The sequence below is a fragment of the Streptomyces sp. NPDC044061 genome (assembly GCF_056434305.1).
Map to the genome: position 1 here is coordinate 68569 of NZ_JBWKFL010000028.1, position 46980 is coordinate 115548.

Below are 46980 nucleotides of genomic sequence, written 5' to 3' on the forward strand. Positions count from 1 at the left end.
GCGGGACCCCTGTCCCAACATCCCCCGAACCCCCCAGACCTCCCCCCCCCCTCCCCAAATCTCCCAGGGAGTGGGCCCCTTCCTCGGTCTCGCCACGCCCCCCACCGGTCGGACTCAGCCAGTGCAGCCGGGAACGCTGTTCGGCGGGGCGCAGTTGTTCGGCTTGTTGCGCTTGACCACGGTGTTGTTCAGCGTGACCGTGCCGGAGGCTTTGAAGATGCCGCCTCCGTCGCCGGCTTTGTTGCCGGTGACGGTGCTGTCGTTCAGGACCGTGGACCCGGTGCCCGTAGCTCCGGCGGCATGGAAGATGCCTCCGCCCTGGGAGGTGCCGCCGTCCGTGGTCTTGACGGTGTTGTCGCTGACGTCCGAATGATGAGTCGTCACCGTGCCCCCCAAGGGGTTGTCGATGCCCCCGCCCTGGGCGGTCCCGCCGTTCGCCGCCTTGACGGTGTTGCCGCGCACGGTGCTGCTTTTCAGGGTGATGTCGCCGAAGGCGCCGTTCCTGATCCCGCCGCCCCGCGCGGTGCCGCCGGCAGCGGTGACGGTGTTGCCGGTGATGTGGCTGTTGATCATCTCCATGGGGGCGTTGTTCGCGACGGCGCCGCCCGTGGCGGTGCCGCCCGGCGCGTTGGTGGTGTTGCGACGGATGACGGTGTCGGTCACCGTCATGCCGTCCGGGGAGCCGTTGGACAAGGCGCCACGCGCGGTGCCGCCCGGGGCGTCGGCACGGTTGCCGCTGATGGTGCTGTGGTCGATCGTCGCCTTCGCGAAAACGGCGTAGCCGGCGCCGAACGCGAAGCTGCCGGCGTTCTCGGCGACGCGCACGATGTTGCCGGTCACCCGGCTGCGGTGGAGTGTGAGAGGGCCGTCGTTGGCGAGCCCGCCGCCGTCGGCGGTGCTCGCGGTGGTTCCGGTGTAGATGGCCGTGTTGTGGCTTACGTCGGTGTCGTTCACGGTCGCGGTGCCATCGCTGTCGATGCCGCCGCCTTCCACCGCGATGCCGTCCGTGGCGGTGTCGGCAGCGTTGTGGACCACCTTGCTGTGGTTCACCGTCAGGGTTCCCTGGTTGTTGATGCCGCCCCCGCAGACCGCCCCTCCGGGGAAGAAGGGACAGTCCGTCGCCCGGCCGCCGCTGACGGTGGTCCTGTTGAGCGTGAGGGTGCCTTCCTCGGCCACCAGGAGGATGCGGAAGTCCGGGGCGGTCTTGGCGCGTGTGATCGTCGCGTCGTTGCCGTCGATGGTGATGTTGCTGGTGATGGCGGGCAGGCCGTTGGCAGGACTGGCCGCGTCCGGGGAGGTCAGTCTGTAGGTGCATGTGCGGGCGAGCCGGAGGGTGTCGGCGCCCGGTGTGCTGTTGGCCGTGTTGATCGCCCCGACCAGTTTCCGGACCGAGCACCCCACGTCCACGGTGGCGGCGTGGGCGAACGGGGCCGGGAGTCCCGTCACGGCGCAGGCCGTCAGGCCGGCCGCGGCCAGGAGCCGGCCCGGACGCGATCGCCGGACACCGCGGTCCGGCCTCTGCGCTCGGAAGCACTGCCACGACATCAGAGTTTCCTCCTTCTGCGCCAGGAGGCACCCCACCGGGCGCGCTTCGACCGGCGGCCCGGCCCGTCCTGGCACAGGTGGTCGACAGGGGATGCCGGAATCAGCCGATCACGTTCGCCTGCCGCCAACGCCCCGGCCCCGCGCACCTGTCACCCGCAGGCCCGGCACTTTCCCCGAGTCAGGCCAACGCCGACCCTCCGGAGTCGGCTGGGTGGCCGCAAAGGCGGCCGGCGGGACGGCTTCGTGTGGAACGGCATCGGCGACATGTTCCCCCCGCGCCCCCGAGGGCCAGGACGAACCGACTGCCTGGAGGGCGGGAAGCTCTCGTCTTGCTCAGGGAAGGCGCGGAAACCGTTCGTCCGGCTCCCGGTGTTGGCATGATCCGGCGTGTCCGTCGTCGGGAGGGGGAGTCGTGGCCCGTTGGGGTTTCGCCGGGGTGAATGTCGCGTGCGTGGCGTCGCTCGTTCCGCTCGTCGGGTGTGTGCCGGGGCAGGGCGGCGCAGGGGAGCCATCGCGGTCCGCCAAGGCGGGCGTGGTGGAGGGCGACCGCCCGGAGCGCGGTCGGCCGGTCGGCCTTCGGAGTGCTCCGGAGCTGGACGACGGTGAGGTGTTGGCCGGGCGGCGGGCAGTGACCCGGGGGAGCGCGAGCTTCGCCTTTCGCGGGGGCAGGAAGGGGGACGCGCTGATCGTCGCCGTGAGCTGTCAGGGCGCGGGTGAGATCCGGGTCGCGGTGCGGCCCGTGCACGTCTCCTTCCCGCTCGAGTGTCGGTCCGACCGGGTCGGCACCGCCTACGACCAGGTGGACGTCGGTGGCGCGGAGCGCGGTGGTGTCGTCTCCGTCGAGGCTCCCTCCTCCGTGCGCTGGTCGATGACGATCGGCCGCGGTGCTCCCGTGCGGGAGGAGCCACCCACCGCGGCGGCCGCCTCTCTCTGAACGCCGGCGATCAGCCCCCCGCCTCCACCCGCTCCGCCAGTTCCGCGATCGTCGGGTGGTCGAAGATGACGGTGAGGGGCGGGTGCGGATCCGGGGCGCCATGCGGCTGGCCTGGAGGGACTGGCCGTCGAGAGCGAAGAGGTCGTCGTCGCGGGCGACTTGGGGGAGACCCGGGATCTCGGTCCGGATGGCCTCCAGGGCCTGCTCGGTCCCGGTGCGCGGGGAGTGCGTGCCCTGCCGCGGGTCCGGTGCACCGGCCGGCGGGGCGGCGGGCTCGGACAGCTCGGCGAGGGCGGCCAGGGCGCGCCGGTCCACCCTGCCGTTCGGGGTCAGGGCGGAGCGAGTCGACGGCCACCGGCCGGTCGGGGATCAGGTAGTCCGGAAGGCGGCGGCGCAGACGGTCGCGGACGGCACTGAGCGGCCCGGCGTCGTCCTCGCCGGCCGCCGCCGTCCCCGGCTCCAGCACCGCCCCCGCGCCCAGCACCACGCAGGCCACGAGCACGGCCTCGTCCGCACGTTTCTCCGCGCAGGATCACCGCCGCGTCCTTCACGTGCGGATCCTGGCGCAGCGCGTCCTCGATCTCGGCGGGCTCCACCCCGAAGCCCCGCTTCCGTACGCGGTGGGCGAGCAGAACGACGACATCGTCTATTTCCCGATGGTGGAACCCGCCTCCCAGAGACTGGCCGGAGAAGCGCTGCTGTGGGGAATCGACTCCTGCAACCGGCGCTGCCACCTGGTCCTTTCCCTGCTGCCCTCGTTCCGTGGAATGGGCCTCGGCACGGATATCGTGCGGGCCCCGTGCACCTACGGATTCGCGGTGCGCGGGCTGCACCGGCTGCAGATCGAAACCGCCGCGGACAACTCGGCGATGATACGCGTGGCCGAAAGGGCCGGATTCACCATGGAAGGCACACTGCGGAAGTCCGCCTGGGGGTACGGCGCCTTCTCCGACGAGGTCGTCCTCGGAGTGCTGGACCACGAGTGGCACGCAAGGGGCGGGGCGGCGCACCAGCCGGATGCCGAGGTTCGGTCATGACCCTCCGCAACCTGGGAACCCGGCTTCCGGACGAGCCCGTACGGGGGTTGCACAGATGGATACTGAGAGATCATGTGCGCTGACCGTATGCCACGACGGGGGTGATGACCATGCTGCCCGAGGAGCCCGTGGAGCCCCAGCAGTGGGCCGGCGGTCGTGTGCCGCCGGAGGCACGGGGGCGCTTGCGGGTCAGTGAGGCGCTGGCCGCCGCCACCCGGGGGGCCGGGGATCCGCAGCGGATCCCGGACGCGCTGTGCGCCGCGTGCGTACGGCTGCTGCCGGTCTCCGGTGCGTCCGTGTCGATCTCCGGCGGTCCCGGGGTGCAGATGACCTGGTGCGCCAGCGACCGTGTCGCCGCACGCCTCGCCGAGTTGCAGTACACCGTGGGGGACGGGCCCTGTCACACCGCCCTGTCCCAGGGCGCCCCGGTCCTCGCGGCCGACCTCACCGCGGGGCGCGACGTCCGGCGCTGGCCGATCTTCGCGCACGAGGCGGTCGGACTCGGCGTGTCCGCGGTGTTCTCGCTGCCGCTCGGCGTCAGCGGTGCCGCCGTCGGCACCCTCGACCTGTACTGCGACGAGGTCGGCGGACTGTCCGAGCCGGATCTGCGGACCGCCCTGTGGGTGCGGGACGCGGTCACGTACGCCCTGATGAGCCTCCAGCCGTCGTACGCCGGCGCCGAGGAGGCGGTGGAGGACGGGGTAGCGTCCTGGGTGGAGGCGTCGGAGGCCGACCACACCGAGGTCTATCAGGCGGTCGGCATGGTGATGGTGCAGCTCGACGTGGACCCCGAGCAGGCCCTGGACCGGTTGCGCGCCCGGGCCTTCGCCGACGGCCGTACCGTCAGCCAGGTGGCCCGGGAGGTCCTGGCCCGCAGGCTCCGCTTCGAGCCGGAGCCGGACCGCCGCCACGACGGAGAGGGAAGGGACGGTGACCGGTCATGAGCCGGGAACAGCAGCTCGCCGAGGCGCTCGTCGGGCTGGCCGACTTCTTGGCCGACGACATCGACCCCGTCGCACTGGTGGACCGGCTGGCGCGGAACTGCGTCGAGATCACCGGCGCCGACGCCGTCGGGATCATGGTCGCCTCGGCCCGCGAAGAGCTGCGCACCCTGGCGGTCACCGACGACCAGGCGGCCTTCCTGGAACTGTTGCAGCTGCAGACCGACGAGGGCCCCTGTCTGGACTGCTACCGCGAGGGGCGGCGCATCGACGTCCGCGACCTGGCTGCCGACGAGGACCGCTGGCCGCGGGTGGTGCCCGTCGCCCTGCGGAGCGGCTACCGCTCGGTGCACGCGCTCCCGTTGCGGGTCAACCAGCAGACCGTCGGCGCGGTCAACCTCCTGCTGCGCACACCCGGCGGCCTGTCGCCCCTGAACCTGGAGCTGGCCCAGGCGCTCGCCGACGTCACGGCGGTCGCCCTGGTCAACTGGTCCCCCGACCGGGTGAGGCCGTCCGACGTCCGCACCCGCGTGCAGGCGGCCCTGGCCGCCAAGGCGGCCGTCGACATGGCCACCGGGATGATCGCCGAATCCTGTGACCTGTCCCTGGCCGAGGCCCGCGCGGCCCTGCGCGCCTACGCCGGCGGCCACCGCCGCCGCCTGCTCGACACCGCCAACGCCCTCGTCCGGCGCGAGCTGTCCCCCGACGCGGTGCTCGCGGCGCGGAGCTGACGCCCCACCCCCGCGCGACTACGCTGAAAGGTGCCGGGAGGTGCCCGGCACCGAGACCGCAGGATCCCGCGGCCTCCCAGCACAGGGAGCGCGGCCATGCAGCAGTTCTCCTGCGAGACCCTGGCCGACTTGGCGGTCCCCGGACCGGCCACCGGCAGGCTGACGGTACTCGCCCTGTACGGCGACGCGGACGCCGTGACCGGCGCCGATCTCGTCGCGGCCCTCAACGCGCCGGGTCCCGCCCAGCTCGTCGTCGACCTGAGCGGTCTGCACCGGCTGGACCGGGACGGCGCCGAGCTGCTGCACCGGTTCGCCGAGGCCGCCGCCGCCCACGGCCGCCCGCTGCGCCTCGCCGCCTGCCCCGCCGAGGCCGCCGCCGTGCTCACCCGGACAGGGGCGGGACGTACCGGGCCCGAGCTGTACCCGTCGGTGTGCGACGCGCTCGCCGCGGTGATGGCGGCGGCCGCCGCCGCCCGGGGGCCGGCCGCGGCCGTGCCGTATCTGGCCACCGACGCGGTGGAACTGCGCCACGCCCAGCTCGCGCACGCCCTGGTCGCGCGGGCCCAGGGCATGCTCATGGAGCGCTACGGCCTGCGCGGCGCGGGCACCGCGGATGCCCTCCTGCGTGCCGTCGCCGGGCGGCACGGGATGCGGCTCGTCCATCTCGCCTCCGCCCTCGTCGAGAACGCGCCGCCGGGACCCGGTGAGGTCTGGTTCCCCGGCCGCGGGCGTTCCGCGGAGCCCGCCGTCGGATTCGTGGCCCCGCCCGACGACCGCCCGTTGTCAATGGCCGCGTTCCTCGACGCGCTCCGGGACGCCGTCTGCGCGATCGCCCAGGCGGACATGGCCAACGTCCAGCTCATCGACGCGGGCGACCACACCCTGCGGCTGGAGTCCCACCGCGGTTTCACCGCCGAGTTCGTGCGCTTCTTCGCTGTGATCGACGGCAACAGCACCGCATGCGGCCAGGCCGCCCGCAAGGGCGAGCGGGTGGTCGTCGACGACGTCGCCACCGCACCGGAGTTCGACGAACCCTCACGGGCCGCGATGCTCGCCGCACACAGCCGCTCCGTGCAGTGCACGCCCATCCCCGGCCCCGCCGACCACCCGCAGGGCATGTTCTCCACCCACCACGCCCGACCCGGCCACGCCTACACCGGGGCCGAACTCGGCGCCCTGGACACGGCCGCCCGGGAGGCCGGCGCCTGGCTGGACTGGTACCGGGCGACCACGGTGCCGGCCGCCCTGGAAGACCTGCACCGGGCCGCACAGACGGCGTGAGACCGGGCAGCCGCGCAGCTCAGGGCCCCTTCCCGGGGCCCTGGCACACAGTGAGGGGCCCCGGGTCTCCCGGGGCCCCTCACAGGTCGTACGCCGTCAGCCGCACTGGCAGGGAGCGCCCGACTGGCAGCCGCAGCCGCAGCCCGAGCCGCAGCCGCACGCGGCGACGAGCGGCAGGCTCCTGATCTCGGCGGGCTGGTCGCTCTCGCGGTCCTGGGTGGGGTCGGGCGTGGTGCTGGGGGATTCGGCCATGGGTCCCTCCTCGACACTGGGGCCTGGTGCCCTCGCCCATTGCATGCCCGCTTCACCGGGCGCATCAACGGCGCACTGAGGCGTCCGCGCGCCCGGCCCGGCGGCCTTCGAGCCCCCGGGCCACGGTGGTGTCAGGCTCCCTCGACGCCGGTGACGGGCTGGATGTCGGCCTGCAGCTCGTCCGCGTGCTCACCCGTGACCAGGTAGACCACGCGCTTGGCGACGGCCACCGCGTGGTCGGCGTACCGCTCGTAGTAGCGGCCGAGCAGCGTCACGTCGACCGCCGTCTCGATGCCGTGCTTCCAGCGCTCGTCGATCAGGTGCTGGAAGAGCGTGCGGTGCAGGAGGTCCATCTCGTCGTCGTCCTGCTCCAGCTGGAGGGCGAGGTCGACGTCCTTCGTGATGATCACCTCGGCCGCCTTGGCCATCAGGCGCTGCGCGAGCTGGCCCATCTCCAGGATGGTGGCGTGCAGGTCGTGCGGGACCGCGCGCTGGGGGAAGCGGAGCCGGGCCAGCTTCGCCACGTGCTGGGCGAGGTCGCCGGAGCGCTCCAGGTCGGCGGACATGCGCAGTGACGTGACGACGATACGGAGGTCCGTCGCCACCGGCTGCTGACGGGCGAGCAGGGCTATCGCCCGCGCCTCCAGGTCGTGCTGCAGCTCGTCGACCTTCTGGTCGGCCTCGATCACGCTCTCGGCCAGCTTCAGGTCCGAGTCGAGGATCGCCGTCGTGGCGCGCCCGATCGCCGAGCCGACCAGCCGGGCCATCTCCACCAGACCGTCGCCGATCGAATCCAGTTCCTCGTGGTACGCGTCCCGCATCAGGGTTCCCTCTCGTACGTGTGCTTCGGGGGCTCCGGGGGCCGTGACACCACGCGCCCCGTGGTCGAACCAGCGGTCCGAACCCCACGTAACCACGTTCTGCCCCGCACGCGACCGTTTCTGCCACCCCAAATGAATCAATACTGGCTCCCAGGTGAACTCTGGGCGACGAGTGTTCGAGGTCGCACCTAGACGGCTGTGGTCATCTCGTACGCCATGCCTAACCTTGAGGCATGGACGTGAACGCGGCGGTCGCCGCAGCGGCAGCGATCGCCGGGGTGCTCACCGGTGTCATCGCCATGCTGGCGTTCCGCTGGAGCGAACGCGACCAGAAGCGACCCACCAGGACTTCTTTGCACACCGATCCCGTACTCCCGCCCGGCGTGGACACCGTGTTGTCCGTGCTCCGCTCCTCGGCCGTCGTCCTCGACGAGGCCGACGCCGTCGTCAAGGCCAGCTCCGCCGCCTACGCCCTCGGGCTGGTCCGCGGCGGCAAGCTCGCCGTCGAGCCCATGCTGCAGATGGCCCGGGACACCAGACGTGACGGCGAGATACGCCAGGTCGAGCTGGACCTGCCCAGACGCGGCACCGGCAGGGGCGAGGCCCTCGCCGTCTCCGCGCGCGTCGCCCCGCTCGGCTCCCGCCTGGTCCTGCTGCTGGTCGAGGACCTCACCGAGGCCCGCAGGATCGAGGCCGTACGGCGCGACTTCGTCGCGAACGTCAGCCATGAGCTGAAGACCCCGGTCGGCGCGCTCTCCCTGCTCTCCGAGGCCGTCATGGACGCCTCCGACGACCCCGAGGCCGTGCAGCGCTTCGCGGGTCGCATGCAGATCGAGGCGACCCGCCTGACCAACCTGGTCCAGGAGCTCATCGACCTGTCGAGGGTCCAGAACGACGACCCACTCGAGGACGCCGAGCCCGTCCGAGTGGACGAACTGGTCGCCGAGGCCGTCGACCGCTGCCGCCACCAGGCCGGCACCAAGCAGATCACCATGGCCGCGGGCGGCACCGCCGACCTGCACGTCTGGGGCAACCGCGGCCAGCTGGCCGCCGCCCTGGGCAACCTGGTCGAGAACGCCGTCAACTACTCCCCGGCCCGCACCCGCGTCGGCATCGCCGCCCGCCGGGTCGGCGCCCCGGGCGGCGACATGATCGAACTCGCCGTCACCGACCAGGGGATCGGCATCTCCGAGAAGGACAAGGAGCGCGTCTTCGAGCGCTTCTACCGCGTCGACCCGGCCCGCTCCCGGGCCACCGGGGGCACCGGTCTGGGTCTCGCGATCGTCAAGCACGTGGTCGCCTCGCACGGCGGGGAGGTCACGGTCTGGAGCGCCGAGGGCCAGGGCTCGACGTTCACCCTCAGGCTGCCGGAGGCGGGCGCGGCCCGCGACCGCGCACAACAGCACCCCGACCTCGACGACGAGGCCGGCGGCCCCACCGACTCATCTCCGTACGAACCGCTTCCCGCCCCGGAGGTCCTTCCGTGACCCGAGTGCTCGTCGTCGAGGACGAGGAGTCCTTCTCCGACGCCCTGTCCTACATGCTCCGCAAGGAGGGCTTCGAGGTCGCCGTGGCGGCCACCGGCCCCGACGGACTCGACGAGTTCGAGCGCAACGGCGCCGACCTCGTCCTCCTCGACCTGATGCTGCCGGGCCTGCCCGGCACGGAGGTGTGCCGTCAGCTGCGCGGCCGCTCCAACGTCCCCGTGATCATGGTGACCGCGAAGGACAGCGAGATCGACAAGGTCGTGGGCCTGGAAATAGGAGCCGACGACTACGTCACCAAGCCCTTCTCCTCCCGCGAGCTGGTCGCCCGCATCCGGGCCGTCCTGCGCCGCCGCGGCGAGCCGGAGGAGGTCACCCCGGCCGCCCTGGAGGCCGGCCCGGTCCGCATGGACGTGGACCGCCACGTGGTGACGGTCTCCGGCTCCAAGGTCGACCTCCCGCTCAAGGAGTTCGACCTCCTGGAGATGCTGCTGCGCAACGCCGGCCGCGTCCTGACCCGCATGCAGCTCATCGACCGCGTCTGGGGCGCCGACTACGTGGGCGACACCAAGACCCTGGACGTCCACGTCAAGCGCCTGCGCGCCAAGATCGAGCCGGACCCGGGCGCACCGCGGTATTTGGTGACGGTGCGCGGGCTCGGCTACAAGTTCGAGCCGTAGGCCGTAGGCCGTACGGCGGCCTCGTCCGGACGACGAAGGGCGGCACCCCGTGCGGGTGCCGCCCTCGTGCGTACGGCTGCTGGGGCGCGGCCGCTCAGTTGCCGGCGGCCGACTGGGACGCCGAGTCGCTCGGGGTGGCGCCGGTGGTCGCGGTGCCGTCGGCGTTCGCGGTGTCCGTCGCCGTCGCCGAGGCGGTGGCCTTGCCGCCCTTGTGCGGCTTGCCGTTGCTCGACCCGGTCGCGCCAGGTGCCGCGGTGGCGGTGGCCGGGGCGGACGGGATCTCGCTCGGGCCCCAGCCGGTGAAGTAGCTGGTGGCCGGGACCACGAAGGCGCTCAGGCTCACCGGACCGGTCTTGCTGAGGGTGAAGGTGACCTTCTGGACGTTGCCGTCCTGGACCGCCTCACGGCCGCTGGCGATCACCGCGGAGGCGTTGTCCTTGCCGCCGATGACCAGCGAGCCGTGGGCCGGGACGGTCAGGCTCTGGCCCTTGGCGGGGGAGAGCTTGACGGGCTCGCTGCTGCCCGCGACGGCGATCGACTGCAGGGTCTGGTTGGTGTTGCCCTGGTTGAAGACGGTCGCGGAGACGACGGCAGGGCCGGAGGCCTGCGGGTCGGGCTGGGTGATGATCGTGGCGTTCTGGATCTTGATGACGCCGACGCTGGTCGCCGCGTTGTCCGGCTTGATCTCCAGGGTCTGCGAGTTGTTTCCGGCGCCGCAGGCGGCGAGCGAGGCGATCGAGAAGACGATGGCGGAGGCGGCGAGGGCGCCGCGTCGAATGCTGCTGCTCACGGCGGCGGCAACTCCTTGAACGCAGGGGCGGCTCCCGTATAAAGCCACCCTAAGTGTCTGTCAGCGGCCTTAGGTTACCGAGCCGTTCCCGGGCGGCCGCACCCGACCCTCCCCCAAGCACTCCGCTTCCCTCCGGGTGGGGGTACCCCCGGGGCCCTCAGGTGACTCGCGAGTCACTTTGCCCGGGACGCTCGTCCGCCATTCACATAACGCGACGGCGAGCCCTCACAAGACCGCCCGCGAAATTTCCGTGAAGGAATGCGCGACCGCCCCGGATATTGATCACCGATCACCTCGGCGGCCCCCGTTGATCAATTCCGGATTCGTCTCCCACCTGGCTCCGGCCACCGAACGGAGTAGCGGAAGTCGTACGCTTGGAACCGGACAAATCGGGACGTTCATCCGCTTGGAAGCGTCTCTCGGGGCGTGTAACGTGCGCGTTTCTCCCCGCCCGAAGAGCCCCTCCGACCTGCGAATACCTGCTTCCGCAGGCCCCTCGAAGCACGTTCCTGTCGCTGTTGTCAAGCCCCGAGATATGCCCTGACCTGCGAAAACGCCATTCAGAACACGCCGTATCCGTGTTACCCTGGATAGCCACGGAAGGGGTACCTGTCACATGACGTTCAAGGTTGGCGACACCGTGGTCTATCCCCATCACGGGGCCGCGCTGATCGAGGCCATCGAAACTCGCCAGATCAAAGGCGTGGACAAGACCTACTTGGTGCTGAAGGTCGCCCAGGGTGACCTCACGGTGCGTGTGCCAGCGGACAATGCGGAGTTCGTCGGCGTGCGTGATGTGGTCGGTCAGGACGGACTCGACCGGGTCTTCGAGGTGCTGCGCGCGCCGTACGCCGAGGAGCCCACGAACTGGTCCCGTCGCTACAAGGCAAACCTGGAGAAGCTCGCCTCCGGCGATGTCATCAAGGTCGCGGAAGTCGTGCGTGACCTGTGGCGTCGCGAGCGCGAGCGCGGACTCTCCGCCGGTGAGAAGCGCATGCTCGCCAAGGCCCGCCAGATTCTGGTGAGCGAGCTCGCGCTCGCGGAGAACACGAACGAGGACAAGGCCGAGGCCCTGCTCGACGAGGTGCTCGCCTCCTGACACGCAGCAGGCGGCATCCGCCGCCTTCAGCACGCTCAGCACAGTGAAACTGCCGCGGTGCCCGATGACACTGACCCTGTCGCCGGGCGCTGCGGCATGTTCGTCCCCGGGGCTCCGGCCGCTCTGAGGCCGCCGTCACGGAGGCCGTTGCCACGCCTGCCGTTCATCTCGGGGGAAACCCCCCGATACTTGGTGTGCCGGGCCCGGGCAGATGGCTCGACCAGGGTCACGGAAGGGTCCGGTCGAGGCGTCGCGCCCGGCACTCCTCCAGGCCATACCCACCTAGGTCGAGCACACAAACCTGACAGGAACCGATGTCTGACGATTCGCGCCCCTCACCCGCGCAGATTCCCGTCGCCGCCGTGATTCCCGCCGCCGGCCGCGGCGTACGTCTCGGCCCGGGCGCCCCCAAGGCGCTGCGCGCGCTGAACGGCACGCCGATGCTGATCCACGCGGTCCGCGCCCTCGCCGCGTCCCGCCACGTCACCCTGGTGATCGTCGTCGCCCCGCCCGACGGCGCCGCCGAGGTCAAGTCCCTGCTCGACGCGCACGCGCTGCCCGAGCGCACCGACTTCCTGGTCGTCCCCGGCGGGGACAGCCGCCAGGAATCGGTCCGGCTCGGCCTGGGCGCCCTGCCGCCCGAGTACGGCGTCGTCCTCGTGCACGACGCGGCCCGCCCGCTCGTCCCCGTCGACACCGTCGACGGGGTCATCGAGGCCGTACGCGACGGCGCCCCCGCCGTGGTCCCCGCGCTGCCGCTCGCCGACACCGTCAAGGAGGTCGAGCCGGCCGCCGTCCCCGGCGACCCCGAGCCGGTCGTGGCCACGCCCGAGCGGGCCCGGCTGCGCGCCGTGCAGACGCCCCAGGGCTTCGACCGGGAGACCCTGGTCCGCGCCCACGAGACCGTCACCGAGGACGTCACGGACGACGCGAGCATGGTCGAGCGGCTCGGCCTGCGGGTCGTCACCGTCCCCGGCCACGAGGAGGCCTTCAAGGTCACCCGTCCCCTCGACCTGGTCCTCGCGGAGGCGGTCCTGGCCCGCAGGAGGCTCAACGATGGCTTCTGAGCCCCCGTTCCTGCTGCCCCGGGTCGGCATCGGCACCGACATCCACGCCTTCGAGGACGGCCGCGAACTGTGGTGCGCCGGCCTGAAGTGGGAGGGCGAGGGCCCGGGTCTTGCCGGGCACTCCGACGCCGACGTCGTCGCCCACGCCGCCTGCAACGCGCTCTTCTCCGCCGCCGGGCTCGGCGACCTCGGGCAGCACTTCGGCACCGGGCGCCCCGAGTGGTCCGGCGCCTCCGGCACCACCCTGCTCACCGAGGCCGCCCGGATCGTCCGCGAGGCTGGGTTCGCCATCGGCAACGTCGCCGTCCAGGTCGTCGGACCGCGCCCGAAGATCGGCAAGCGCCGGGACGAGGCGCAGAAGATCCTCTCCGAGGCGGCCGGCGCCCCGGTGTCGGTGTCCGGCGCGACCACGGACGGGCTCGGGTTCCCGGGCCGTGGCGAGGGGCTGATGGCGGTGGCCACGGCGCTCGTGGTGCGGGTGGGCTGACGGCGTGCGAGGGTACCCGCAGAGTCACCGCTGACCGAGGCACCGGAGGTACCCATGCCCGCCGCCCTGTCCGACCGGCTCAAGTCCCTGCTCGACGGACCCGTCTTCATCGTGGTCGGCACGATCCAGCCCGACGGCGCCCCACAGCTCTCCCCGGTGTGGGTCAAGCGGGACGGCGACCAGATCCTGTTCTCCACGACCGTCGACCGCCGCAAGAAGAAGAACCTCGACCGCGACCACCGGGTGAGCGTCGTCGTCCAGGACCCCGAGATGCCCTATGTGTACGGCGAGATCCGGGGCACCGCGGAGCTGAGCACACACGGCGCGAAGGAACTGATCGACGAACTGTCCCTGAAGTACACCGGCAAGAAGTACGCCGAGTTCAACCCGGACTCCGTCAACGACGCCGACCGTGTGGTCGTCAGGATCACGCCCGAAAAGGTCGTGGGAATGTTCTGAGCCAAGCGGCACGAGGCACCACTCCGCGCCCACTACCCTGGAGTGGTGACTATTCGCCTGTACGACACCAACGCCCGGCAGATCCGTGACTTCACCCCGCTCAAGCCGGGCTGTGTCTCGATCTACCTGTGTGGCGCCACCGTGCAGGCCGCACCGCACATCGGGCACATCCGCTCGGGTCTGAACTTCGACATCATGCGCCGCTGGTTCGAGTACCGCGGCTACGAGGTCACGTTCGTCCGCAACGTCACCGACATCGACGACAAGATCATCACCAAGGCCCGGGAGCAGAACCGGCCCTGGTGGTCGATCGGGTACGAGAACGAGCGCGCCTTCAACGACGGCTACACCGCCCTCGGCTGCCTGTCGCCGACCTACGAACCGCGCGCCACCGGCCACGTGACCGAGATGGTCGAGATGATGCAGGGCCTGATCGAGCGCGGGCACGCCTACGAGTCCGACGGCAACGTCTACTTCGACGTGCGCTCCTTCCCCGGCTACCTCGAGCTGTCGCGGCAGGAGCTGGACAACCTGCTCCAGCCCTCGGGCGAGGGCGAGACCGGCAAGCGCGACCCCCGTGACTTCGCCATGTGGAAGTCCGCCAAGCCCGGCGAGCCGACCTGGCCGACGCCGTGGGGTCCCGGCCGCCCCGGCTGGCACCTGGAGTGCTCGGCGATGGCGCACAAGTACCTCGGCGCCGCCTTCGACATCCACGGCGGCGGCCTCGACCTGATCTTCCCGCACCACGAGAACGAGATCGCCCAGGCCAAGGCCTACGGCGACGACTTCGCCCAGTACTGGGTGCACAACGCCTGGGTCACCATGGCCGGCGACAAGATGTCCAAGTCGCTCGGCAACAGCGTCCTGGTCTCCGAGATGGTCAAGCAGTGGCGCCCCATCGTCCTGCGCTACTACCTCGGCACCCCGCACTACCGCTCGATGATCGAGTACAGCGAGGAGTCGCTGCGCGAGGCCGAGTCCGCGTTCGCGCGCATCGAGGGCTTCGTGCAGCGCGTGATGGAGAAGGCCGGGGGAGTCGTCGAGCCCGCCGCCGAGGTCCCGCCCGCCTTCGCCGAGGCGATGGACGACGACCTGGGTGTCCCGCAGGCCCTCGCCGTCGTGCACACCACCGTCCGGCAGGGCAACAGCGCGCTGGCCGCCGACGACAAGGAGGCCGCCGTCGCGCGGCTCGCCGAGGTGCGGGCCATGCTCGGCGTCCTGGGCCTCGACCCGCTGGACGCGCACTGGGCCGGCGAGAGCGCCGACCGGGGCGAGGACCTGCACGGCGTGGTCGACAGCCTGGTGCGGCTCGTCCTCGACCAGCGCGAGTCCGCCCGCGCCCGCAAGGACTGGGCCACCGCCGACGCCATCCGCGACCAGCTCAACCAGTCGGGTCTGGTGATCGAGGACAGCCCGCAGGGCCCGCGCTGGAGCCTCGGCCCGCGCTGACCCGGTCCTTGATCGATTGTGCCGCCCGGCCCCCCGGGCGGCACACTGCATAGACGTACGCACACTTTTTCGCAGAGAACAGGTAGGTCATGGCCGCGAACAACCGCCGCATGTCCGGCAAGAAGGGCGCGCAGGTCGGCAGTGGCGGCCAGCGGCGCAAGGGTCTGGAGGGCAAGGGCCCGACCCCGCCCGCCGAGATGCGCAAGGGACACAAGAAGAACCGCATCGCCACCGCCAAGGTGAAGCAGGCGACGCGCCGCCCCGTGGCGCGCGGCCGGGGCGGCAAGTCCTCCTCCGAGCTGGTCGTCGGCCGCAACCCGGTGGTCGAGGCGCTACGCGAGGGCGTGCCCGCTTCGACGCTCTACGTCCAGCAGTTCATCGACAACGACGAGCGCGTACGCGAGGCCCTCCAGCTCGCCGCCGAGCGCGGCGGCATCAACCTCATGGAGGCCCCGCGCCCCGAGCTGGACCGCATGACCAACGGCCTGAACCACCAGGGCCTGGTCCTGCAGGTCCCGCCGTACGAGTACGCGCACCCCGAGGACCTCACCGCGGCCGCCTACGACGAGGGCGAGGACCCCCTGATCGTCGCGCTCGACGGCGTCACGGACCCGCGCAACCTCGGCGCCGTCGTCCGCTCCGTCTCCGCCTTCGGCGGCCACGGCGTGGTCGTGCCCGAGCGCCGCTCGGCCGGTATGACCGCCGGTGCCTGGAAGACCTCCGCCGGTACGGCCGCCCGCACGCCGGTCGCCCGCGCCACCAACCTCACCCGGACGCTGGAGGCCTACAAGAAGGCCGGCATCACGGTCGTGGGCCTGGCGGCGGACGGCGAGGCGGAACTCGGTGCCCTCGAGGCCCTCGACGGCCCGGTCGTCATCGTGGTCGGCAGTGAGGGCAAGGGCCTGTCCCGCCTGGTCGGCGAGACTTGCGACTTCCGGGTGCGGATCCCGATGCCGGGCGGCGCGGAGTCCCTGAACGCCGGTGTGGCGGCGGGGATCGTGCTGTACGAGGCGGCACGCAGGCGTAGCTGAACACCCGTTTGGGAATTCACCTGTGCGGGGTAATTCCGGCGTCCATGTGGCGTTCGGGGCGGCTTTGACGCGGTCCGGACACATCCGCCCGGTCCAAGCAGTGTCCTAACTCCACGTCACTCGGTTAGATGAGTGTGGACACCAGAACACCCCGCACACCCACGGGGGACCGCTCGTCGGGATACGACGACGCTCCCGCGCTGAGCATGGTGAAGGTGCCGAGCGATCCGGCGCAGGTCATCGTCAGTCACGCCAGCTTCCGCGTGCAGCTGGGCGCGTCGGCGAAACGCAGCCAATCCCCGCGGATCGCCCGGCACTTGAGCGCCGCCCAGAACCCCGCCCGCATGCCGGTCGTGGGCACGGCGGGCCGGGTCGGCGCCGCCGAAGCCGGCCGCCGTCGCCCCGTCGTGTGGAGCGGCAGGTCCGCCCCCGACGACACCGGCGCCCACCGGCTGCTCCAGGCGGTCCGGGGCAGCAGCGTCCGCCACACCGACGAGTCCGCCGCGGGCGGCACCCGGGTGATCCCGCGCGTCGGGACCGGGTACGCCTACGACGACCAGACCGTCGAGACCCCCCTCGTGGGCCACCAGCGCACCGCTCCCGAGGACGGCACCCGACTGCTGCCCCACATGCGCAGGACGGGCAGCGCCTACGACGAACCGGCGTACGGCGACGGCGAGTACGGCGACGGGGCGTACGGCGACGACGAGTACGGCGACGAGTACGACGAGTACGAGGAGTACGAGGAGAGGGCCGCGGCGGGCGAGCGCCACGCCAGGCGCCACGGCGACGACCCCGCGCGGCACGCCTACTATCCGGGCCGCCGCATGAACCTCGGCGTCGTCCTGCTCCCGCTCCGCATCTTCCTCGGCTTCATCTCCATCTACGCCGGCATGGGCAAGCTGTGCGACCCCGTCTACTTCGACGGCGGCAAGCGCGGTTCCATGGTGAAGTGGCTCAACACCCTGCACCCCTGGGACGTCGCCGAGCCCCTGCGCCAGTTCGCCCTGCACCACCCGGTCGGCTCCGGGCTGGTCATCGCCTTCCTCCAGGTGGTCGTGGGCGTCCTGACCGTCCTCGGCTGCTGGCAGCGCGTCGCCGCCGCGGTCGGCGCCCTGCTCTCCGCCGCGCTGATCGTCACCGTCAGCTGGAAGTCGGTCCCGGCGTACGACACCCCCGACATCATCTACCTCGCCGCCTGGTCCCCGCTGATCATCGCCGGCGCCCCCGTCTACTCGGTCGACGGCCGTCTCGCCGGCGGTGCGTGGCGCAGGCTCGGCCCCCGCTCCGACATCTGGGAGCTGCGCCGTCACGTACTGCGCCGCGGGGGCCTCATCACGGCCGTCACCGTCGGTCTCACTCTGCTCGTCGGCTCCGTGCTGGGCGGCGCCGTGCGCGACTCCAGCCGCGTGGTCGTCCCCCGCCCCGGTGAGGCCCCGCGCAACAACGTGCCCGGTTCCCCGCTCCCGCAGGAGCCCGGCCGGCGCCACAGCAAGACACCGTCGGCCTCCAGCTCGCCCACCGGGGGCGCCACGACGGGCCCGTCCGGCGCGGCGACGACCCCGGGCGCGAGCCACAGCACCGGGGCCACCACCACGACCCCCAGCCAGACCCAGGGCACCTCGGGCCAGGTCCCGCCCCGCCGGTCGTCCCCCACGGGCGGCGCCCCCAGCACCACGGCGGGCCCGACCAGCACGGGCGGCACCGCAACGGGCGGCAGCACCGGCTCGACGGGCGGCACCGGCAGCTCCGGCGGCACGTCGTCCTCGGGCGAACCGGGCTTGGTGGGCGGCCTGCTCGGCTAGCCGACCCCACGGCCGGCCGCCTCCACGAAGAAGACACGAAGAAGACACGAAGAAAAAGGGCCCCGCACCAGAAGGTGCGGGGCGCTTTTCGGCGCTCGCGGAACGGTCAGCGACCCAACGCCGCCAGTTCCTTCGCCGCCTCGGTCAGATCCTTGGCCGTGTCGATGGCCCGCCAGTAGGCCCCCTGCGGAATGGGGAACCCCGCCAGCTTCCGCTCCCGGGCCAGCCGGGGAAACGTGGTCCGCTCGTGATCCCCCCGCTCGGGAAGCAGATCGGCGAACTCGGGCGAGAACACGTACACACCCGCGTTGATCTCGAACGTCGACGGCGGAGCCTCGATGAAGTCGGTGATGTGCCCGAATCCGTCGGTCTTCACCGCACCCCAGGGAATCCGCGGCCGGGCCAGCGCCAGCGTGGCGACGGCGTCCCGCTCGGTGTGGAAGTCGGCCATGTCCCGCAGGGAGAAGCGGGTCCAGATGTCGCCGTTGGTGGCGTACCAGGGCCGGTCGGGGTGGGGGAGACGCGCGGCGGCGTACCTGAGGCCGCCGCCGCGGCCGAGGGGCTCCGTCTCCACGACGGTGGTGACGGACAGGGGCAGGTCGGCCGAGTCCAGCCACTTCTGCAGGACCTCGGCGAGGTGGCCGCAGGAGATCACCACGTCCGTCACGCCCTCTTCGGCGAGCCAGGCCAACTGGTGGCCGATGATCGGAGTGCCCGTGCCCGGGATCTCGACCATCGGCTTGGGCCGGTCGTCGGTATAGGGACGCAGCCGTGAGCCCTGGCCACCGGCCAGGACCACGGCTTGAGTGGGGCGCGACGCGGCGTTCGGATGGGTCATGCCCCGAACTGTACGTGGCGCCCCGGCGGGGACTACGCCCGCAACAGGGTCCTTAAGGAGCCGTTACCTACTTCCCAACCGCCGAGGTCGGCAAGATCCGGAAGGCAGGTCCTAGCTGTGTGCCGCCAGCACCCCGGAGGCGAAGGCGGTGTCGCAGACCGGGCGGGCGTAGGACTGTGCGCGGGAGGCGCCGTAGATGCGCACCGCCGCCTGACCGAGGGCCCGGGCGATGGAGGAGCAGTGCTTCGCCATCGAGGGGTGCACGTTGACGGCCTGCTGGAGGTGGGTCAGGACCACCCCTGGGCTCTTGTCCTGCAGCTCGGTCATCAGCTGGTCGCGCAGCACGTCCTGCGGGGCGCGGGAGACCGCCTTGCCGGACATGTCCGCGGAGGAGACGTCCGAGGCGGTGAGCACCGAGGAGGGGCTCCCCGTCCAGTTGACCCGGGTGACCGCGAGGGTTCCGGAGAGCACCAGGACGACGGGCAGGACGAGGGCGAGAGTGCGGCCGATCCGGCGGGCAGGGCCGCCCCGATGGCCGCGTCGCGTCTGAGGGTTGGTGGAGTGCTTCACGCGTGTGAGGGTAGCGCCCGGTAATGATTTGGCGACATTTAGTCACCCTAACGGGCGATGAAGTGGCATCTCTTTCTGGGTAAGGGGTTGACGTGACCCGCCCGAAATGATCGCTGTGCCGGGGTATTTCCCGGCAGCGAGAGGGGCCCCGCGGCGGTCCGCGGGGCCCCTCTCGTCAGTCTGGGTGAATCCGGGTGAGGACGTGCTGCTCAGACGGTTCAGTCGGAGAGGCGCTCGCCCGTGGAGGTCGAGAACACGTGGGTCTCGCCCGGCCGCGGCACGACGTGCAGCGTGGAGCCCTTCTCCGGGACCTGGCGGCCGTTGACGCGGACGACCAGGTCCTTGCGCTCGGCGCCGACCTCGGCGGTGCCGTAGACGTAGCCGTCGGCGCCCAGCTCCTCGACGACGTTCACGGAGACCGCGAGACCGGCCGGGGCGTCCTCGGTGTCCTTGGACAGGGAGGTCGCGGCACCGCCGCCCAGCTCGACCACGTCGAAGTGCTCCGGACGGACACCCACGGTCACCGTGCGGTCGCCCTTGTCGGAGGCGGCCTTCAGGGCGTCGCGGTTGACCGGGACGACGCTGTTGCCGAACTTCACGCCGCCGTCGGTGATCGGGACCTCGACCAGGTTCATGGCCGGGGAGCCGATGAAGCCGGCGACGAAGAGGTTCGCGGGCTTGTCGTACATGTTCCGCGGCGAGTCGACCTGCTGCAGGAGGCCGTCCTTGAGCACGGCCACCCGGTCGCCCATCGTCATGGCCTCGACCTGGTCGTGGGTGACGTAGACGGTGGTGATGCCGAGACGGCGCTGCAGGGACGCGATCTGCGTACGGGTCGACACGCGGAGCTTGGCGTCCAGGTTGGACAGCGGCTCGTCCATGAGGAAGACCTGCGGCTCACGCACGATGGCGCGGCCCATGGCGACACGCTGGCGCTGACCACCGGAGAGCGCCTTCGGCTTGCGGTCCAGGTACTCGGTGAGGTCGAGGATCTTCGCGGCCTCCTCGACCTTCTGCCGGATCTCCGCCTTGTTGACGCCGGCGATCTTGAGCGCGAAGCCCATGTTGTCGGCGACCGTCATGTGCGGGTAGAGCGCGTAGTTCTGGAACACCATGGCGATGTCCCGGTCCTTGGGCGGCAGGTGGGTGACGTCGCGGTCACCGATGCGGATGGCGCCTCCGTTGACGTCCTCCAGGCCCGCGAGCATCCGCAGCGAGGTGGACTTTCCGCAGCCCGACGGGCCGACCAGGACGAGGAACTCGCCGTCCTCGATCGCGATGTCGAGACCGTCGACGGCGGGCTTGGTGGAACCCGGGTAGATCCGGGTCGCCTTGTCGAACGTGACAGTGGCCATGGTGAATGGGCCCCCTTCTACCGGCAGGAACGTGCCGGACGATCCGTTGTAGGAAGGTGGTTGGTGTAGTCCACACAAGTGAACTGGGTCAGGACGGTACCTGCCGTTCACTCGGTCTGTCAGTACCTGGACCACTGTGAACTTCGCGGAAATTTTCGACGGGCCCGCACCGGGACCTGGGTACACTGCACAGGCACGTACGCTCCGGGCGCGCGTGCGGGCCTCCTTAGCTCAGCTGGTCAGAGCGCCGCTCTTGTAAAGCGAAGGTCGTCGGTTCGAATCCGACAGGGGGCTTCGAAGCAGAAGGCCACCCGCACCTCATCGTGCGGGTGGCCTTTCTCGTCCATGCAGGTCAGGACGTTCGGAGCAGCCTCCCGAGGACCTCCCGCAGCGTCCCCTCCGGGTCCGGTACGGCCCCCGCGGCCCGCCAGGCCACGAACCCGTCCGGGCGGATCAGGACCGCTCCGTCGGCCGTGGTGCCGTGGGCCTCGGCCCAGTCGGTGCCGGCAGTGCCGGCAGTGACGTCGGTGTCGTAGGTCAGGTCCGCGTCGGCGCCGGGGCCGACGCGGTAGGCGTCCAGGCGTACGCCGTCCCGGGCGGCGACGCGGCGGGCCGCCTCGTACCAGCCCGCGTCGTCCGGAGCGTCCGTGAGCAGGACCAGGGAGCGTTCGTACAGATCGAGGGTGGACAGGCGCCGTCCGGTGCTGCGCAGCCAGAGGTGGGGGGCGCGGGTGCCGGGCCGGCCGGTCAGGTCCAGGCTGTCGGGTACGACGGGCCGCTCGGGGTCGGTGCCGAGGGCGGCGCCGTCGGGGTAGTGGTAGCCGAGGACGACGTTGAGGATGCCGCCGCGCTTGCCGCCGCCGACGCCCGGGGCGGGGGCGAAGCCGGGGTGGCTGTGTTCGACGGAGCGGGCGGAGGCGCGGGCGCTGGTGGCGAGGGCGACCGGGCGGCGTTCGGTGTCGTAGGTCTCGAGAACGCCGGGGCCGGCCCAGCCGTCCAGCACGGCGGCCAGTTTCCAGGCGAGGTTGTGGGCGTCCTGGATGCCGGTGTTGGAGCCGAAGGCGCCGGTCGGCGACATCTCGTGGGCGGAGTCGCCGGCGAGGAAGACCCGGCCGTGGGCGTAGCGGTCGGCGACCCGTTCCGCGGCGCGCCAGGACGCCTTTCCGGTGATTTCGACGTCGAGTCCGGGTACGCCGACGGCCCGGCGGATGTGGCGCTGGAGGCGTTCCTCGGTGAACTCGTCGAGCGTTTCGCCGTGCTCGGGGTGCCAGGGCGCGTGGAAGACCCAGCGCTCCTTGTTGTCGACGGGCAGCAGGGCGCCGTCGGCCTCCGGGTCGGTGAGGTAGCAGCAGATGAAGCGGCGGTCGCCGACGACTTCGGCGAGGCCGGCGGAGCGGAAGGTGACGCTGACGTTGGCGAACAGGTCGCCGGGGCCGCTCTGGCCGATGCCGAGGGCGTCCCGGACGGGGCTGCGGGGGCCGTCGGCGGCGACCAGGTAGTCCGCCCGGACGGTGTGGCGGCGCTGGGTCTCGCGGTCGAGGACCACCGCCGTCACCCCGTCGGCGTCCTGTTCGAAGGACTCCATCTGGTGGAAGTAGCGCAGGTCGCCGCCGAGTTCCCGGGCGTTGTCCAGGAGAACGGGTTCCAGGTCGTTCTGGCTGCACAGGCACCAGTTGGTGGGGCTGAATCTGGCGAGCCCGCCACCCGGGTCGATGTGCTTGAAGAGCCATTCGCCCGCGTCCCCGACGAGGGTCGGCGTCTGCAGGATGCCGTGGTTCTCGGCGAGGAGCGAGGCCGCCGCCTTGATGTCCGGCTCGATGCCGGCCACCCGGAAGAGTTCCATCGTCCGCACGTTGTTGCCGCGCCCGCGCGGGTGGATCGAGGTCCCGGAGTGGCGCTCGACGAGCATGTGCCGCACACCGAGACGGCCCAGGAACACGGACATGGACAGGCCCACCAGAGAGCCGCCCACGATGAGGACGGGGACGCGGTGGTCGGCTTTTTGATGCATCGAAGCCTCCAGAGGCAGGGGTGAGCGTGTGGGGCGCCTGTGAGTTCTCATGCCCGGTGGCGGCGGCTTCGCGTGCCCAATCACCCACGTGGTTCATACGAGTCGCGGGCCCGTGGGGACCGGCAGAGGATCAAGGAACGCTGGCGTCGCGTCACTCGCGGCCGGCGACGGCTCTGCCCCCGCGAAGGAGATGTGTGCAGGATGACCACGACGTCTGAACGTCTTTCAGAAACACCGGCACGCGAGGTGTCGAAGCGTGTCTCCCAGTCCGTGTTCGACGGCTCCCGGCTCCGGGTCGTTCTCCTGGTCGACGTCTACGACGGCGCGCAGCAGCAGTTCCTCGAGGCGTACGAGCAGCTGTGCAACCAGGTTGCGTCGGTTCCCGGCCATGTCAGCGACCAACTCTGCCAGTCCATCGAGAATCCATCCCAATGGCTCATCACGAGCGAGTGGGAGAGTGCCCCGCCGTTCCTCACCTGGGTGAACAGCGAGGAGCACGTGCGGATGGTGGAGCCGCTGCACAGCTGTGTCCGTGACACCCGGTCGCTGCGCTTCCACGTGGTGCGCGAGACCGGCGACGCCTCGGAACAGACGCAGTCGGGGAAGCGCCGGCTGCAGGCCCACCCGCGCATCGGCGACGGCGTGATCCGGCACGCGCTGACCTTCACGGTCAAGCCGGGCAGCGAGGCGAAGGTCGCGAAGATCCTCGCGGACTACGCCTCGCCCGACGCCCGCGTGGACGCCACGACGCGGCTGTGCCGGACCTCGCTGTTCATGCTCGGCAACCGGGTGGTGCGCGCCATCGAGGTGCGCGGCGACCTGCTCGCGGCGCTGCGGCACGTGGCCCGGCAGCCGGAGGTGCGGGCCGTGGAGGAGGCGATCAACCCGTATCTGGAGCAGGACCGGGACCTCGACGACCAGGAGTCGGCCCGGATGTTCTTCACCCGGGCGGCGCTGCCGGCCGTGCACCACGTGAGTGCGGACGACCAGCCGGAGGGCATCCGGCAGGCCCTGTTCTACCCGGCCCGGCCGGGCCGCGGCATGCGGCTGGCCGAGCTGCTCGCGAAGGCCGACTCGGCGGCGGCCGACGATCCGGCGAGCCCGCTGCTGCGCAGCACGGTCTTCCAGCGCGACGACGTCGTGGTCCGGCTGGTGGACGTGCGCGGCGAGGGCGAAGCCGAGGCGCTGCCGACGGACTCCCGGGTGGCCGCCGAGGTGCGGGAGCTGCTGGACGCCGAGGCCACCCGCATGGATCTGATCACCGACCGCCGGTCGCCGGACGCCTGATCCGGCGCTCCGGTCCACCCATCACCGAGCGCCGACGCGGCACACACCACGGAGGAAACGTTGTCCATCAAACCCCGTCCCAAAATCGTTGACCTCAGCGAGGTCGAGCCCAACGTCCGGCGAGGTGGCGACCTGCGCGCCATGCTCACCCCGGCCACCGTCGGCTCCACCAGCGGCTTCATGGGCGTGGCCATCGTGCAGCCCGGTGACCGCATCGGTGAGCACTACCACCCTTACTCCGAGGAGTTCGTCTACGTCGTCTGCGGGCAGCTGGAGGTGGACCTGGACGGTGAGCCGCATCCGCTGCGGCCCGAGCAGGGTCTGATGATCCCCGCCCACATGCGGCACCGTTTCCGCAACGTCGGCAACGTGGAGGCGCGGATCGTCTTCCACCTCGGCCCGCTGGCCCCGCGGCCGCAGCTGGGCCACGTCGACACCGAGGAGACGGAGGTCATCGGGGCCGCCGCGGTGGTCACCGAGCCGGCCGAAGCAGGTGCCGCATGCGCGGCCGACCGGGGTCGGGTCCGGTCATGACCCGGCGCGTGGCGGTCACTGGCATAGGCATCGTTGCTCCGGGCGGCATCGGCGTACCGGCATTCTGGGATCTGCTTGCCGACGGCCGGACCGCGACGCGGGGCATCACCTTCTTCGACCCCACGGGGCTGAGGTCGCGGATCGCCGCCGAGTGCGACTTCGACCCGGCGGCGCACGGCCTGGACACGGAACAGGTCGCGCGGGCGGACCGGTACATCCAGTTCGCCCTGGTAGCCGGGGACGAGGCGGTCCGGGACTCGGGTCTCGACCTCGCCCGGGAGGACCCCTGGCGGATCGGGGTCTCGCTGGGCACCGCGGTCGGCGGCACCACCCGTCTGGAGCACGACTACGTCCTGGTCAGCCATCGCGGGCAGCGCTGGGACGTCGACCCCCGGGAGGCGGAGCCGCATCTGCACCGGGCGTTCTCGCCGAGCACGGTCGCCTCCGCGGTGGCGGAACGTTTCGGCGCCCAGGGGCCGGTGCAGACCGTCTCCACGGGCTGCACCTCGGGCCTGGACGCGGTCGGGTACGCCTTCCACACGGTCGAGGAGGGCCGGGCCGACGTCTGCATAGCCGGCGCCTCGGACTCGCCGATCTCCCCGATCACCATGGCGTGCTTCGACGCGATCAAGGCGACGTCCCCGAACAACGACGACCCCGCACACGCCTCCCGTCCCTTCGACAACAACCGTGACGGGTTCGTCATGGGCGAGGGCGGCGCGGTGCTCGTCCTGGAGGAGCTGGAACACGCGCGGGCCCGCGGCGCGCACGTGTACTGCGAACTGGGTGGCTACGCCACCTTCGGCAACGCCTACCACATGACCGGTCTGACCAGCGAGGGCCTGGAGATGGCCCGGGCGATCGACCTGGCACTCGACCACGCGCGGCTCGACCCGACGGCCATCGACTACGTCAACGCGCACGGCTCCGGCACCCGGCAGAACGACCGCCACGAGACGGCGGCCGTGAAACGGGCGCTCGGCGACCACGCCTACGACACCCCGATGAGCTCCATCAAGTCGATGGTGGGGCACTCCCTCGGGGCGATCGGGGCCATCGAGGTCGTCGCCTGTGTGCTGGCCCTCGCCAAGCAGGTCGTACCGCCGACCGCGAACTACGAGACCCCCGACCCCGAGTGCGACCTGGACTACGTCCCGCGCGTCGCCCGCGAACGGAAGCTGAACGGCGTCCTGTCCGTGGGCAGCGGGTTCGGGGGTTTCCAGTCCGCCGTGGTCCTGACCCGGACGAGGGAGAGGACACGATGAGCGAACCGCTCGACCGACGCGCGGCCGTCACCGGCATCGGGGTGGTCGCGCCCAACGGCACCAGCACCGACACCTTCTGGAAGGCCACCCAGGAAGGCCTCAGCGTCCTCGACCGGGTCACCCGCGAGGGCTGTGAGCACCTTCCGCTGAAGGTGGCCGGCGAGGTCCGCGCCTTCGACCCGGGCGTGACGATCGAGGAGCGGTTCCTCGTCCAGACCGACCGGTTCACGCACTTCGCCATGGCCGCGGCCGACTTCGCGCTGGACGACGCCCGGCTCGGGCAGGCCGACACCTCCGAGGAGCCGTACTCCATCGGGGTGGTCACCGCCGCCGGGTCCGGCGGCGGCGCGTTCGGCCAGCGCGAGCTGCAGCAACTGTGGGGCAAGGGCAGCCGGTTCGTCGGCCCGTACCAGTCCATCGCCTGGTTCTACGCCGCGAGCACCGGTCAGATCTCCATCCGTCGCGGGTTCAAGGGCCCCTGCTCGGTCGTCGCCTCCGACGAGGCCGGCGGCCTGGACGCCCTCGCGCACGCGGCACGGGCGGTGCGGCGCGGCACCGACGTGATCCTGGCCGGCTCCACCGAGGCGCCGCTGGCGCCGTACTCGATGGTCTGCCAGCTCGGTTACGAGGAGCTGAGCGTCGAGACCGACCCGTCCCGCGCCTACCGCCCGTTCACGGACTCCGCCTGCGGGTTCGTGCCGGCCGAGGGCGGCGCGATGCTCGTCGTGGAGGCGGAGCGGTCCGCCCGCGAGCGCGGTGCGGAGGTCCGGGCGTTCGTCGCGGGGCACGCGGCGACCTTCACCGGCGCCTCCCGCTGGGCGGAGTCCCGGGACGGCCTGGCCCACGCGATCCGGCAGGCCCTGGACGAGGCCGGCTGCGCTCCCGAGGAGGTCGACGTCGTCTTCGTCGACGCCCTCGGGGTGCCGGAGGCGGACCGGGCCGAGGCGCTGGCGCTCGCCGACGCCCTCGGCGCGCACGGCGCCCGGGTGCCGGTCACGGCGCCGAAGACGGGCATCGGCCGGGGCTACTGCGCGGCGCCCGTGCTGGACTCCGCGGCCGCAGTCCTCGCGATGGAGCACGGACTGATCCCGCCGACGCCGAACGTCTTCGACGTCTGCCACGACCTCGACCTCGTGACCGGCCGCGCCCGCGCCGCCGAACTGCGTACGGCGCTGGTGCTCAGCCGGGGGCTCATGGGATCGAACTCGGCGCTGGTGCTGCGGCACGGCGCCACGCAGTGAGCACAGCAAAGGAGGAAAGCGCATGTCCCAGATCACCGTGGAAGAACTCGCCGCGCTGATGAAGAAGGCCGCCGGGGTCACCGTCAGTCCGCAGCAGCTCCAGGACAAGCCGGACACCGGCTTCGACGTCCTCGGCGTCGACTCGCTGGGCCTGCTCGGCATCGTCGGCGAGCTGGAGAACACGCACGGCACCCCGATGCCGGTCGACGCGGAGCGCTGCAAGACGCCCGAGCAGTTCCTCAACCTCGTCAACAGCACCCTGATGGCAGGAGCCTGAGATGGCAGGACACACCCAGAACGAGATCACGATCGCCGCGCCGCTGGACCTGGTCTGGGACATGACCAACGACCTGGAGCGCTGGCCGCAGCTGTTCAGCGAGTACGCCTCCGTCGAGGTCCTCTCCCGGGAGGGGCGGAAGACCACGTTCCGGCTGACCATGCACCCGGACGAGAACGGCACCGTCTGGAGCTGGGTCTCCGAGCGCGAGCCCGACCGCGACAACCTCACCGTCCGGGCCCGCCGCGTGGAGACCGGCCCCTTCGCCCACATGGACATCGTGTGGCAGTACGAGGAGGTCCCGTCCGGCACCCGCATGGTCTGGACGCAGGACTTCGCGATGAAGCCGGACGCCCCGGTCGACGACGACTGGATGACCGACAACATCAACAAGAACTCCAAGGTCCAGATGGCCCTCATCCGGGACAAGATCCAGAAGGCCGCCGCCGGACAGCGGCCGGCCCCGGCCCTGGCCGACTGAACCGGACGGAGGACCGACACCCATGCACCAGGCCCTGATCGTCGCCCGGATGGCTCCGGGCTCCGCCCCGGACATCGCCAAGGTGTTCGAGGAGTCCGACCGCGGAGAGCTGCCGCACCTCGTCGGTGTCGTACGGCGCAGCCTCTTCCAGTTCGGCGATGTGTACATGCACCTCATCGAGTCCGAGCGCGAGCCGGGACCCGCCATCGCCAAGGTGACGGAACACCCCGAGTTCCGGGGCGTCAGCGAGCGCCTGTCGGCGTACGTCAGCGCGTACGACCCGGAGACCTGGAGATCTCCCAAGGACGCGATGGCACAACGCTTCTACGTCTGGGAGCGCGGCTGATCCGTACCGCACCCCCGGACGGCCACCGGCCGCCGGGCCCGCAGCGTCGCGGGCCCGGCGGCCGGTGGCCTGTGTGCGGGTGCCCCGTCACCCGGGCACGTGGCAGTCGAACGCGTGCAGGTACGGGTTGACCGGGCTGATGTCGTCCACGAGCAGGCCCGCCGAGGTCAGCCTGCCCACCATGGAGTCGGTGGTGTGCTTGGCCCCGCCGACGTTGAGGAGCAGCAGCAGGTCCATGGCGGTGCTGAAGCGCATCGAGGGGGTGTCGTCCACCAGGTTCTCGATGACGACGACCCGGGTGCCCGGGCCGCCCGCCTCCACGACGTTGCGCAGCGCCCGCGCCGTGCTCTCGTCGTCCCACTCCAGGATGTTCTTGATGACGTAGACGTCGGCCTGGACCGGGATCGCCTCCCGGACGTCGCCGGGCACGATCCGGGCACGGCCGGCGAGGTCGCCGCCCTCGCGCAGCCGCGGCAGGGCGTTCTCGACCACCCGGGGCAGGTCGAGCAGACTGCCCCGCATCTGCGGGTACTTGTCCAGCAGACACGCCACCACGTGCCCCTGACCGCCGCCGATGTCCGCGACCGACTTGGCCCCGGACAGGTCCAGCAGGGCCGCGACCTCCCGCGCCGACTGCTCGCTGGAGCGGGTCATCGCGCGGTTGAAGACGTCCGCGGACTCCGGTGCGTCCTCGTTGAGGTAGGTGAAGAACTCCTTGCCGTAGAGGTCCTCCACGACGTTCCTGCCGGTGCGCACGGCCTCGTCCAGCCTGGGCCAGGCGTCCCAGGTCCAGGGTTCGGTGCACCACAGGGCGATGGCCCGCAGGCTGTTCGGGTCGTCCTCGCGCAGCAGCCGGGACATCTCGGTGTGCGCGAACGTGCCGTCCGGCCGCTCGGCGAACACGCCGTAGCAGGACAGGGCCCGCAGCAGCCGGCGCAGCGGCTTCGGTTCGGTCTTGACCGCGGCCGCGAGGTCCTCGGCGGCCATCGGGGTGTTCTGGAGGGCGTCGGCGACGCCCAGCCGGGCGGCCGCCCGGACGGCGGCGGCACAGGCCGCGCCGAACACGAGTTCGCGCAGCCGCATGGGAGGCGGTGGGGCTGTTTCAGCGGACGTCATCTGCCGCCCTCTCTCTTTCTTCGGCCTTCGTCGGTCCCGCAGGGGCAGTGGTCGGGCGGTCAGCAGAGACCCGCGGGCCTGGAGGCCCGGCAGGAGTTGAGCTGGAAGGTGTTGCCCTTGCCCTTCGTCTCCGTGTTCACGAGGTCCGCCGGGGAGTTGTTCTCCACCGTGTTCCCCTCGATCACGTTCTCGTCGCTGGTCACGCCCACGAAGCTCTTGAACAGCACGATGCCGCCGGACAGCGGCGACTTGCCGGAGTGGCCGGTGACCAGGTTCCCGGTCACCCGGTTCTTCTCGGTGCCGGTCAGGACGATGCCGGAGCCCTGGAGCGCGGGCAGCCGCTCGGTCTTCGGGCAGGACTTGTTGTTCAGCGCGATCCGGTTGTCGGCCACGTCCACGTGGCCGGCCTTCGGCTTGTTCTCGTCGCCGACGACGAACACCCCGGCGCAGTTGCCGGTGACGTAGTTCCCCGCGACGGTGACGTTGCGCAGCCGCCGGACGGTGACGCCGATCCGGTTGCCCTCCAGGCGGTTGTACGCCACCAGCGTCTGGGCCGCGTCGTAGGCGCCGGCCTCCTCCTTGATGGTGTTGGCGAGGAACAGGCCCGCGTCGCCGTTGCCGCTCGCGTAGTTGTGCTTGAAGACCCCGCGCACGGACCGCTCCTGGGCGATGCCCCAGACCCCGTTCTTGACGGCGTACACCCGGCGCACGGTCATGCCGTCCGTCGCCATGCCGAACACGCCGGTCCGGCTGAACCCGGTCACGGTCAGGTCGGAGACGGTCACGCCCTCGACGTTCTTGGTCTTGGTGCCCACCACACAGATGCCGTTGCCGCCCTCGGCACAGCTGTTGGCGGCCTTCGCGCCCTTCGAGGCCTTCCCGGCTTTCCCAGCTTTCCCGGCTTTCCCAGCTTTCCCGGCCTTCCCGGCTTTCCCGGCCTTCGCCTTGGAGGGCTTGGGGGCGGGCTTCGTGCCGTCGGGCTTGATCACCGTCCCGGGACCCACGCCCCGCAGCGTCAGCCGGGGCGTGCCGATCTTGACGCTCTCGTGATAAGTGCCGGCGAGCACGAGGACGGTGTCTCCGGCCTGCGCGGAGTCCACCGCCTTCTGGATGGACTGGCCCGGGTGGACGACCAGGATCCCGTGGGCGGCCGCCGCGGGGGCCGCGCCCAGTCCGGAGCCGACGAGGGCCGCGGTGCACGCGAGATAGGCGAGGTGACATCTCTTCATATCGCGTACGGTATGACCGATTAATTCCTTATCGGTCGGATCGGCCATCCGGCGGCGTGTCAGCCGTGGCGCAGTGCCCGCCCGATCTCCAGCTGCACGTTCTCCAGGGGCCTGCCGTCCTCCAGCTCCCACAGGCAGTTCTGCAGGACCCGCCCCAGTGTCCACGCCCGCGCGCGCTCGCGGTCCAGGCCCAGCGCGTCCGTCAGGGCGTCGAAGCGCCAGCGGGTCCCGGCCGGGTCGTAGCGGTTGTCGATCGCGGGCAGCAGGTCGAAGCCGGGGTCGCCGGCCAGCGGCTTCGGATCGATGGCCAGCCACTTCGCCCGGTCGGCCGCCAGGACGTTGTCGTAGTGCAGGTCCCAGTGCAGCAGCCGGTCGCCGGGCTCGGCGACGACCTCGCGGACGGCGGCCGCGCAGTCCACGAGCAGCCGGCGGTCCGCCGGGTCCGGCGTCCGCTCCAGCGCCCGGGGGACCCGGTCCAGCATCGCCCGCGCGATGTCCCCCAGACGGCGCAGCCCGGCCGGGGCCGGCACGGACGTCAGCCGGGCCAGCAGCGCGCCGATCACGAGGACGGCCTCGCGCGCGTCCGGCACCCCGGTCAGCATGCGGCCCTCGTCCAGCCGCTCCAGCAGCAGGGTGCAGGTCGGCTCGTCGTGCTCCAGCAGCCGTACGGCCCCGTACCCGTCCCACACCCGAAGGGCCAAGGGCTCGCCCGCGCTCTCCTCGTCGAGCAGCTGCATCTTGAGCGCGGCCCGGCTGCCGTCGGCCCGGAGCACCGGCAGGACCAGGGCGGCCACCCCGTACATGGCGGGCCCGTCGATCCGCAGCTCCCAGCGGCCCAGGAACTCCTCGGCCCGCCGAGGCAGGTCCGCGACGAACGCCCGCCCCGCCTCTCCGTTGAATTTCTCCTGAGAAGCGGCCAGCTCGCCAGGCACCTCGATCACCTTGCCGACCATACTGACGTCTGTGAAACGGGTCATCCGATTTCGGCGTGGGCTCCGGGCGGTCGTGGGCTATGTCCGCAGCGCCCCGGGCGCGTACGTCTGGCTGCTGATCCTGTTCTTCACCACCGTCGCCCTGCACCACATGTCGCCCGCCTTCGAGCAGGACTTCCTGCGGCAGCGCTCGACCAACATCCACGAGCTGTCGCGCAACCCGGTCCGGGTGCTGATCACCAGCGCGATGTGGATCGACGGCGGTCACTGGCTGCCGTACGCCGTCCTTTACACCGTCTTCCACGCCCCGGCCGAACGCTGGCTCGGCACCCCGCGCTGGCTGACGGTGTGCGTGGCCGCGCACGTGTTCGCCACGCTGATCAGCGAGCTCGCCCTGCTGAAGGCGATCAACGACGGCATCGCCCCGCACTCGGCGGTCAACACCCTGGACATCGGCGTGAGTTACGCGCTGGCCGGTGTGATGGCGGTGCTCACCTACCGGATCGCGGCGCCCTGGCGGTACGCGTACCTGGCGGCTCTGCTCGCGTTCTACGCGGTCCCGCTGGCCGCCGGCCGCACCTTCACCGACTTCGGGCACTTCCTGTCCGTACTGATCGGCCTGGGGTGTTATCCGCTGGTCAGAGGCCGCGGAAAAGCATGGAATCCGAAGGAGACACTGGCTGCTCTGTGGGTTAACGTCCGCGCATGAGCAGCTCGGCAAGCAGTGTCGTCAACGGCGGCATCTCCTTCTGGTACGCGGACGACGGTCTCCCGGCGGTCCGGGAGCCGCTGCCCGGTGACGCGTCCGCCGACGTCGTCATCGTCGGCGGCGGCTACACGGGCCTGTGGACCGCGTACTACCTGAAGAAGGCCGCTCCCTTCCTGCGGATCACCGTCCTGGAGCAGAAGTTCTGCGGCTACGGCGCCTCCGGCCGCAACGGCGGCTGGCTGTACAACGGCATCGCGGGCCGCGACCGGTACGCGAAGCTGCACGGCCACGAGGCCGCCGTACGCCTGCAGAAGGCGATGAACGACACGGTGGCCGAGGTCGTCGCGGTCGCCGAGGCGGAGGGCGTCGACGCCGACGTGCACCGCGGCGGGGTGCTGGAAGTGGCCACCACGCCCGCCCAGTTGGCCCGGCTGAAGGCGTTCCACGAGCACGAGCTGTCGTACGGCGAGAAGGACCGCGAGCTGTACGGCGCCCGGGAGACCCAGGCGCGGATCCGGGTCGCCGACGCGGTGGGCTCCACCTGGACCCCGCACGGCGCCCGGCTGCACCCGGTGAAGCTGGTCAAGGGGCTCGCCGCGGCCGTGGAGGCGCTCGGTGTGGTCATCCACGAGTCGACGCCGGTCACCGAGGTCCGCCCCAAGCACGCCGTGACCCCCTACGGCACGGTCCGCGCGCCCTACGTCCTGCGCTGCACCGAGGGCTTCACCGCCTCCCTGAAGGGCCAGCGGCGCACCTGGCTGCCGATGAACTCCTCGATGATCGCCACCGAGCCGCTCACCGACGAGCAGTGGGCGGCCATCGGCTGGGACGGCCGCGAGACGCTCGGCGACATGGCCCACGCCTACATGTACGCGCAGCGCACGGCCGACGGGCGGATCGCGCTGGGCGGGCGCGGGGTGCCGTACCGCTTCGGCTCGCGGACCGACAACGACGGCCGCACCCAGGAGGAGACGATCGACGCCCTGCGGGAGATCCTGACCCGCTTCTTCCCCGCCCTCGCCGGAGTGCGCGTCGAGCACGCCTGGTCCGGTGTCCTCGGCGTCCCCCGCGACTGGTGCGCCACGGTCGCCCTCGACCGGGCCACCGGACTCGGCTGGGCGGGCGGTTACGTCGGCTCGGGCGTCGCCACCGCCAACCTGGCCGCCCGCACCCTGCGCGACCTCGTCCAGCAGGACTCGGGCCAGGCCGGCCGCACCGAGCTGACGGACCTGCCGTGGGTGAACCACAAGGTCCGCAAGTGGGAGCCGGAACCCTTTCGCTGGCTGGGCGTCCAGGGCATGTACGCCACCTACCGCACCGCCGACCAGCGCGAACGCCTCCACCCGAGCACGCGGTCCTCGCGGCTCGCGCAGGTCGCGGACCGGGTGTCCGGCCGGCACTGAGCCGACCGGGTGACAAGGGGAGGGCGGCCGCTGGCTACCCTCCCCTCATGATTCGCTCCGCGACCCCCGCCGACGTCCCCGTCATCCACGCCCTGATCCGTGAGCTGGCCGAGTACGAGAAGGCCCCGCAGGAGGCGCGGGCGAGCGAGGACCAGCTGCGCGAGGCGCTGTTCGGGGAGCGGCCCGCGGTGTTCGCGCACATGGCCGTGGACGAGGGGACCGGGGATCCCGTCGGGTTCGCGTTGTGGTTCCTGAACTTCTCCACCTGGCGCGGGGTGCACGGCATCTACCTGGAGGACCTGTACGTCCGCCCGTCCGCCCGGGGCGGCGGGCACGGCCGGGCCCTGCTGGCCGAGCTGGCCCGCATCTGCGTGCGGCGCGGCTACGAGCGCCTGGAGTGGTCGGTGCTCGACTGGAACCGGCCCGCGATCGGCTTCTACGAGGCCCTCGGCGCCCGTCCGCAGGACGAGTGGACGGTGTACCGGCTCACCGACGGGGCGCTGGCCGAACTGGGCCGCTCAGCCGACTGACTCCGGCACGGGCGCCTCGGCCGGTGCCCCGCGCCCGGGTGCCTTGGCGGTCACCATCAGGCCCGCCACCAGCCCCGCCAGCAGCATGACGCCCGCCGCCCACCAGATCGCGACCGTGTAGCCGTGCACCACGCCCGCCGGGATCACCACGGCCTTCTCGGCCGGGCCGTGCAGATGGGCGGTGATGTAGGCGGCGCTGCTGGTGGTGGCGACGGTGTTGAGCAGCGCCGTACCGATCGAGCCGCCCACCTGCTGCGAGGTGTTGACGGTCGCCGAGGTGACGCCCGCGTCGCGCGGGTCGACGCCGGCGGTGGCGGTGGCGAACACCGGCATGAAGGTCAGGCCCATGCCGAGGCCCATCAGGATCAGGGCGGGCAGGATCTCGCCGGTGTAGGAGGAGTGGACCGTCATCCGGGTCAGGAGCAGCAGCCCGGAAGCGGCGAGGAGCATGCCCGGCACCATGAGCATGCGCGGGGCCACCCGGTGCAGCAGCCGCGCCGATATCTGGGTGGAGCCGGTGATGATCGCGACGGTCAGGGGCAGGAACGCCAGGCCCGCCCTGACCGGCGAGTAGCCGAGGATGACCTGCAGGTAGTAGGTCATGAACAGGAACAGCCCGAACATGCCGATCACGGCGAGCATCATGGTCAGGAAGCAGCCGGCGCGGTTGCGGTCCCGGACGATGTGCAGCGGCAGCAGTGGGCTCGGGGCGCGGCTCTGCCACCACACGAAGACGGCGAGCAGGACGACACCGGTCGCGAACAGGGCGAGTACCAGCGGGTCGGTCCAGCCGCGCGGCTCGGCCTCGCTGAAGCCGTAGACGATCGCGACGAGTCCACCGCAGCCGAGCAGTGCGCCGGGCACGTCGAGACGGACGTCGCCGTGGCCGGGGCGGTCGTGCAGCAGGGCGGAGGCGCCGAGGACCGCGAGAGCGGCGATGGGCACGTTGACGTACAGACACCAGCGCCAGTTCAGGTACTCGGTGAGCAGGCCGCCGACGATGAACCCGATCGCCGAGCCGCTGCCGGCCAGGGCGCCGTAGATGCCGAAGGCCTTGCCGCGCTCGCGGGGGTCGGTGAACGTCGTGGTCAGCAGGCTGAGCGCGGAGGGCGCGAGCACGGCGGCGAAGGCGCCCTGCAGGGCGCGGGCGCCGAAGAGCATGCCGGAACCGGTGGCCGCGCCGCCGAGCGCGGAGGCGGCCGCGAAGCCGATCAGCCCGATGACGAAGGTCCGTTTGCGGCCGACGAGATCGGCGATCCGGCCGCCGAGCAGCAGCAGCCCGCCGAAGGCGAGGGTGTAGGCGGTGATGACCCACTGCCGGTTGCCGTCGGACATGTTCAGGTCGTGCTGTGCCGAGGGGAGCGCGATGTTCACGATCGTCGCGTCCAGGACCACCATCAGCTGGGCCAGGGCGATGACCACCAGCCCCCACCAGCGGTGCGGATCGGCCCCTTCGGCTCCGGCCGGCGCCGGCGGGGTTTCACCCTTTCGGCCGAGACTCATCTGGCCAGAAGACCACGATTCGGGGCGTGTCGCATCCGCGTGTGCAGGGTCGCCGTGCTTGTGCCTCATGGCTCGAGCACCACCTTTCCGATCGTGCCGCGCGTCCGGAGCGCACGGTGTGCGGCGGCGGCCTCGGAGAGCGGGAAACGGGTGACGGCCGGGCGCAGCCGGCCCTCGGCGGCTTCGGTGAGGGCGCGCAGTTCGAGCGCGCGCAGACCGCCCGCCTTCCGGAGCATCTCCGGGCCGAGCACCGACTCGGAGACGCCCTCGACGAGGTACCCGCGTGGTTCGTCCCCGATGCCCTCGGCGGACCGGCCGAAGACGAGATGCCGGCCGCCGGGCGCGAGCAGGTCCACGGCCTCCCGGGCGACCGCGCCACCGACGCCGTCGTAGAGGATCGTGGCGCCGGATCCGCCGAGGTGGGCGCGGACCTCGGCGGGCCAGTCGGGGTCGGTGTAGTCGACGGCGAGATCGGCGCCCTCGGCGCGTACCCGGGCCGTCTTCTCCGTGCCGCCCGCGAGGCCGACGACCTCGGCTCCGGCGTTCTTGGCGTACTGCACGAGCAGCGTGCCGATGCCGCCCGCGGCCGCCGGTACGACGACCACGTCGTCCGGTCCCGGCTCGGCGAACCGCGCGATCCCGAGCGCCGTGCGTCCGGTACCGATCATCGCGACGGCCTCGGCGAAGCCCAGCGCGTCGGTGAGTTCGTGGAGGCGTTCGGCGCCGGTGACGGCGAGTTCGGCGTACCCGCCGGGCGCGAAGCCGAGGTGGGCGACCACCCGCTTGCCGAGCCGGTCCTCCGGCACGCCGTCGCCGAGGGCGTCCACGACCCCGGCGACCTCGCGGCCGGGGACGGTCGGCAGGACGGGCGGCTCGGGCAGCGGGCCCTGCCGGCCCTCGCGCAGGGCCGTGTCGAGGAGGTGTACCCCGGCCGCGGCCACGGCGATCCGCACCTCACCGGGCCCGGGGACCGGGTCCTTCGTCTCCTCGTAGGTCAGGTTCTCGGCCGGCCCGAAGGCGTACAGGCGTACTGCGTGCATGGGTCCCCCCGGACTGTCTCCGTCTGCTTCTGTCTGCGTCTGCTTCTCGCGGGGCCCACTCTTCGACCTCAAGCACGCTTGAGGTCAAGGGCGGGCCTGCCGAGGATCAGCGACACCGCGGTGACCGCGCTGTTGAAGGACACCTCCGACAGCACGCCCGGCGCCGCCACCTGGTCGCCGGCCAGGTAGACGCCGTCTCCGCGATCCACCGCCGGCCGGTCCCGCCAGCTGCTGCCCGGCAGGTCCACGGCCCCCGTACGGCCGTCCGCCACGGACTCCCGCCGCCAGGTGACCCGCTGCCGCCATCCCTCGAAGGCCAGGTCGAGCAGTTCCTCGGCGCGCGCGAGCCCGTCCGCCCGGGACTGACCCCGACCGATCGGGATCTGCCCCTGGACCAGCTGCTCGCCGGCCGGGGCGAGGGTGCGGTCCTGGGCGGTGAACCGCTCGATCCAGCCGGGCGCGTCGAGGTCGGAGACGGCGAAGGCGTCCCCGCGCCGTGTGGTGAGGGCCAGGTCGAGCAGCACGGTACGGCCGCCGGGCCAGGTCAGGGAGGCGTCGTCGAGCAGCCGCCGGGCGGCGGGCAGGGAGGTGGCGACCACCACGGGCGAGCCGGCCGGCAGGCTGTCGACCCGGGACAGCGTCTCGATCCGCACGCCGAGGTTCCAGGCCCGGGCGGCCATCCGGTCGATGACGCTCGCCCAGCCACCGCGCGGGTAGTGCGCCTCCGGCGGCAGCTTGGTGGCCCGGCGCAGGCGCTCCTGCACGAAGGCCGCGGACAGGGCGCCCGGATCGTGGTGGAACAGGGCGACGGCGGAGTAGTTGGCGGCCGCGCGGGCGCCCTCCTCGCCGGCGACGCCGGTCGCCCAGCTGAGGAAGTCGGTGTCGACGGGGGCCTGGCGGACGCCGGGGCGCAGCAGCTTGAGCAGCGCGAAGGGCGGGGTGCGGCGCAGCACGCCGTGGTGGCGCAGCCGCAGCCGGGCCGCCTCCAGGGGCGGGATCGGGGCGAGCGGCCCGATCAGGTCGCGCTGCCTGAGCCAGGTCCAGTGCGGGCCGCCGCTGTAGAGGGCGTGCGGGCCCTCGTTCGTCCGGTACGGCCCCTCTGCCGTGCGGGCCCGGCCGCCCAGGGTGTGGTGGGCCTCGTACACGGTGACCCTGGCGCCTGCCTCGGCGGCGGTGATGGCGGCGGTGAGCCCGGCGAAGCCGCCGCCGACGACGGTGATGCGGTGCATGGGGTGGGATCTCCCTCGAGTCGGTTCACCTTGTCCTCGAGTACGACGGCACAGACCCCTGGAAATGTGACATCGGCCCACAGCGTCCCCGGTTTCCGCAGGTCGGACGGATTGTCAGAGGCGGGGTGCAGCATGGGCACATGGCGAGGAGAACGACGGGCACGGGTTCGGGCGGGGCAGGGCCGAAGGGCGCACGGCGGCCGGAGGTGCAGCTGCCACCCCTGGAGTCCTGGACGGACGGCGAGCTGGCGCCGGACGGTGACTACGACGGGCTGGAGTTCCGCGAGGCGGACCTGGCGGGGCAGGACGGCGCGGGCGCCCGCTTCATGGACTGCGCGCTGACCGGCTGCGCGGTGGACGAGACGGCCCTGACCCGGGCCCGGGTCCTGGACTCGGTCCTCACCGGCCTGCGCGGAGTGGGCACGAACCTGGCCGAGTCCACGTTCCGCGACGTCGAGGTGCGCGATCCCCGCCTCGGCGGCGCCCAGCTCCACGGCGCCGTCCTGGAGCGGGTCGTGATCCGCGGCGGCAAGATCGACTATCTCAACCTGCGCGAGGCCCGGCTCAAGGACGTCGTCTTCGAGTCGTGCGTCCTGGTCGAGCCGGACTTCGCCGGTGCCCGCCTGGAGCGGGTCGAGTTCGTCGACTGCGCCCTGAAGCAGGCCGACTTCGGCGGCGCGACCCTGAAGGACGTGGACCTGCGCGGGGCCGCTCCGCTGGAGATCACCCGGGGGCTGGACCGGTTGTCGGGAGCGGTGATCAGCACCGGGCAGCTGCTCGACCTGGCGCCCTTGCTGGCGGGGGAGTTGGGGATCCGGGTGGAGGGATGAGACGTCAGGGCAGCCGGGGGAAGCGCGCCTGAAGGGTCCAGATCGCCGGGTTCTCCGCCAGCTCCTCGTGGAGGTCGGTCAGGTCGGCGATCAGGTCGTGGAGGAAGTCGTGGGCCTCGCGGCGGAGTTCTGCGTGGGAGAAGGTGAGCGGGGACTCCTCGGCCGGCATCCAGTCGGACCCGACCTCCACCCAGCCGAAGCGGCGCTCGAAGAGCATCCGGTCCGTGGACTCGGTGAAGTCCAGCTCCGCCCGCTGCGGGCGGGAGGCGCGGGAGCCGAGGGGGTCCCGGTCCAGCCGCTCCACGATGTCGCACAGTGCCCACGCGAAGTCCAGCACCGGCACCCATCCCCAGGCTGTGGACAGCTCCCGGTCCGTCTTGGTGTCCGCGAGGTAGACGTCCCCGCAGAACAGGTCGTGCCGCAGCGCGTGGACGTCCGCGCGGCGGTAGTCGGTCTGCGGCGGGTCCGGGAAGCGGTTGGAGAGGGCATAGCCGATGTCGAGCACGGGAGAGATGGTGTCACGCCCGCCGCCCCGCCCCGCCCGGTGCGGTCCCCACCTAAGATCATTGACATGTCCAGATCCGCGCGCCTTGTCCCGGCCGTCGCCGTCCTCGCCGTCCTCGCCCTCACCGGCACCGCGTGCGGCGGCGGCGTCCACGGCACCCCGGGCGGCTCCGGCGTGCGCGACCCCTACTTCCCGAAGGCGGGCAACGGCGGCTACGACGTCACCCACTACGCCCTCACCCTCGACTACACCCCTGGCACCCGTCACCTCACCGGCAAGGCCGTCATCACCGCACGTGCCACCCAGGGCCTGTCCGCCTTCGACCTCGACCTCGCCGGGCTGGACGTCGGCTCGGTCACCGTCGAGGGCAGGAGGGCCCGCTGGAACCGCGCCGGACAGGAACTCACCGTTTGGCCCCACGACGACCTCGCCAAGGGCGAGACGTTCCGCACCACCGTCCGCTACTCGGGCACCCCGCGGACCCTCACCGACCCCGACGGCTCGAAGGAGGGCTGGCTGCGCACCGCCGACGGCGCGCTCGCCCTCGGCGAGCCGGTCGGCTCCATGGCCTGGTTCCCCGGCAACCACCACCCCTCGGACAAGGCGTCCTACGACATCACGGTCACCGTCCCGAAGGGCCTCCAGGCCGTCTCCAACGGGGAGTTGACGAGCCGGAGCACCAGGGGTGGCCGTACGACGTACGCCTGGCACACCGCCCAGCCCATGGCGAGCTACCTCGCCACCGTCGCCGTCGGCCACTACGACATCACCGACACCAAGGGCCCGCACGGCCTGCCGGTCCTCACCGCGGTCGACCCCACCCAGGCCGGGGCGAGCGCGAAGGTGCTCGCGAAGATCCCCGAGATCATCGAGTGGGAGGAGGGCAACTTCGGGCCGTACCCCTTCTCCTCCACCGGCGCCATCGTCGACCGGCCGGGCGACGCCGGCTACGCCCTGGAGACCCAGAACCGGCCTGTCTTCCCCGGGGACCAATTCGACACCGGCACCCTCGTCCACGAACTCGCCCACCAGTGGTTCGGTGACTCGGTCACCCCCCGGAGCTGGCGGGACATGTGGCTCAACGAGGGCTTCGCGACGTACGCGGAGTGGCTGTACGAGGAGGACCACGGCGGCAGGAGCGCTCAGCAGACCTTCACCGACCTGTACGAGGACGACGACGAGGCCGTGTGGGCCTTCCCGCCGGCGAAGCCCTCCGGCGCCGCGCACATCTCCGACAGTCCCGTCTACCAGCGCGGCGCGATGGTCCTGCAGAAGATCCGCCGGAAGGTCGGCGACGACACCTTCTACGACATCGTCCAGGGCTGGGCCGCCGCCCACCGCCACGGCACCGCGAGCACCGCCGACTTCACCGCGTACGTGGAGAAGAAGGCCCCGGACAAGGACTTCGGCGAGATCTGGAAGGACTGGCTGTACGGGGACGGCAGGCCGGACCACCCGTGACGGGCGGCCCGGCCTGCGCGCTGTCCCCGCGTGCGGCTAGTTGACGTTGACCGCCTTCCAGGCCGCCGCCACCGCGTTGTACTCGGCGCTGCCCGAGCCGTACAGGTCGGCCGCGGCCTGCAGGGTGCCGGCGCGGGCGCCCGCGTAGTTCGTGGTCGACGTGAAGTACGTGGTCAGGGCCTTGTACCAGATCTGGTCGGCCTTGGCCCGGCCGATGCCGGTGACGGTGGAGCCGTTGTAGGTGGGGGAGTTGTAGGAGACGCCGTTGATCGTCTTGGCGCCGCTGCCCTCGCTCAGCAGGTAGAAGAAGTGGTTGGCGACGCCCGAGGAGTAGTGCACGTCGAGGCGGCCGACCGACTTCGACCAGTAGTCGGCGGACGCGCCGTCCTTGCTGGGCTTGTCCATGTAGCGCAGCGGGGTGCCGTCGCCGTTGATGTCGATCTTCTCGCCGATGAGGTAGTCACCGACGTCCGAGCCGTTGTTCGCGAAGAACTCCACCGAGGTGCCGAACATGTCGGAGGTGGCCTCGTTGAGGCCGCCGGACTCGCGGCTGTAGTTGAGCTTGGCGGTGGCCGCGGTCAGGCCGTGGCTCATCTCGTGGCCGGCCACGTCGAGCGAGGTGAGCGGGTCGGCGTTGCCGGTGCCGTCGCCGTAGGTCATGCAGAAGCAGCTGTCGTCCCAGAAGGCGTTGACGTACGCGTTGCCGTAGTGGACACGGGAGTAGGCGGCCTTGCCGTCGCCCGCGATGCCGTTGCGGTTGAACGCGGACTTGTAGAAGTCCCAGGTGACGGCGGCGCCGTAGGCGGCGTCGACGGCGGCGGTCTGGCGGTTGGTGACGGTGCCGTCGCCCCAGACGTCGTCGGCGTCGTGGAAGAGGGCGCCGGTGCCGCTCGTGCCGCCGTTCAGGTCGTAGGTCTTGTGGCCGCCGCGGCCGCCGTCGATCAGGTCGTAGCCGCCGGAGGCGGAGGCGGTGGTGCCGAGCGTGACCGTGCCGCTGTACCGGCTGGTGCCCGTTCCGGTGTCGATCGCCTCGTAGGAGTAGACCTTCTTGCCGGTCTGCGCGTCGGTGATGACGTGCAGCTCGCTCGGCGTGCCGTCGTGCCGGACGCCCTTGACCACGGACTCGTAGGCGAGGACCGGCTTGGCGCCCGCCGCCCAGACGACCTTGCGGGAGGTCGAGGCGGTGGCCTTCGCGGTGCCGGAGGACTTGAGGGCGGTCTTCTTCGCGTTCGTGGGGGAGACGGCCGCGGTGGTGGTGGGCACGGATATCCGGGCCTTGGCCGCCTTGCTGACGCCCTTGAGCGCACCGTTCTTCGCCACGTGGGTGACCAGGTCGCCGCCGAGGACGGGCAGACCGGCGTACGTGCGCTCGTAGCGCGTGTGGACCGTGCCGTTCGCGTCCTTGACCACGTCCCGGACGACCAGCTTCTCCTTCGCGCCGAGCCCGAGTTCACGGGCCGCCGCACCGGCGTGCGCCTGGGCCGAACCCAGGGCGGCGGCGCGGGCCGTGGCGCTGAGCGGGAGGGCCGTGGCGCCGGGGGTGTGCGTGGGGGCGGCGCCGGCGGGGCTGTTCTGCAGTGCGAGGACGACCATCGCGGCCGAGCCGACCAGGGCGGCGGCGCGTACGGCGGCCTTGCGGGAGGTGCGGGACGCGTGGGGCTGCTGTCTCACTCGATCTCCTTCGTCACTGGTCCCCGTGGGGTCGGGGACACAGGTGGGGAACAGGGGATGCACAGAGTTGCGGCGGGTGAGGAGAGGGTGGCATCGGCAACGGTCCGTTTGACAGGGCGCCGACAAGACTTTACGCGTTCGTATCCGAAAGCCGTGCCACGAAATCCGTTATGCGGACGCGCTCTGGTTGATCAACTCCCGCTGTTTCCAGCGCACTTGAGGCGTCGGGCGTCACACCTCGCGGGCCAGCTCCGCCCGCATCGCCGCCCGCGCCGCCCACACGGCCCGCGCGTGCCTGAGCCGGTGCTCCTGGAACTCCGGTGTCTCCAGCGGAGGATCGCCCGCCGCGAACACCTCCAGCAGCGCGCGCAGGGAGGAGTAGACGTCCTCGGTGACGGCCGTCATCTCCTCGGGGGCGCAGAGCAGCGCGGTTTCCCGGACCTCGTCGCAGCCCGAGGCGCGGAACGCCTCCCGGACGGCCGCGTCCCGGTCCGCCGGCGGACCGGCGCGGTGTGCCGTGGCGACCGTGTGCATGGCCTCGTACGCCAGCCGGTACCTGGTCAGACAGGTGACGTAGATGTCCCGGCGTTCCCGCCGGGTGCGGTCGATGCTCTCGCGCCGCCAGCGGGCCCGGTCGGCGAGCAGTGTCGAACCGACCCCGACCGCGGCGCCGAGCCCGGTGGCGGCGAGCGTCGTCCACTCCATGCGGTGCTCAGCCCTCCCACTCGTCCAGCAGCCGGGCGAGGTCCGGCGGCCATACCGGTTCCGCCTCTTCGGCCAGTTCCGGCCGGCTCCACCAGCGCCAGGTGAGGATGCCGTCGGCGGCGTGCGCGGCGGCCAGTTGGGGGCCCGCGGGCTCGCGGTGCGGGCCCCGGGTGACGTAGATGTGCTCGTGCTGGCGGACGGCGATGCCCATGCGGGTGAAGTCGTGCTCCCAGGTGCACAGCAGGAGGCCCGGCTCCAGGTCGTCCCAGCCGGTCTCCTCGAGCAGTTCGCGCCGGGCTCCCTCGCGTGGCGTCTCACCCGGGTCCAGGCCCCCGCCGGGCAGCGCCCAGTGGACGCCGACCTCGGCGTTGTCGTACCGGAACAGGAGCACCGCGCCCTCGGGGTCGACCACGGCGACCCGGGCCGCCTCCCGGGGTGTGCGCAGCACCTTGCGCAGTACGGCGCAGGGGCGGCCCAGGGCGCGGTCGGGGCGGTGGTCGATCGTGTCGTAGCCGAGGGCGGTCCAGAAGGCCAGTGCCCTGGGGTTGTTCTCGAGCACGGCGAGCCGTAGGGCCTGCCGGCCGGCGGCCCGGAAGCGCTCCTCCACCAGCGTGGCGACCCGCCGGCCGTAGCCCTGCCGCTGCGCGGACGCGTCCACCATCAGCAGCCCGATCCAGGGGTCCGGGTCGGCCGGGTCCGGGTGCCGGGCCAGTGTGATCACGAGCGCGACCAGCCGCCCCTCGGCCCGGGCCAGCAGCACCTCGGCATCCGGCTGGACCAGCTCGTCGGCCAGCACGGTGGCCACCTGCTCGGGACGCACGACGTCCGGGTCGGAAAGATCCCCGCTGAGCGCGAGGAACTCACGGTTGGAGGCGTACAGCGCCGTCAGCTCGGTGAGCAGCGGGGCCGGGATCCCGCGATGCGGAGTCAGCTGTTCGAGAATCACGCGGGCAAGGTAACGCGCAAGCGGCCCGAGCCCCACGGGATTACGGCCCTGCGGCTGCCCCGGGCCGAGCGGGGTCGGCACGCCGGAGCCCCGGGTCACGGCGTTCGGTCGTGGCCCGGGGCTCCTGCCGCTGGTGTGGCGGTCAGACGTTCACGCCGAAGTCCTGGGCGATGCCGACCAGGCCCGAGGCGTAGCCCTGGCCGACCGCGCGGAACTTCCACTCCGCGCCGTTGCGGTACAGCTCGCCGAAGACCATGGCCGTCTCGGTGGCGGCGTCCTCGGACAGGTCGTAGCGGGCGATCTCGGCGCCGCCGGCCTGGTTGACGATGCGGATGTAGGCGTTGCGGACCTGGCCGAAGTTCTGGCCGCGGTTCTCGGCGTCGTAGATGGAGACCGGGAAGACGATCTTGTCGACGTCGGCCGGGAGCGCGGCCAGGTTGACGTTGATCGCCTCGTCGTCGCCGGCGCCCTCACCCGTGCGGTTGTCACCGGTGTGGACGATGGTGTTGTCCGGGGTCTGCTTGTTGTTGAAGAAGACGAAGTGGGCGTCGGAGTAGACCTTGCCCTGCGTGTTGACCGCGATCGCCGAGGCGTCCAGGTCGAAGTCCGTGCCGGTGGTGGTGCGGACGTCCCAGCCGAGGCCCACGGTGACGGCGGTCAGGCCCGGAGCCTCCTTGGTGAGCGAGACGTTGCCACCCTTGGACAGGCTTACAGCCATGTTGGGAGTCCCTTCCTTGATATCCGTGTATCTGTGCCGATGAAGCTACCGTCACCCGGGAGAACGTCGAGGGGGGTCCCGGTGGTTCCGGATGGCTTTACCTTTTTTACCCGCCACGAAAACCGGGTGACGTGAGGCGGGCGGAGCCGGGAACATGGGATGCATGTCCGGGCCCTATCTCATCCGCGGCTCGGTCTCGCTGCCCGAGGCCGAGCTGATGTGGCGTTTCTCCAGGTCCTCCGGGCCCGGCGGGCAGCACGTGAACACCAGCGACTCGCAGGTGGAGCTGCGCTTCGACCTCGCGCGCACCGAGGCGCTTCCCCAGGTGTGGAAGGACCGGGCGCTGCAACGCCTGTCCGGGCGCCTGGTGGACGGCGTCGTGGTCGTACGGTCCTCCGAGCACCGCTCCCAGTGGCGCAACCGCGAGGCCGCGGCCGTACGCCTCGCCGCCCTCCTCGCCGAGGCCACCGCACCCCCGCCCAAGCCCCGCCGGCCCACCCGCATCCCGCGCGGCATCAACGAGCGGCGACTGCGGCAGAAGAAGCAGCGCTCGGAAACCAAGCGCGGCCGCACGGGCCGCGACTGGGGATAGCGGCGCCGCCCGGCCCTGTCACACCTCCGGCTTCCGATCCGTCACCGAAGTGAGAGACGACGGAACGGGACGGAGAAGAGGCGGGCCCCGATGAGTGACAACGACTTTCTCGCGGAGCGGTTCGAGGCGCACCGGAGCCGGCTGCGGGCCGTCGCCCACCGCATGCTCGGGTCCACCGCCGAGGCGGAGGACGCCGTGCAGGAGGCGTGGTTCCGGCTCAGCCGGTCCGGCGACCGGCAGGTGGAGAACCTCGGCGGCTGGCTGACCACGGTCGTCGGCCGGGTCTGTCTGGACATGCTCCGCTCCCGCCGCTCCCGGGCCGAGCAGCCGCTGGAGACCTGGCGGCCGGCGCCGTCCGCCGCACCCGACCCCGCCGAGGACGCCCTGCTCGCCGACTCGGTCGGAATCGCCCTCCTCGTCGTGCTGGACACCCTCACACCCCCCGAGCGGCTCGCGTTCGTGCTGCACGACCTGTTCGCGGTGCCGTTCGACGAGGTCGCCGGCATCCTCGGCCGCGGCGAGGCGGCCACCCGGCAGCTCGCCAGCCGGGCCCGGCGCCGGGTGCGGGGCGCGGAACCCGCGGACGCCGCTCTGGCCCGGCAGCGGGAGGTCGTCGGCGCGTTCCTGGCCGCCGCCCGGGACGGCGACTTCGACGGCCTGCTGAGCGTGCTCGACCCGGACGTGGTGGCCCGCAGCGAGGCCGGGGTGACGGCCGGCGCCGGGGCGGTCGCCTCCGGTGCCGCCGGCTACGCCCACCTCGCCCGTGTCGCGCACCCCGCCCTGATCGACGGCGTGACCGGTCTGGTGGTCCTGACGGCCGACGGCCGCCCCGAGCGGGCCCTCGTCTTCACCTTCGTACGCGACCGCATCGCCGTCATCGAGATCCTGACCGACCCGGCGCACCTGGCGGCACTCGGCATCGAGCCGATCCGGGACAGGCCCTAATTCCGGGCGGTTATCTCTTTCGGACGAAGTGTCATGCGCGCGCATTCAGGCGGCCGTCAGGGCGGAACCACGGAAATTCCACGGCGCCCGATTACCCCAACTGCCGGTATCGGCCGCGGAAATACATCAGCGGCCCGCCCTCCGCGCCCGGCACTCGCGCGGTCAGTACCCGGCCGATGACGAGCGTGTGGTCACCGGCCGCCACCCGCTGCTCGGTTCGGCACTCCAGGGTGGCCAGCGCCCCGCCCACCAGCGGGGCCCCGGTGGCCTCGCCGCGGACGCAGGGGAGGTCCTCGAAGAGCAGACGGTCGCTGATGCGGCCCTTCATGGCGAACCGCCCGGCGATCTGGCGCTGGCTCTCGGCGAGGACCGAGACGGCCCACAGCGGCTGTTCGTCGAGCAGGTCGTCCATGCGGGCGCCCGTACGCAGGCTGACCAGCACCAGTGGCGGGTCGAGCGAGACGGACATGAAGGCGGTGGCGGTCATGCCGACGTCCTCGACGCCGGGCGCGGTCGGGTCGTCCGGATCCAGCGGCGGCTCCTGCGCGGTCACCAGGACCACGCCCGCGGCCAGCCGGGACATCGCGGCCCGGAACTCGTCGTTGCTCACCCCCTCAGCATGCCCGGAAGCAGAGGTGGCGGTGGGTGAGGGAGTCTTCAGCACGCCGGAAACGCTAATCTCCGCACCGCGCGCGCCGCATCGGCCCTCCGCCCGAACCGGGTCCTAGTAGGGCTTGGTCAGGTTCACTCGCTAGTGGCGTGTCCGTTTGATCGGATGGGCCGTTGACCGGGTGTGATGGGTGGGGAGTTGGCCGCGG

Annotated in this window: 48 protein-coding genes and 1 tRNA gene; 29 read left to right on the forward strand and 20 right to left on the reverse strand. The window is 71.8% G+C overall.

Annotated features, from left to right (window positions below; translation table 11 throughout):
• Nucleotides 1–114: 114 nt before the first annotated feature.
• Nucleotides 115–1446: a hypothetical protein gene (locus AC07CM_RS35240; RefSeq protein ID WP_478880549.1), complete on the reverse strand. Its 1332-nt coding sequence runs from the start codon at nt 1444–1446 to the stop codon at nt 115–117.
• A 550-nt stretch (nt 1447–1996) separates the two neighbouring features.
• Between AC07CM_RS35240 and AC07CM_RS35245 the strand changes: the two genes are divergently transcribed.
• The 5 genes from AC07CM_RS35245 to AC07CM_RS35265 all read left to right on the forward strand — a co-directional run bounded on the left by AC07CM_RS35245 (nt 1997) and on the right by AC07CM_RS35265 (nt 6469).
• Nucleotides 1997–2479, forward strand: a complete 483-nt coding sequence (locus tag AC07CM_RS35245) for a hypothetical protein (RefSeq protein ID WP_478880550.1) — start codon at nt 1997–1999, stop codon at nt 2477–2479.
• Between the two features lie 551 nt (nt 2480–3030).
• Nucleotides 3031–3516 carry a GNAT family N-acetyltransferase gene (locus AC07CM_RS35250; protein ID WP_478880551.1) on the forward strand — a complete coding sequence of 162 codons (486 nt, stop codon included), beginning with the start codon at nt 3031–3033 and terminating at the stop codon, nt 3514–3516.
• Nucleotides 3517–3620: 104 nt separating this feature from the next.
• The gene (locus AC07CM_RS35255; RefSeq protein WP_478880552.1) at nt 3621–4460 is read left to right on the forward strand and encodes a GAF and ANTAR domain-containing protein; all 840 of its coding nucleotides are present in this window, start codon (nt 3621–3623) and stop codon (nt 4458–4460) included.
• Nucleotides 4457–5188: a GAF domain-containing protein gene (locus AC07CM_RS35260; protein WP_478880553.1), complete on the forward strand. Its 732-nt coding sequence runs from the start codon at nt 4457–4459 to the stop codon at nt 5186–5188. The genes AC07CM_RS35255 and AC07CM_RS35260 overlap by 4 nt, the downstream gene beginning before the upstream one ends.
• A 96-nt stretch (nt 5189–5284) precedes the next feature.
• Nucleotides 5285–6469: a GAF domain-containing protein gene (locus tag AC07CM_RS35265; RefSeq protein ID WP_478880554.1), complete on the forward strand. Its 1185-nt coding sequence runs from the start codon at nt 5285–5287 to the stop codon at nt 6467–6469.
• A 96-nt stretch (nt 6470–6565) separates the two neighbouring features.
• Here AC07CM_RS35265 and AC07CM_RS35270 read toward each other — a convergent pair whose 3' ends face one another.
• The gene (locus AC07CM_RS35270; protein WP_478880555.1) at nt 6566–6721 is read right to left on the reverse strand and encodes a hypothetical protein; all 156 of its coding nucleotides are present in this window, start codon (nt 6719–6721) and stop codon (nt 6566–6568) included.
• Between the two features lie 131 nt (nt 6722–6852).
• Complete coding sequence (gene phoU / locus AC07CM_RS35275) at nt 6853–7542, reverse strand: phosphate signaling complex protein PhoU (RefSeq protein ID WP_478880556.1); 690 nt, start codon at nt 7540–7542, stop codon at nt 6853–6855.
• 233 nt (nt 7543–7775) lie between these two features.
• Here phoU and phoR point away from each other — a divergent pair, with 233 nt between their 5' ends.
• Both phoR and phoP read left to right on the forward strand, forming a co-directional pair.
• On the forward strand, nt 7776–9029 hold the full coding sequence (gene phoR / locus AC07CM_RS35280; protein WP_478880557.1) for a two-component system sensor histidine kinase PhoR: 1254 nt from the start codon (nt 7776–7778) through the stop codon (nt 9027–9029).
• A 5-nt stretch (nt 9030–9034) separates the two neighbouring features.
• On the forward strand, nt 9035–9706 hold the full coding sequence (phoP, locus tag AC07CM_RS35285; protein WP_018568744.1) for a two-component system response regulator PhoP: 672 nt from the start codon (nt 9035–9037) through the stop codon (nt 9704–9706).
• 94 nt (nt 9707–9800) lie between these two features.
• Here phoP and AC07CM_RS35290 read toward each other — a convergent pair whose 3' ends face one another.
• Complete coding sequence (locus AC07CM_RS35290) at nt 9801–10496, reverse strand: DUF461 domain-containing protein (RefSeq protein ID WP_478880558.1); 696 nt, start codon at nt 10494–10496, stop codon at nt 9801–9803.
• 616 nt (nt 10497–11112) lie between these two features.
• Between AC07CM_RS35290 and AC07CM_RS35295 the strand changes: the two genes are divergently transcribed.
• From AC07CM_RS35295 to AC07CM_RS35325, 7 genes are all read left to right on the forward strand, one after another.
• Nucleotides 11113–11595, forward strand: a complete 483-nt coding sequence (locus AC07CM_RS35295) for a CarD family transcriptional regulator (RefSeq protein WP_003953493.1) — start codon at nt 11113–11115, stop codon at nt 11593–11595.
• A gap of 314 nt (nt 11596–11909) precedes the next feature.
• Nucleotides 11910–12662 (forward strand): 2-C-methyl-D-erythritol 4-phosphate cytidylyltransferase, encoded by a 753-nt coding sequence (gene ispD / locus AC07CM_RS35300; protein WP_478880559.1) that lies wholly within the window; start codon nt 11910–11912, stop codon nt 12660–12662.
• Complete coding sequence (gene ispF, locus AC07CM_RS35305; protein ID WP_478880560.1) at nt 12652–13149, forward strand: 2-C-methyl-D-erythritol 2,4-cyclodiphosphate synthase; 498 nt, start codon at nt 12652–12654, stop codon at nt 13147–13149. The genes ispD and ispF overlap by 11 nt, the downstream gene beginning before the upstream one ends.
• Nucleotides 13150–13203: 54 nt before the next feature.
• Nucleotides 13204–13608 carry a PPOX class F420-dependent oxidoreductase gene (locus AC07CM_RS35310; RefSeq protein ID WP_478880561.1) on the forward strand — a complete coding sequence of 135 codons (405 nt, stop codon included), beginning with the start codon at nt 13204–13206 and terminating at the stop codon, nt 13606–13608.
• Between the two features lie 45 nt (nt 13609–13653).
• Nucleotides 13654–15057, forward strand: coding sequence for a cysteine--tRNA ligase (gene cysS, locus AC07CM_RS35315; protein ID WP_478880562.1), 1404 nt, complete (start codon nt 13654–13656; stop codon nt 15055–15057).
• An 89-nt stretch (nt 15058–15146) separates the two neighbouring features.
• Entirely contained in the window at nt 15147–16088 is a 942-nt protein-coding gene (gene rlmB, locus AC07CM_RS35320) for a 23S rRNA (guanosine(2251)-2'-O)-methyltransferase RlmB (protein ID WP_478880563.1), read from the forward strand.
• 128 nt (nt 16089–16216) lie between these two features.
• Entirely contained in the window at nt 16217–17893 is a 1677-nt protein-coding gene (locus AC07CM_RS35325; RefSeq protein WP_478880564.1) for a DoxX family membrane protein, read from the forward strand.
• Between the two features lie 106 nt (nt 17894–17999).
• Here AC07CM_RS35325 and AC07CM_RS35330 read toward each other — a convergent pair whose 3' ends face one another.
• From AC07CM_RS35330 to msiK, 3 genes are all read right to left on the reverse strand, one after another.
• Entirely contained in the window at nt 18000–18731 is a 732-nt protein-coding gene (locus tag AC07CM_RS35330) for a nucleotidyltransferase family protein (RefSeq protein ID WP_478880565.1), read from the reverse strand.
• Between the two features lie 111 nt (nt 18732–18842).
• Entirely contained in the window at nt 18843–19301 is a 459-nt protein-coding gene (locus AC07CM_RS35335) for a hypothetical protein (protein ID WP_478880566.1), read from the reverse strand.
• 218 nt (nt 19302–19519) lie between these two features.
• Entirely contained in the window at nt 19520–20656 is a 1137-nt protein-coding gene (gene msiK, locus AC07CM_RS35340) for a diacetylchitobiose ABC transporter ATP-binding protein MsiK (protein ID WP_478880567.1), read from the reverse strand.
• A gap of 220 nt (nt 20657–20876) precedes the next feature.
• Between msiK and AC07CM_RS35345 the strand changes: the two genes are divergently transcribed.
• Nucleotides 20877–20950 (forward strand) — tRNA-Thr (locus AC07CM_RS35345).
• 58 nt (nt 20951–21008) lie between these two features.
• On the opposite strand, the gene AC07CM_RS35350 is transcribed toward AC07CM_RS35345, so the two are convergent.
• Nucleotides 21009–22667 carry an FAD-dependent oxidoreductase gene (locus AC07CM_RS35350; RefSeq protein ID WP_478880568.1) on the reverse strand — a complete coding sequence of 553 codons (1659 nt, stop codon included), beginning with the start codon at nt 22665–22667 and terminating at the stop codon, nt 21009–21011.
• 201 nt (nt 22668–22868) lie between these two features.
• On the opposite strand from AC07CM_RS35350, the gene AC07CM_RS35355 reads away from it, so the two are divergent.
• The 7 genes from AC07CM_RS35355 (at nt 22869) to AC07CM_RS35385 (ending at nt 28098) form a co-directional block, all read left to right on the forward strand.
• Entirely contained in the window at nt 22869–23954 is a 1086-nt protein-coding gene (locus AC07CM_RS35355) for a SchA/CurD-like domain-containing protein (RefSeq protein WP_478880569.1), read from the forward strand.
• A 141-nt stretch (nt 23955–24095) separates the two neighbouring features.
• Nucleotides 24096–24488 carry a cupin domain-containing protein gene (locus AC07CM_RS35360; RefSeq protein WP_478880597.1) on the forward strand — a complete coding sequence of 131 codons (393 nt, stop codon included), beginning with the start codon at nt 24096–24098 and terminating at the stop codon, nt 24486–24488.
• Complete coding sequence (locus AC07CM_RS35365; RefSeq protein WP_478880570.1) at nt 24485–25753, forward strand: beta-ketoacyl-[acyl-carrier-protein] synthase family protein; 1269 nt, start codon at nt 24485–24487, stop codon at nt 25751–25753. The genes AC07CM_RS35360 and AC07CM_RS35365 overlap by 4 nt, the downstream gene beginning before the upstream one ends.
• Complete coding sequence (locus AC07CM_RS35370) at nt 25750–26994, forward strand: beta-ketoacyl synthase N-terminal-like domain-containing protein (protein WP_478880571.1); 1245 nt, start codon at nt 25750–25752, stop codon at nt 26992–26994. The genes AC07CM_RS35365 and AC07CM_RS35370 overlap by 4 nt, the downstream gene beginning before the upstream one ends.
• A 22-nt stretch (nt 26995–27016) precedes the next feature.
• Nucleotides 27017–27271, forward strand: coding sequence for an acyl carrier protein (locus AC07CM_RS35375; RefSeq protein WP_478880572.1), 255 nt, complete (start codon nt 27017–27019; stop codon nt 27269–27271).
• A gap of 1 nt (nt 27272) precedes the next feature.
• A complete protein-coding gene (locus tag AC07CM_RS35380) occupies nt 27273–27752 on the forward strand; it encodes an SRPBCC family protein (protein WP_478880573.1) in 480 nt (159 codons plus the stop codon).
• 22 nt (nt 27753–27774) lie between these two features.
• Complete coding sequence (locus AC07CM_RS35385) at nt 27775–28098, forward strand: TcmI family type II polyketide cyclase (RefSeq protein ID WP_478880574.1); 324 nt, start codon at nt 27775–27777, stop codon at nt 28096–28098.
• Between the two features lie 87 nt (nt 28099–28185).
• Here AC07CM_RS35385 and AC07CM_RS35390 read toward each other — a convergent pair whose 3' ends face one another.
• From AC07CM_RS35390 to AC07CM_RS35400, 3 genes are read right to left on the reverse strand one after another with little or no spacing between them, the layout of a single operon-like run.
• A complete protein-coding gene (locus AC07CM_RS35390; protein WP_478880575.1) occupies nt 28186–29214 on the reverse strand; it encodes a methyltransferase in 1029 nt (342 codons plus the stop codon).
• A gap of 59 nt (nt 29215–29273) precedes the next feature.
• The gene (locus AC07CM_RS35395) at nt 29274–30443 is read right to left on the reverse strand and encodes a right-handed parallel beta-helix repeat-containing protein (protein WP_478880576.1); all 1170 of its coding nucleotides are present in this window, start codon (nt 30441–30443) and stop codon (nt 29274–29276) included.
• A gap of 59 nt (nt 30444–30502) precedes the next feature.
• Nucleotides 30503–31396, reverse strand: coding sequence for an aminoglycoside phosphotransferase family protein (locus tag AC07CM_RS35400; protein WP_478880577.1), 894 nt, complete (start codon nt 31394–31396; stop codon nt 30503–30505).
• Between the two features lie 10 nt (nt 31397–31406).
• On the opposite strand from AC07CM_RS35400, the gene AC07CM_RS35405 reads away from it, so the two are divergent.
• The 3 genes from AC07CM_RS35405 to AC07CM_RS35415 are packed head-to-tail and all read left to right on the forward strand — an operon-like array spanning nt 31407 to nt 34017.
• Nucleotides 31407–32084: a rhomboid-like protein gene (locus AC07CM_RS35405; protein WP_478880578.1), complete on the forward strand. Its 678-nt coding sequence runs from the start codon at nt 31407–31409 to the stop codon at nt 32082–32084.
• Complete coding sequence (locus AC07CM_RS35410) at nt 32081–33487, forward strand: NAD(P)/FAD-dependent oxidoreductase (protein WP_478880579.1); 1407 nt, start codon at nt 32081–32083, stop codon at nt 33485–33487. Before AC07CM_RS35405 ends, AC07CM_RS35410 begins: the two co-directional genes overlap by 4 nt.
• Before the next feature lie 47 nt (nt 33488–33534).
• Nucleotides 33535–34017: an N-acetyltransferase family protein gene (locus AC07CM_RS35415; protein WP_478880580.1), complete on the forward strand. Its 483-nt coding sequence runs from the start codon at nt 33535–33537 to the stop codon at nt 34015–34017.
• Here AC07CM_RS35415 and AC07CM_RS35420 read toward each other — a convergent pair.
• From AC07CM_RS35420 to AC07CM_RS35430, 3 genes are all read right to left on the reverse strand, one after another.
• On the reverse strand, nt 34006–35520 hold the full coding sequence (locus tag AC07CM_RS35420; RefSeq protein WP_478880581.1) for an MFS transporter: 1515 nt from the start codon (nt 35518–35520) through the stop codon (nt 34006–34008). The two genes, AC07CM_RS35415 and AC07CM_RS35420, sit on opposite strands and share 12 nt — an antisense overlap.
• 65 nt (nt 35521–35585) lie before the next feature.
• On the reverse strand, nt 35586–36560 hold the full coding sequence (locus AC07CM_RS35425) for a zinc-binding dehydrogenase (protein WP_478880582.1): 975 nt from the start codon (nt 36558–36560) through the stop codon (nt 35586–35588).
• A 68-nt stretch (nt 36561–36628) separates the two neighbouring features.
• Nucleotides 36629–37789: an NAD(P)-binding protein gene (locus AC07CM_RS35430; RefSeq protein WP_478880583.1), complete on the reverse strand. Its 1161-nt coding sequence runs from the start codon at nt 37787–37789 to the stop codon at nt 36629–36631.
• 140 nt (nt 37790–37929) lie between these two features.
• Between AC07CM_RS35430 and AC07CM_RS35435 the strand changes: the two genes are divergently transcribed.
• The gene (locus AC07CM_RS35435) at nt 37930–38619 is read left to right on the forward strand and encodes a pentapeptide repeat-containing protein (RefSeq protein ID WP_478880584.1); all 690 of its coding nucleotides are present in this window, start codon (nt 37930–37932) and stop codon (nt 38617–38619) included.
• Between the two features lie 4 nt (nt 38620–38623).
• Here the strand turns inward: AC07CM_RS35435 and AC07CM_RS35440 are convergent, their stop codons facing one another.
• On the reverse strand, nt 38624–39124 hold the full coding sequence (locus AC07CM_RS35440; RefSeq protein ID WP_478880585.1) for a hypothetical protein: 501 nt from the start codon (nt 39122–39124) through the stop codon (nt 38624–38626).
• Nucleotides 39125–39190: 66 nt separating this feature from the next.
• On the opposite strand from AC07CM_RS35440, the gene AC07CM_RS35445 reads away from it, so the two are divergent.
• Nucleotides 39191–40585 carry a M1 family metallopeptidase gene (locus AC07CM_RS35445; protein WP_478880586.1) on the forward strand — a complete coding sequence of 465 codons (1395 nt, stop codon included), beginning with the start codon at nt 39191–39193 and terminating at the stop codon, nt 40583–40585.
• Between the two features lie 36 nt (nt 40586–40621).
• Here AC07CM_RS35445 and AC07CM_RS35450 read toward each other — a convergent pair whose 3' ends face one another.
• The 4 genes from AC07CM_RS35450 to AC07CM_RS35465 form a co-directional block, all read right to left on the reverse strand.
• The gene (locus tag AC07CM_RS35450) at nt 40622–42178 is read right to left on the reverse strand and encodes a M4 family metallopeptidase (protein WP_478880598.1); all 1557 of its coding nucleotides are present in this window, start codon (nt 42176–42178) and stop codon (nt 40622–40624) included.
• A gap of 309 nt (nt 42179–42487) precedes the next feature.
• Complete coding sequence (locus AC07CM_RS35455; protein WP_478880587.1) at nt 42488–42961, reverse strand: hypothetical protein; 474 nt, start codon at nt 42959–42961, stop codon at nt 42488–42490.
• Nucleotides 42962–42968: 7 nt separating this feature from the next.
• A complete protein-coding gene (locus tag AC07CM_RS35460; protein ID WP_478880588.1) occupies nt 42969–43907 on the reverse strand; it encodes a bifunctional GNAT family N-acetyltransferase/NUDIX hydrolase in 939 nt (312 codons plus the stop codon).
• Nucleotides 43908–44049: 142 nt separating this feature from the next.
• Nucleotides 44050–44625: a TerD family protein gene (locus AC07CM_RS35465; RefSeq protein WP_478880589.1), complete on the reverse strand. Its 576-nt coding sequence runs from the start codon at nt 44623–44625 to the stop codon at nt 44050–44052.
• 154 nt (nt 44626–44779) lie between these two features.
• On the opposite strand from AC07CM_RS35465, the gene arfB reads away from it, so the two are divergent.
• Entirely contained in the window at nt 44780–45217 is a 438-nt protein-coding gene (gene arfB, locus AC07CM_RS35470; protein WP_478880590.1) for an alternative ribosome rescue aminoacyl-tRNA hydrolase ArfB, read from the forward strand.
• A 90-nt stretch (nt 45218–45307) separates the two neighbouring features.
• Nucleotides 45308–46162, forward strand: coding sequence for a sigma-70 family RNA polymerase sigma factor (locus AC07CM_RS35475; protein WP_478880591.1), 855 nt, complete (start codon nt 45308–45310; stop codon nt 46160–46162).
• Between the two features lie 91 nt (nt 46163–46253).
• Here AC07CM_RS35475 and AC07CM_RS35480 read toward each other — a convergent pair whose 3' ends face one another.
• Nucleotides 46254–46826: a flavin reductase family protein gene (locus tag AC07CM_RS35480; protein ID WP_478880592.1), complete on the reverse strand. Its 573-nt coding sequence runs from the start codon at nt 46824–46826 to the stop codon at nt 46254–46256.
• Between the last annotated feature and the right edge of the window lie 154 nt (nt 46827–46980).

Bases quoted from the DNA above. Each gene is read 5' to 3' on its own strand.
- AC07CM_RS35255 (WP_478880552.1), top strand. From the start codon at position 3,621: ATGACCATGCTGCCCGAGGAGCCCGTGGAGCCCCAGCAGTGGGCCGGC.
- AC07CM_RS35260 (WP_478880553.1), top strand. From the start codon at position 4,457: ATGAGCCGGGAACAGCAGCTCGCCGAGGCGCTCGTCGGGCTGGCCGAC.
- AC07CM_RS35265 (WP_478880554.1), top strand. From the start codon at position 5,285: ATGCAGCAGTTCTCCTGCGAGACCCTGGCCGACTTGGCGGTCCCCGGA.
- AC07CM_RS35270 (WP_478880555.1), bottom strand. From the start codon at position 6,721: ATGGCCGAATCCCCCAGCACCACGCCCGACCCCACCCAGGACCGCGAG.
- phoU (WP_478880556.1), bottom strand. From the start codon at position 7,542: ATGCGGGACGCGTACCACGAGGAACTGGATTCGATCGGCGACGGTCTG.
- phoR (WP_478880557.1), top strand. From the start codon at position 7,776: ATGGACGTGAACGCGGCGGTCGCCGCAGCGGCAGCGATCGCCGGGGTG.
- AC07CM_RS35295 (WP_003953493.1), top strand. From the start codon at position 11,113: ATGACGTTCAAGGTTGGCGACACCGTGGTCTATCCCCATCACGGGGCC.
- ispD (WP_478880559.1), top strand. From the start codon at position 11,910: ATGTCTGACGATTCGCGCCCCTCACCCGCGCAGATTCCCGTCGCCGCC.
- ispF (WP_478880560.1), top strand. From the start codon at position 12,652: ATGGCTTCTGAGCCCCCGTTCCTGCTGCCCCGGGTCGGCATCGGCACC.
- AC07CM_RS35310 (WP_478880561.1), top strand. From the start codon at position 13,204: ATGCCCGCCGCCCTGTCCGACCGGCTCAAGTCCCTGCTCGACGGACCC.
- rlmB (WP_478880563.1), top strand. From the start codon at position 15,147: ATGGCCGCGAACAACCGCCGCATGTCCGGCAAGAAGGGCGCGCAGGTC.
- AC07CM_RS35325 (WP_478880564.1), top strand. From the start codon at position 16,217: ATGAGTGTGGACACCAGAACACCCCGCACACCCACGGGGGACCGCTCG.
- AC07CM_RS35330 (WP_478880565.1), bottom strand. From the start codon at position 18,731: ATGACCCATCCGAACGCCGCGTCGCGCCCCACTCAAGCCGTGGTCCTG.
- msiK (WP_478880567.1), bottom strand. From the start codon at position 20,656: ATGGCCACTGTCACGTTCGACAAGGCGACCCGGATCTACCCGGGTTCC.
- AC07CM_RS35350 (WP_478880568.1), bottom strand. From the start codon at position 22,667: ATGCATCAAAAAGCCGACCACCGCGTCCCCGTCCTCATCGTGGGCGGC.
- AC07CM_RS35355 (WP_478880569.1), top strand. From the start codon at position 22,869: ATGACCACGACGTCTGAACGTCTTTCAGAAACACCGGCACGCGAGGTG.
- AC07CM_RS35360 (WP_478880597.1), top strand. From the start codon at position 24,096: ATGCTCACCCCGGCCACCGTCGGCTCCACCAGCGGCTTCATGGGCGTG.
- AC07CM_RS35365 (WP_478880570.1), top strand. From the start codon at position 24,485: ATGACCCGGCGCGTGGCGGTCACTGGCATAGGCATCGTTGCTCCGGGC.
- AC07CM_RS35370 (WP_478880571.1), top strand. From the start codon at position 25,750: ATGAGCGAACCGCTCGACCGACGCGCGGCCGTCACCGGCATCGGGGTG.
- AC07CM_RS35375 (WP_478880572.1), top strand. From the start codon at position 27,017: ATGTCCCAGATCACCGTGGAAGAACTCGCCGCGCTGATGAAGAAGGCC.
- AC07CM_RS35380 (WP_478880573.1), top strand. From the start codon at position 27,273: ATGGCAGGACACACCCAGAACGAGATCACGATCGCCGCGCCGCTGGAC.
- AC07CM_RS35385 (WP_478880574.1), top strand. From the start codon at position 27,775: ATGCACCAGGCCCTGATCGTCGCCCGGATGGCTCCGGGCTCCGCCCCG.
- AC07CM_RS35390 (WP_478880575.1), bottom strand. From the start codon at position 29,214: ATGACGTCCGCTGAAACAGCCCCACCGCCTCCCATGCGGCTGCGCGAA.
- AC07CM_RS35395 (WP_478880576.1), bottom strand. From the start codon at position 30,443: ATGAAGAGATGTCACCTCGCCTATCTCGCGTGCACCGCGGCCCTCGTC.
- AC07CM_RS35400 (WP_478880577.1), bottom strand. From the start codon at position 31,396: ATGGTCGGCAAGGTGATCGAGGTGCCTGGCGAGCTGGCCGCTTCTCAG.
- AC07CM_RS35410 (WP_478880579.1), top strand. From the start codon at position 32,081: ATGAGCAGCTCGGCAAGCAGTGTCGTCAACGGCGGCATCTCCTTCTGG.
- AC07CM_RS35415 (WP_478880580.1), top strand. From the start codon at position 33,535: ATGATTCGCTCCGCGACCCCCGCCGACGTCCCCGTCATCCACGCCCTG.
- AC07CM_RS35420 (WP_478880581.1), bottom strand. From the start codon at position 35,520: ATGAGTCTCGGCCGAAAGGGTGAAACCCCGCCGGCGCCGGCCGGAGCC.
- AC07CM_RS35425 (WP_478880582.1), bottom strand. From the start codon at position 36,560: ATGCACGCAGTACGCCTGTACGCCTTCGGGCCGGCCGAGAACCTGACC.
- AC07CM_RS35430 (WP_478880583.1), bottom strand. From the start codon at position 37,789: ATGCACCGCATCACCGTCGTCGGCGGCGGCTTCGCCGGGCTCACCGCC.
- AC07CM_RS35435 (WP_478880584.1), top strand. From the start codon at position 37,930: ATGGCGAGGAGAACGACGGGCACGGGTTCGGGCGGGGCAGGGCCGAAG.
- AC07CM_RS35445 (WP_478880586.1), top strand. From the start codon at position 39,191: ATGTCCAGATCCGCGCGCCTTGTCCCGGCCGTCGCCGTCCTCGCCGTC.
- AC07CM_RS35450 (WP_478880598.1), bottom strand. From the start codon at position 42,178: ATGGTCGTCCTCGCACTGCAGAACAGCCCCGCCGGCGCCGCCCCCACG.
- AC07CM_RS35455 (WP_478880587.1), bottom strand. From the start codon at position 42,961: ATGGAGTGGACGACGCTCGCCGCCACCGGGCTCGGCGCCGCGGTCGGG.
- AC07CM_RS35465 (WP_478880589.1), bottom strand. From the start codon at position 44,625: ATGGCTGTAAGCCTGTCCAAGGGTGGCAACGTCTCGCTCACCAAGGAG.
- arfB (WP_478880590.1), top strand. From the start codon at position 44,780: ATGGGATGCATGTCCGGGCCCTATCTCATCCGCGGCTCGGTCTCGCTG.
- AC07CM_RS35475 (WP_478880591.1), top strand. From the start codon at position 45,308: ATGAGTGACAACGACTTTCTCGCGGAGCGGTTCGAGGCGCACCGGAGC.